51 protein-coding genes and 2 pseudogenes (1 of these 53 only partly in view) are annotated in these 55,704 nt (G+C 69.4%); 23 read left to right on the forward strand and 30 right to left on the reverse strand.

Going from position 1 to position 55,704, the window contains the following annotated elements:
* Positions 1-108, forward strand: a pseudogene (locus tag ACE3OG_RS04440) (IS5/IS1182 family transposase); the annotation flags it as partial.
* Positions 109-208: 100 nt separating this feature from the next.
* A complete protein-coding gene (locus ACE3OG_RS04445; protein ID WP_374306322.1) occupies positions 209-1,147 on the forward strand; it encodes a peptidoglycan-binding protein in 939 nt (312 codons plus the stop codon).
* A gap of 22 nt (positions 1,148-1,169) precedes the next feature.
* Here ACE3OG_RS04445 and ACE3OG_RS04450 read toward each other — a convergent pair whose 3' ends face one another.
* The 3 genes from ACE3OG_RS04450 to ACE3OG_RS04460 are packed head-to-tail and all read right to left on the reverse strand — an operon-like array spanning position 1,170 to position 6,117.
* The gene (locus ACE3OG_RS04450; protein WP_374306323.1) at positions 1,170-2,357 is read right to left on the reverse strand and encodes an ABC transporter permease; all 1,188 of its coding nucleotides are present in this window, start codon (positions 2,355-2,357) and stop codon (positions 1,170-1,172) included.
* 2 nt (positions 2,358-2,359) lie between these two features.
* Entirely contained in the window at positions 2,360-5,089 is a 2,730-nt protein-coding gene (gene rbbA, locus ACE3OG_RS04455; RefSeq protein ID WP_374306324.1) for a ribosome-associated ATPase/putative transporter RbbA, read from the reverse strand.
* On the reverse strand, positions 5,086-6,117 hold the full coding sequence (locus tag ACE3OG_RS04460; RefSeq protein ID WP_374306325.1) for an HlyD family secretion protein: 1,032 nt from the start codon (positions 6,115-6,117) through the stop codon (positions 5,086-5,088). Before ACE3OG_RS04460 ends, rbbA begins: the two co-directional genes overlap by 4 nt.
* Before the next feature lie 194 nt (positions 6,118-6,311).
* Here ACE3OG_RS04460 and ACE3OG_RS04465 point away from each other — a divergent pair, with 194 nt between their 5' ends.
* Together ACE3OG_RS04465 and ACE3OG_RS04470 are read left to right on the forward strand one after the other, a co-directional pair.
* Positions 6,312-6,884 carry an NnrU family protein gene (locus ACE3OG_RS04465; protein WP_374306326.1) on the forward strand — a complete coding sequence of 191 codons (573 nt, stop codon included), beginning with the start codon at positions 6,312-6,314 and terminating at the stop codon, positions 6,882-6,884.
* Positions 6,885-6,933: 49 nt separating this feature from the next.
* Positions 6,934-7,282 (forward strand): annotated as a pseudogene (locus ACE3OG_RS04470) (glycogen debranching enzyme GlgX); the annotation flags it as partial.
* Between the two features lie 221 nt (positions 7,283-7,503).
* Here ACE3OG_RS04470 and ACE3OG_RS04475 read toward each other — a convergent pair.
* From ACE3OG_RS04475 to petA, 5 genes are all read right to left on the reverse strand, one after another.
* A complete protein-coding gene (locus ACE3OG_RS04475) occupies positions 7,504-7,851 on the reverse strand; it encodes a DUF952 domain-containing protein (protein WP_374306327.1) in 348 nt (115 codons plus the stop codon).
* A 19-nt stretch (positions 7,852-7,870) separates the two neighbouring features.
* On the reverse strand, positions 7,871-9,604 hold the full coding sequence (locus ACE3OG_RS04480) for a lysine--tRNA ligase (protein ID WP_374306328.1): 1,734 nt from the start codon (positions 9,602-9,604) through the stop codon (positions 7,871-7,873).
* 173 nt (positions 9,605-9,777) lie between these two features.
* Entirely contained in the window at positions 9,778-10,635 is an 858-nt protein-coding gene (locus tag ACE3OG_RS04485; protein ID WP_374306329.1) for a cytochrome c1, read from the reverse strand.
* 67 nt (positions 10,636-10,702) lie between these two features.
* Positions 10,703-11,950 carry a cytochrome bc complex cytochrome b subunit gene (locus ACE3OG_RS04490; protein WP_374306330.1) on the reverse strand — a complete coding sequence of 416 codons (1,248 nt, stop codon included), beginning with the start codon at positions 11,948-11,950 and terminating at the stop codon, positions 10,703-10,705.
* Positions 11,951-12,021: 71 nt separating this feature from the next.
* Positions 12,022-12,543, reverse strand: a complete 522-nt coding sequence (petA, locus tag ACE3OG_RS04495; RefSeq protein WP_374306332.1) for a ubiquinol-cytochrome c reductase iron-sulfur subunit — start codon at positions 12,541-12,543, stop codon at positions 12,022-12,024.
* A gap of 311 nt (positions 12,544-12,854) precedes the next feature.
* On the opposite strand from petA, the gene ACE3OG_RS04500 reads away from it, so the two are divergent.
* The 3 genes from ACE3OG_RS04500 to ACE3OG_RS04510 all read left to right on the forward strand — a co-directional run bounded on the left by ACE3OG_RS04500 (position 12,855) and on the right by ACE3OG_RS04510 (position 15,043).
* Positions 12,855-13,556 (forward strand): hypothetical protein, encoded by a 702-nt coding sequence (locus ACE3OG_RS04500; protein WP_374306333.1) that lies wholly within the window; start codon positions 12,855-12,857, stop codon positions 13,554-13,556.
* Between the two features lie 128 nt (positions 13,557-13,684).
* Entirely contained in the window at positions 13,685-14,581 is an 897-nt protein-coding gene (gene hemF / locus ACE3OG_RS04505) for an oxygen-dependent coproporphyrinogen oxidase (RefSeq protein WP_374306334.1), read from the forward strand.
* Between the two features lie 171 nt (positions 14,582-14,752).
* Positions 14,753-15,043, forward strand: coding sequence for a YodC family protein (locus ACE3OG_RS04510; RefSeq protein ID WP_374306597.1), 291 nt, complete (start codon positions 14,753-14,755; stop codon positions 15,041-15,043).
* A gap of 6 nt (positions 15,044-15,049) precedes the next feature.
* Here the strand turns inward: ACE3OG_RS04510 and ACE3OG_RS04515 are convergent, their stop codons facing one another.
* On the reverse strand, positions 15,050-15,766 hold the full coding sequence (locus tag ACE3OG_RS04515) for a 4'-phosphopantetheinyl transferase superfamily protein (protein ID WP_374306335.1): 717 nt from the start codon (positions 15,764-15,766) through the stop codon (positions 15,050-15,052).
* Positions 15,767-15,798: 32 nt separating this feature from the next.
* Here ACE3OG_RS04515 and ACE3OG_RS04520 point away from each other — a divergent pair, with 32 nt between their 5' ends.
* Complete coding sequence (locus ACE3OG_RS04520) at positions 15,799-16,899, forward strand: quinone-dependent dihydroorotate dehydrogenase (RefSeq protein WP_374306599.1); 1,101 nt, start codon at positions 15,799-15,801, stop codon at positions 16,897-16,899.
* Between the two features lie 14 nt (positions 16,900-16,913).
* Here the strand turns inward: ACE3OG_RS04520 and ACE3OG_RS04525 are convergent, their stop codons facing one another.
* Positions 16,914-17,288, reverse strand: coding sequence for a DUF6460 domain-containing protein (locus ACE3OG_RS04525; protein WP_374306336.1), 375 nt, complete (start codon positions 17,286-17,288; stop codon positions 16,914-16,916).
* 236 nt (positions 17,289-17,524) lie between these two features.
* On the opposite strand from ACE3OG_RS04525, the gene ACE3OG_RS04530 reads away from it, so the two are divergent.
* The 4 genes from ACE3OG_RS04530 to ACE3OG_RS04545 are packed head-to-tail and all read left to right on the forward strand — an operon-like array spanning position 17,525 to position 21,287.
* Positions 17,525-18,145, forward strand: a complete 621-nt coding sequence (locus ACE3OG_RS04530) for a 2,3-bisphosphoglycerate-dependent phosphoglycerate mutase (RefSeq protein ID WP_374306337.1) — start codon at positions 17,525-17,527, stop codon at positions 18,143-18,145.
* 14 nt (positions 18,146-18,159) lie between these two features.
* Entirely contained in the window at positions 18,160-18,822 is a 663-nt protein-coding gene (locus ACE3OG_RS04535; protein ID WP_374306338.1) for an alpha-ketoglutarate-dependent dioxygenase AlkB, read from the forward strand.
* A gap of 48 nt (positions 18,823-18,870) precedes the next feature.
* A complete protein-coding gene (locus ACE3OG_RS04540; protein ID WP_374306339.1) occupies positions 18,871-19,698 on the forward strand; it encodes a carbon-nitrogen hydrolase family protein in 828 nt (275 codons plus the stop codon).
* On the forward strand, positions 19,695-21,287 hold the full coding sequence (locus tag ACE3OG_RS04545) for a peptide ABC transporter substrate-binding protein (RefSeq protein ID WP_374306340.1): 1,593 nt from the start codon (positions 19,695-19,697) through the stop codon (positions 21,285-21,287). Before ACE3OG_RS04540 ends, ACE3OG_RS04545 begins: the two co-directional genes overlap by 4 nt.
* A gap of 3 nt (positions 21,288-21,290) precedes the next feature.
* Here ACE3OG_RS04545 and ACE3OG_RS04550 read toward each other — a convergent pair whose 3' ends face one another.
* From ACE3OG_RS04550 to ACE3OG_RS04610, 13 genes are all read right to left on the reverse strand, one after another.
* Positions 21,291-21,890 carry a cob(I)yrinic acid a,c-diamide adenosyltransferase gene (locus ACE3OG_RS04550; protein ID WP_374306341.1) on the reverse strand — a complete coding sequence of 200 codons (600 nt, stop codon included), beginning with the start codon at positions 21,888-21,890 and terminating at the stop codon, positions 21,291-21,293.
* Between the two features lie 52 nt (positions 21,891-21,942).
* Entirely contained in the window at positions 21,943-22,131 is a 189-nt protein-coding gene (locus ACE3OG_RS04555; RefSeq protein ID WP_374306342.1) for a twin transmembrane helix small protein, read from the reverse strand.
* Between the two features lie 33 nt (positions 22,132-22,164).
* Positions 22,165-24,786: a TIGR02302 family protein gene (locus ACE3OG_RS04560; protein WP_374306343.1), complete on the reverse strand. Its 2,622-nt coding sequence runs from the start codon at positions 24,784-24,786 to the stop codon at positions 22,165-22,167.
* 63 nt (positions 24,787-24,849) lie between these two features.
* Positions 24,850-26,118: a diaminopimelate decarboxylase gene (gene lysA / locus ACE3OG_RS04565; RefSeq protein WP_374306344.1), complete on the reverse strand. Its 1,269-nt coding sequence runs from the start codon at positions 26,116-26,118 to the stop codon at positions 24,850-24,852.
* 10 nt (positions 26,119-26,128) lie between these two features.
* Positions 26,129-26,437: a lipoprotein gene (locus ACE3OG_RS04570; RefSeq protein WP_374306345.1), complete on the reverse strand. Its 309-nt coding sequence runs from the start codon at positions 26,435-26,437 to the stop codon at positions 26,129-26,131.
* Positions 26,438-26,598: 161 nt separating this feature from the next.
* Positions 26,599-27,081 carry an ATP F0F1 synthase subunit B gene (locus tag ACE3OG_RS04575; protein WP_374306346.1) on the reverse strand — a complete coding sequence of 161 codons (483 nt, stop codon included), beginning with the start codon at positions 27,079-27,081 and terminating at the stop codon, positions 26,599-26,601.
* Between the two features lie 18 nt (positions 27,082-27,099).
* On the reverse strand, positions 27,100-27,651 hold the full coding sequence (locus ACE3OG_RS04580; RefSeq protein ID WP_374306347.1) for a F0F1 ATP synthase subunit B': 552 nt from the start codon (positions 27,649-27,651) through the stop codon (positions 27,100-27,102).
* Positions 27,652-27,762: 111 nt separating this feature from the next.
* Complete coding sequence (locus ACE3OG_RS04585) at positions 27,763-27,990, reverse strand: F0F1 ATP synthase subunit C (protein WP_374306348.1); 228 nt, start codon at positions 27,988-27,990, stop codon at positions 27,763-27,765.
* 53 nt (positions 27,991-28,043) lie between these two features.
* Entirely contained in the window at positions 28,044-28,784 is a 741-nt protein-coding gene (locus ACE3OG_RS04590) for a F0F1 ATP synthase subunit A (protein ID WP_374306349.1), read from the reverse strand.
* Positions 28,785-28,859: 75 nt separating this feature from the next.
* Positions 28,860-29,168, reverse strand: coding sequence for an AtpZ/AtpI family protein (locus ACE3OG_RS04595; protein ID WP_374306350.1), 309 nt, complete (start codon positions 29,166-29,168; stop codon positions 28,860-28,862).
* Positions 29,169-29,503: 335 nt separating this feature from the next.
* Positions 29,504-32,962 (reverse strand): chromosome segregation SMC family protein, encoded by a 3,459-nt coding sequence (locus tag ACE3OG_RS04600; RefSeq protein ID WP_374306351.1) that lies wholly within the window; start codon positions 32,960-32,962, stop codon positions 29,504-29,506.
* A 132-nt stretch (positions 32,963-33,094) separates the two neighbouring features.
* Complete coding sequence (locus ACE3OG_RS04605) at positions 33,095-33,757, reverse strand: DsbA family protein (protein ID WP_374306352.1); 663 nt, start codon at positions 33,755-33,757, stop codon at positions 33,095-33,097.
* Positions 33,758-33,957: 200 nt separating this feature from the next.
* The gene (locus ACE3OG_RS04610) at positions 33,958-35,856 is read right to left on the reverse strand and encodes an extracellular solute-binding protein (RefSeq protein ID WP_374306353.1); all 1,899 of its coding nucleotides are present in this window, start codon (positions 35,854-35,856) and stop codon (positions 33,958-33,960) included.
* A gap of 210 nt (positions 35,857-36,066) precedes the next feature.
* On the opposite strand from ACE3OG_RS04610, the gene ACE3OG_RS04615 reads away from it, so the two are divergent.
* On the forward strand, positions 36,067-36,834 hold the full coding sequence (locus ACE3OG_RS04615; RefSeq protein ID WP_374306354.1) for an invasion associated locus B family protein: 768 nt from the start codon (positions 36,067-36,069) through the stop codon (positions 36,832-36,834).
* A gap of 16 nt (positions 36,835-36,850) precedes the next feature.
* Here ACE3OG_RS04615 and ACE3OG_RS04620 read toward each other — a convergent pair whose 3' ends face one another.
* Genes ACE3OG_RS04620 through ACE3OG_RS04630 form a run of 3 tightly spaced genes read right to left on the reverse strand, consistent with a single transcriptional unit; the run spans position 36,851 to position 39,699 of the window.
* Entirely contained in the window at positions 36,851-37,558 is a 708-nt protein-coding gene (locus ACE3OG_RS04620; RefSeq protein WP_374306355.1) for a hypothetical protein, read from the reverse strand.
* A gap of 48 nt (positions 37,559-37,606) precedes the next feature.
* The gene (locus ACE3OG_RS04625; protein ID WP_374306356.1) at positions 37,607-38,242 is read right to left on the reverse strand and encodes a response regulator; all 636 of its coding nucleotides are present in this window, start codon (positions 38,240-38,242) and stop codon (positions 37,607-37,609) included.
* A complete protein-coding gene (locus ACE3OG_RS04630) occupies positions 38,239-39,699 on the reverse strand; it encodes a histidine kinase (protein ID WP_374306358.1) in 1,461 nt (486 codons plus the stop codon). The genes ACE3OG_RS04625 and ACE3OG_RS04630 overlap by 4 nt, the downstream gene beginning before the upstream one ends.
* A gap of 194 nt (positions 39,700-39,893) precedes the next feature.
* Between ACE3OG_RS04630 and pyrH the strand changes: the two genes are divergently transcribed.
* The 10 genes from pyrH (at position 39,894) to recO (ending at position 50,915) form a co-directional block, all read left to right on the forward strand.
* Positions 39,894-40,655 (forward strand): UMP kinase, encoded by a 762-nt coding sequence (gene pyrH, locus ACE3OG_RS04635; RefSeq protein ID WP_374306359.1) that lies wholly within the window; start codon positions 39,894-39,896, stop codon positions 40,653-40,655.
* Positions 40,656-40,713: 58 nt separating this feature from the next.
* On the forward strand, positions 40,714-41,274 hold the full coding sequence (frr, locus tag ACE3OG_RS04640; RefSeq protein WP_374306360.1) for a ribosome recycling factor: 561 nt from the start codon (positions 40,714-40,716) through the stop codon (positions 41,272-41,274).
* A gap of 103 nt (positions 41,275-41,377) precedes the next feature.
* Positions 41,378-42,190 carry an isoprenyl transferase gene (locus ACE3OG_RS04645; protein WP_374306362.1) on the forward strand — a complete coding sequence of 271 codons (813 nt, stop codon included), beginning with the start codon at positions 41,378-41,380 and terminating at the stop codon, positions 42,188-42,190.
* A gap of 30 nt (positions 42,191-42,220) precedes the next feature.
* Positions 42,221-43,093 carry a phosphatidate cytidylyltransferase gene (locus ACE3OG_RS04650; RefSeq protein ID WP_374306363.1) on the forward strand — a complete coding sequence of 291 codons (873 nt, stop codon included), beginning with the start codon at positions 42,221-42,223 and terminating at the stop codon, positions 43,091-43,093.
* Positions 43,094-43,220: 127 nt separating this feature from the next.
* On the forward strand, positions 43,221-44,489 hold the full coding sequence (dxr, locus tag ACE3OG_RS04655; protein WP_374306364.1) for a 1-deoxy-D-xylulose-5-phosphate reductoisomerase: 1,269 nt from the start codon (positions 43,221-43,223) through the stop codon (positions 44,487-44,489).
* A 45-nt stretch (positions 44,490-44,534) separates the two neighbouring features.
* Positions 44,535-45,680 (forward strand): RIP metalloprotease RseP, encoded by a 1,146-nt coding sequence (gene rseP, locus ACE3OG_RS04660; RefSeq protein ID WP_374306365.1) that lies wholly within the window; start codon positions 44,535-44,537, stop codon positions 45,678-45,680.
* Between the two features lie 292 nt (positions 45,681-45,972).
* Positions 45,973-48,423: an outer membrane protein assembly factor BamA gene (bamA, locus tag ACE3OG_RS04665; protein ID WP_374306366.1), complete on the forward strand. Its 2,451-nt coding sequence runs from the start codon at positions 45,973-45,975 to the stop codon at positions 48,421-48,423.
* Positions 48,424-48,583: 160 nt separating this feature from the next.
* On the forward strand, positions 48,584-49,594 hold the full coding sequence (locus ACE3OG_RS04670) for a UDP-3-O-(3-hydroxymyristoyl)glucosamine N-acyltransferase (RefSeq protein WP_374306367.1): 1,011 nt from the start codon (positions 48,584-48,586) through the stop codon (positions 49,592-49,594).
* Positions 49,595-49,684: 90 nt separating this feature from the next.
* Entirely contained in the window at positions 49,685-50,152 is a 468-nt protein-coding gene (fabZ, locus tag ACE3OG_RS04675; protein ID WP_374306368.1) for a 3-hydroxyacyl-ACP dehydratase FabZ, read from the forward strand.
* A 13-nt stretch (positions 50,153-50,165) separates the two neighbouring features.
* A complete protein-coding gene (gene recO, locus ACE3OG_RS04680; RefSeq protein ID WP_374306369.1) occupies positions 50,166-50,915 on the forward strand; it encodes a DNA repair protein RecO in 750 nt (249 codons plus the stop codon).
* On the opposite strand, the gene ACE3OG_RS04685 is transcribed toward recO, so the two are convergent.
* From ACE3OG_RS04685 to ACE3OG_RS04700, 4 genes are all read right to left on the reverse strand, one after another.
* A complete protein-coding gene (locus tag ACE3OG_RS04685) occupies positions 50,912-51,778 on the reverse strand; it encodes a 4-(cytidine 5'-diphospho)-2-C-methyl-D-erythritol kinase (protein WP_374306601.1) in 867 nt (288 codons plus the stop codon). The two genes, recO and ACE3OG_RS04685, sit on opposite strands and share 4 nt — an antisense overlap.
* Positions 51,779-51,854: 76 nt before the next feature.
* Positions 51,855-53,681 carry a tetratricopeptide repeat protein gene (locus tag ACE3OG_RS04690; RefSeq protein ID WP_374306370.1) on the reverse strand — a complete coding sequence of 609 codons (1,827 nt, stop codon included), beginning with the start codon at positions 53,679-53,681 and terminating at the stop codon, positions 51,855-51,857.
* A 160-nt stretch (positions 53,682-53,841) separates the two neighbouring features.
* Positions 53,842-54,867, reverse strand: coding sequence for a cell wall hydrolase (locus ACE3OG_RS04695; protein WP_374306371.1), 1,026 nt, complete (start codon positions 54,865-54,867; stop codon positions 53,842-53,844).
* A 121-nt stretch (positions 54,868-54,988) separates the two neighbouring features.
* Positions 54,989-55,704: the 3' portion of a polyprenyl synthetase family protein gene (locus ACE3OG_RS04700; protein WP_374306372.1), read on the reverse strand. It continues 298 nt past the right edge of the window; 716 of the gene's 1,014 nt are visible here — the last part of the coding sequence; the start codon falls outside the window, past its right edge; the stop codon is at positions 54,989-54,991.

The following is a 55,704-nucleotide window of genomic DNA, read 5'->3' on the forward strand; positions in this document are numbered from 1 at the left end:
TTCAACAAGCTCAAGCACTTCCGCAGGTTCGCGACACGCTACGATCGACGCGCCAACCTCTATCTCGCATTCATCCACCTCGCCGCAATCGATCTATGGCTGCGTTGAATGTGGATTCGTCCTAGACGCCTCGCGTGCCGCCTCGCACCGACGACGTCGGCCCGCTCGTGGACGATCGCTCCATTCGCTTGAGCGGCGGGGGCGCGCCATGGGTCGGGAATTGAGCGTCGGCATGAGCGGCGAGGACGTGCGGCTTTTGCAAAATCTCCTCAACCACCACCTTTCGCCGCCGCTTCCGATGCTTGCGGCGGACGGCTGGTTCGGGCCGCAGACGCTCGCCCGCGTGAAGGAGTTTCAGAAGCGCAACCGCGATTATCCGTCGCTGATGCCGTTTCCCGCCGAGACGGCTCCCGAATTCCGACGCCCGCTGAAGGACGACGGAATCGTCGGACGGCTCACCGCGAACGTGCTTTTCGACGCGCGCACGGTCTGCACGCGATCGCCGGTGCTGTTCAGCCCGAACGGCGACGAGGCGCGGGCGCGTCGGCCGTTCCTGCTCGCGAGCGCCATCGGCGACGCGGATCCCGCGCCCGCCGGCGATCCGCCCGGGCCGCCGCCGGCCCGCACCTTCCGCCTCGTGCAGTTGCAGATCGGCCAGCAGGCCACGGCGAATCCGTGGTCGGCCTCGCCCTTCGTGTTCACGGGGCAATATGTGCTGCTCGCCAAGAACGACGGAAGGCCGGATTTTCTGCTCACGGCGGGCGGCCAGGTCGCCATCAACGACGGCGGCGCCAACGGCCGCTGGACGGCTCAGGGCTTCGTGCAGATGGGCCTTGGCGGTTTCGACCAGGTCAAGCTGTTCGGCGACAAGCTCGATTGGTTCAACCCCTTCGTCGCGCTGATGCTGTCGCAGAATTTCAAGAACAATTTTGGCCCGCAGGGCGCGCCGACGGTCGGCCTCGCCGTCGGCAATCAGATCACCTGGACCCTGAGCAGCAAGCCGCTGCCCGGAACCGCCGACGACAAGCAGGACACGCTGAGCCTTTTCCTCAATTTGCAGGCGGTGACCAACACCGATCTGTCGAACGGCCAGTCCAGCGCGCCGGGCGGCCAGTTCCTCCTCGGCGCCATCAAGACATTTTTCTGACGCGCCGCCGCGCGCCAATGGCTCACGCGCCGAAAATCGTGCGGCGGAAGCGCCGCAGCGCGACGAGGAAATAGATTGCGCCGATTCCGGCCATGGCGACGAGCGAGGGCCAGACGACGGAAAAGCCCGCCCCGCGATAGAGCACGGCCTGCGCGAAGGCGACGAAGTGCGGGGTCGGGCTGACCGTCTGCATCAGGTGGCGCAGCGGCGCGGGCATGCTTTCGAGCGGCGTCGAGCTGCCCGACAGAAGCTGCATGATGAGCAGGATGGGAATGGCGAGCAGGCCGAACTGCCCCATCGAGGCGGCGATCGAGCCCATCAGGATTCCGAGCGCCGCCACCGTGAAGACATAGAAGCATGAGCCGCCCAGAAAAAGCGCGAGCGAGCCTTCGATCGGCACGTGCAGGAGCCCTCTCACCACCAGCGAAAGAGACAGGGCGGCGGCGCAAAGAATGACGAGGCCGTTGGCGAGGATCTTGGAGAGCATGATCTCCGACGGCGTCACCGGCATCACCAGAAGATGCTCGACCGTGCCCTGCTCGCGCTCGCGGATCAGCGCCGCGCCGGTCAGGATCACCGTCAGCATGGTGATGTTGTTGACGACCTGCATGACCGATGTGAACCAGGCCGATTTCAGGTTGGGGTTGAACCGCACCCGCGTCACGAGATTGACCGGGGCGGCCGTCGCGTCCTCGCGTCCGGTGAGGAAGCGGGCGACCTCGCTCGCGATCACGTTCTGGATGTACAGCGCGCCGGAGCCGGCCTGGGTGATCGCCGTGGCGTCGACGTTGACCTGCGCCGAGGCCTGCCGCCCGGCGAGGACGTCGGATTCGAACTTCGGCGGGATCTCGATCACGAAGACGAGCCGCCCGGCGTTCATCGCCGCGTCGATCTCTCCCGGCGCAAGCTCGACGGCCGGCTGGAACAGCGGCGGCGTCAGGGAGGCGGCGATCGAGCGCGACAGGTTCGAGCGGTCCTCGTCGACGACGCCGACCGAAAGGTTGACCGCCTCCGTCGAGGCGCCGTTGGCGACCGTGTAGATCGCGACGCTGAACGAATAGACGACGAGGATCAGCATCACCGGGTCGGCGCGGATGCTGCGCAGCTCCTTGATCGTCAGCTGGAGCAGGTTGGCGAGATAGGCCTTCAGCCCGCGGTCGCTCTCAAGGCGCGGCGCTTGCGTCTGTTCCCCCGCGCGGGCTTCGTCCATGCTCACGCCTCCTGCTTCTTCAGCAGATGCTGCGCGACGAAAAGATAGACGAGGGCGAACAGGGCGATGACGGCGATCGAGGGCCAGAGCTCGTAAAGCCCGAGCGACTTCGTGAAGACGCCGACGCTGACCGGCTGGTACCAGGCGGCCGGGAAGGTGAGGCCGATGAAGCGCGCGCCGCCCGAAAGCGAGGCGACGGGCGTCATCAGGCCGGAGAAATTCACCGCCGGGATGACGCAGAGGATGGCGGTGGCGAACACCGCCGCGACCTGCGTCTTCGTGAAGGTCGAGACGAGCTGGCCGAATCCCGTCGTCGCGAAGACGTAAAGGACGGTGGCCGGAAGCAGCGTCAGGAAGGAGCCCTTTACGGAGACGTCGAACACGAGGCGCGCCAGCGCGACGAGCAGGAAGAAGCTCGTCAGGGCGACGGCGACGTAAGGCAGCTGCTTGCCGAACAGAAACTCGAAGCGGGACACCGGCGTCGCGCGGAAATTGGCGATCGAGCCGGTCTCCTTCTCGCGCACGACGGCGACGGCCGACATGATCGCCGGAATCATCGTCAGCATCAGCACGATGATGCTCGGAACCATGGCGTTGACGCTCTTGAACGCCTGATTGTAGCGAAAGCGCGTCTCGACGTTGACCGTCGTCGCCGCGGCGGCGTTGGGACCGACGGCCTCGATCGTCCGCCTTTGCGCGTATTCGAGCGCGAGCGCGCTCACATAGCTGCGCGCGGTCTCGCCGCGGAACGGCATCGCGCCGTCGATGACGACGATGACCTCGGGCGTGCGCTGGTTCTGGAGATCGCGGCCGAAGCCCGGCGGAATCTCGACGACCAGCGTGACCTCGCCGCGGCGCAGCCGATCGTCCATCTCGCCGACGCTCGCGATCGGCTTCTCCTCGGTGAAATAGCGCGAGCCGGAGAAGGACTCGAGCAGCTGGCGGCTTTCCGGCGAGCGGTCCTGGTCGAACACGGCGTAACGCAGGTTGTCGACGTCGAAGGAGATGCCGTAGCCGAACGCGATCATGAGCAGCAGCGGCCCGGCCAGCGCGAAGGCGAGGCGGATCGGATCGCGCAGGAGCTCGATCGTCTCGCGCCGCGCATAGGCCCAAAGGCGGCGCGGGTCGAAGCGCCGCGCCTTCGCCGGCGCGCCTTCGTGCGTCGGCGCGGGCGCGGGCCGCGCCCCGTCCGTCGTTTTGGCCTCCGCGTCTTCGAGGTAGCCGATGAAGGCGTCCTCGAGGTCATGCGCCCCGCGCCCGGCGACGATCTCCTGCGGGGTTCCGACGACCAGCACCCGGCCGGCGTGCATCAGCGAGATGCGGTCGCAGCGCTCGGCCTCGTTCATGAAATGGGTCGAGACGAAGATGGTCACGCCCTCGTCGCGCGACAGGCGGATGAGCTCGCGCCAGAAATTGTCGCGCGCGATCGGATCGACGCCGGAGGTCGGCTCGTCGAGGATCAGCATCGCCGGGCCGTGCAGCACGGCGACCGCGAGCTGAAGGCGCTGCTTGACGCCGAGCGGCAGCGATTCGGGCCGCGCGTCGACCTCGCGGCGCAAGTCGAACCGCTCGAGAAGCTTCTCGATCCGCGGCGCGACCTCGTCCGGCGCGAGATGATAAAGATGAGCGTGCAGCTCGAGGTTCTGCCGCACGGTCAGCTCGGCGTAGAGCGAGAAGGACTGCGACATGTAGCCGACGTTGCGGCGCAGCTCCATGTCGTCCGAGCCGATCGGCTGGCCGAACAGCGAGGCGGTTCCCTCGCTCGCAGGCAGGAGGCCGGTCAGCATCTTCATGGTCGTCGACTTGCCGCAGCCGTTCGAGCCGAGGAAGCCGAAGATCTCGCCGCGGGCGATGCGGAAGCTCACATGGTCCACGGCGACGAAATCGCCGAAGCGCCTGGTCAGCCCCTCGGCGACGATGGCCGGCGCTTCGCCCGGCCGCTCGACGCGCGGGCGCAGCTCGACGGCTTGGTGAAGGGCGCGTTTCTCCTCCGGCAGCAGCGCGACGAAGGCGTTCTCAAGCGTCGTCTCATGCGCGCGCGCCATGATCTCGGCCGGCGCGCCCGTCGCGATCACCTTGCCGTCGTCCATGGCGGCGAGCCAGTCGAAGCGCGCCGCCTCGTCCATGTAGGCGGTGGCGACGATCACGCTCATCTGCGGCCTGCGCGCGCGGATCGAGCCGATGAGGTCCCAGAACTGGCGGCGCGAGAGCGGATCGACGCCGGTCGTCGGCTCGTCGAGGATCAAAAGCTCGGGGTCGTGCATGAGCGAGCAGCAAAGCGACAGCTTCTGCTTCATGCCGCCCGACAGCTTGCCGGCTGGCCTGTCCTCGAACGGGTCGAGGCCGGTCGCGCGCAGAAGCTCGTCCATGCGCGCGCGCCGCTCGTCCGCCTTCTGGCCGAACAGCCGGCCGAAGAAGTCGATGTTCTCGAAGACGGTCAGCGTCGGGTAGAGATTGCGTCCGAGCCCTTGCGGCATGTAGGCGACGCGGGCGCAGTTTTGAAAACGCGCCCGCCGGTCGCGCATGTCGTCGCCGAAGACGCGCACGTCGCCGGCCTGGATTTCGCGCACGCCGGCGAGGATGGCGAGCAGGGTCGACTTGCCGACGCCGTCCGGCCCGATCACGCCGACCATGCGGCGCGCGGGAACTTCGAGCGAGACGTCGTCGAGGGCGACGACGCGGCCGTAGCGGTGCGCGAGCCCGCGGACGCCGGCGACCGCCTCGACGCTCATTGCGGCAGCTTGACCTTGAGGTCGTCCGGCCATTCGATCTTCGACGAGGTGCGCACGAAGCCGAGGCCGCGCACGCCAGTCTTGACCTGGCGATTGTATTTCTCGAGCACTTTGGGGTCGACCTGCAGCTTGACGCGGAACATCAGCTTCTCGCGCTCCTCCGCCGTCTCGACGCTTTTCGGGGTGAACTGCGCCTCGGTGGCGACGAAGCTGATCGTCGCCGGAATGACATATTCGGGGACGGGATCGGCGATGATCCGCGCCTCGTCGCCGAGCGCCAGCTTGCCTGCGTCGGCGGCGGGCAGATAGATCGTCATATAGACGTCCTGCAGGTCGAGGATGGTCAGCACGCGCTGGCCGGCGGCGACGACTTCGCCGGCGCGGGCGAGCCGATACTGCACGCGGCCCGTGCGCGGGGAGACCAGCACGAGGTCGGTCAGCACGGCCTCGAGCCGCTCGACCTCCGCCTGCGCCGACTTGATGGCGAACTGCGCCTGGTCGCGCTGCGCTTCGGCGGCGGTGAGCGCCGCCTGCGCCGCCTCGAACTTGTTGCGGCGCTGGTCGACGACCTGCTGCGTGATGTTGCCGCGGGCGACGAGAGAGACGCCGCGATCGAGGTCGGTCTTGGCGAAGTCGAGGTCGCTCTTGCGCTGGGCGATCAGCGCCGTCGCCTCGGCGAGCGCCTGTTTGGCGCGCAGCACCTCTGCCTGCGCCTGGCGCAGTTGCGCCTCATATTCCGGCGAGGCGATCTTGCCGACCACCTGGCCCGCCGTGACCGGATCGCCTTCGTCGACGGACAGAGACTCGATCCGGCCGGCGTATTTGGCGCCGACGTCGACCTGCGTCGCCTCGACGCGGCCGTTGGACTTGACGATTCCCTCGGGCAGCCGCTGGCCGCGCAGCCGCTCGATCAGCGACATGATGAAGGCGCGGGGCCCGGCGGCCGCCTTCGTCTCCCCTTGCGCGCGCGCGGGACAGGCGCAAAGCAGCGCGGCGCAAACGAGGACGGCGGTCTTGCGTGCGGACATTGGGTCTTCCCGGCGCGCGACGGCGCCTGCTTGAGGCCCGGAGCGCGCCCGGCCGGCCGTCGCGAAGGTCCGCACGGCGGCGGCGCTTGTCAAGGGCGGCTCACGAGCGCCGCCTCCGGGCGGCGAGGCCGCGTTCGTGCTAAGGAGCGACTGGGGCGTCCACGGCGAGAGCGTCCGACGGAGCGGAGCAGGACATGGCTATCCTCATTCTCGGGCTGATTCTCTTTCTTGGCGTGCACGCCCTGGCGGCGACGCGGGGAAAGCGCGACGAACTCGTCGCGCGATACGGCGAACGGACGTACAGGCTCGCCTTCTCGGCCTTTTCGCTCGTCGGCTTCGTCCTGATCGTCTGGGGATTCCACCTTTATCGCGAGAGCGGACTGATCCACGTCTGGTCTCCTCCCAGGTGGACGCGCCATCTCGTTTTCCCGCTGATGTGGCTCGCCTTCGTAGCGCTCGCCTCAACGATGCCCCAACCTAGCCGCATCCGCGGCTGGGCGCGCCACCCGATGCTCGTCGCGATCAAGATCTGGGCGCTCGCCCACCTCCTTGCGAACGGCGACCTCGGCGGCATGCTCCTGTTCGGCTCCTTCCTCGCCTTCGCCGTCTACGACCGGATCGCGCTCAAGCGCCGCGGCGCCGCGGGCGCGCCGCGCGAGGCGAACTTCACCCGCGCCGACGCCGTTATCGTGGCGAGCGGAACCGCGGCCTATGTCGCGATGATTTTCCTTCATCCTTACGTGATCGGCGTTCCGGTGATCGTCTAGGATGGCGCGAAAGTCGCTAGGCCGCCCGCAGGCGTGACGAGAGGGCTGCATGGCGCAAGGCGTAAAATCCCGCATCCGCGGGAGACCGCCGTTTCCGATCGGCGCGTCTTGGGACGGCGAGGGCGTCAATTTTGCGCTCTTCTCGGCCAACGCCACGAAGGTCGAGGTTTGCCTCTTCGACCAGAACGGAGAGACCGGACTCGAGCGGATCGCGCCGCCCGAACACACCGACCAGATCTATCACGGCTACATTCCCGACGTCGGGCCGGGCCTGATCTACGGCTATCGCGCGCACGGCCCCTACGAGCCCGACGCCGGGCGCAGGTTCAACCCGACGAAGCTGCTGCTCGACCCCTACGCGCGCCCACGTCGGCGAGCTCAAGTGGAGCCCGGCGCTCTGTTCGGCTACACGCCGCGCCGCCAGGCGAGCGCCATGCGGTGGACACTCTCGCCGGCGGTCGTGACGGCGACGCGGCGGCCGAGCCGGTCGAGAAGGACGAGGCCGAACTCCTCCTCGAGCCGCTGCGCCGCCTTGCGCGCCGTCGGCTGGCGTTGAGCGTCTTGGCGGCGGCTGAAAATCCGCCCGAGCGGACGACCGCGACGAAGGCGCGCGGCGTTCTCAGCGTTCGATCAGCCCTGAGAAATCATGGCCGCCCTGCGCCGTCGACGGCAGGCGCTTCACCGAGACGATCGCGTCGAGAGGCAGCGGGCCGTAGAGATGCGGGAAGGGCTCCCCGTTGCGCGAGCCCTCGAACCGCAACGCCTCGCCAAGCTTCTTCGCGTCGACGGCGATCAGCAGGAGGTCGCGCTGGCCGGAAAAATGCCGCCGCGCCGTCTCCTCGACCTGCGTCGCGCTCGAGAAATGGATGAACCCGTCCTTGCGGTCGATTTCCGCGCCTTCGAAACGGCCGCGGTCCTGCGCCTTGCGCCACAGCGCGGCGGGGACGATCTTGTAAATCAGCTCCATGGCCGGCCTCCGGCGCCCCTCAGTTCCGCCTTGCGTCGCGGCTCGCCAGAAAGGCGTCATGGCGCGCGATCAGGCTCCCGCCCAGCGCATCGGCGATGAGGCCGCGCACGCCGGGAACGCCGTAGAGGGCGGCGAAGGAGCCGAAGCGCGGGCCGCGGCTCTCGCCGAGCAGCACGGCGTAGAGCATGTTGAAGAATTCGTTCGAGACGCCCGGACGCTCTAGCGTCGCGCCCTTCGCGCCCATGTCCTGATAGCGCGGAATTTTTCGCGCGACGTCGTACAGCGCGGACTGGATCGCCTCCGCGCTCGCCCCGTCGGGCAGGCCCGCGAACATCTCGTCGAGCGCTCCGAGCGCGCCGCGTTCGACCTCGTCGGGCGCGCGGTAGCTCTTGGCCGGACGCACGAGATCGCGAAAATAGCGCACGGCGCAGGCGACGAGGCCGTCGAGGCGCGGATGGGTCGCGGGCTCGGCGTCCGGCGCGTAGCGGCGCAGGAAGCCCCACAGGACCTGCGGATCCTCGCTGTTCGCCACCGTCGCGAGATTGAGCAGCATGGCGAAGGTCACCGCCGTCCCGCGCGCGCCGGAGCCGATCGTCTCGGGCTGCGGCGGCGCGCCGGAATGAATGTGCCAGGCCGGGTTGCCGAGGCGCTCCTTCACCGCCTGGCGCGGATACGCGTCGAGAAAGCCGAGATGCTCGTCCACGGCGCGCGGAATGACGTCGAAATAGAGCCGCTTGGCCGCCGTCGGCTTCTGGTACATGAACAGCGACAGGCTCTCGGGGCTGGCGTAGGTGAGCCATTCGTCGATGGTGAGCCCGTTGCCCTTCGATTTCGAGATCTTCTGGCCCTTGTCGTCGAGGAACAGCTCATAGTTGAAGCCCTCCGGCGGCGGCGCGCCGAGCGCGCGGCAGATGCGCCCCGACAACTTGACCGATTCGATGAGGTCCTTGCCGGCCATCTCGTAATCGACGCCGAGCGCGAACCAGCGCATCGCCCAGTCGGCCTTCCACTGGCACTTCACGCGCCCGCCGGTGACGAGGGTCTCGATCTTTTCGCCGGTGTCGGGATCGACATAGACGATCGTTCCGCGCGAGACGTCGCGCGCGAGCGTCGGCACTTGCAGCACCTTGCCGCTGCGGTCGCTGATCGGCAGGAACGGCGAATAGGTCGCGCGCCGCTCCGGCCCGAGCGTCGGCAGGATGATCTCCATCACCTCGTCGTAGACGGCGAGCATGCGCAGCAGCGTCTCGTCGAAGCGGCCGGAGCGGTAATAGTCGGTCGAGCTGGCGAATTCGTAGTCGAAGCCGAAGCGGTCGAGAAAGGCGCGCAGCCGCATATTGTTGGCGGCGCCGAAGGAGGCGCCCGAGCCGAAGGGGTCGGGAACGCGGGTCAACGGCTCGCCGAGATGAGCTTCGAGCGGCGCCCTGTCGGGCACGTTGTCGGGGACCTTGCGCAGTGCGTCCATGTCGTCGGAGAAGGCGAGGAGGCGCGTCCCGATCTTTCCCTCGGTCAGGATCTCGAAGGCGTGGCGCACCATGCTCGTGCGCGCGACTTCGCCGAAGGTGCCGATGTGCGGCAGACCGGACGGGCCGTAGCCGGTCTCGAACAGCACTTGCGTCTTGCCCTGCGCCTCGGCGCGGGCGACGAGCCTGCGCGCCTCCTCGAACGGCCAGGCGGCGGATTTGAGCGCCGCCTGCCGCAGGGCGTCGGGGCCTTCCGGCGACGAAGGGTCGATGACGGCGCCGCTCGACATGGGCGATCCTCGGCTGGTCGTGACGTGGGGGAAGGCGTGGCCCGTTTCGCGCGCAGCTCATGGGGTGACAGATCGGCGGGCGCGCCGCAAGCGCGGGACGCCGCCTCTCCGCCACGAAAAAAGCGGCAGGCGAGGCCTGCCGCTTCGATCGAAGCCGACGAGGCGCGGCCGCCTCAGTGCGGAATGTTGGCCCAGAGCCGTTTCTTGATGGCGAGAAGGAGGCCGGCGAAGATAAGCAGGTAGACGATGACGGCGAAGCCCATGCTCTTGCGCGCCTCGAGCTTGGGCTCGGCGGCCCACATCAGGAAGGCCGCGACGTCGGTGGCGTATTGCTCCTTCGTCTTGGGTGAGCCGTCCGCATAGTCGACGACGCCGTCCGAGAGCGGAGGCGGCATGGCGATGCGATGGCCGGGGAAGACCGCGTTGTAATTCGGGTCGTCTTCCTTGGTGTAGCCGAGCAGAAGAGCGTGGATATAGTCCGGGCCGCCCTCCTGGTACTGGGTGAAGGCGTCGATGACGAAGCCCGGGAATCCCGAGTGGACGTCGCGCGCCTTGGCGATGACCGAGAGGTCCGGGGGGCTCGCGCCGAGGGCCGCGCGCGCGGCCTGCGGATTGGGGAACGGCGAGGGGAAATGGTCGGACGGCCGGCCGGGCCGGTCGAACATCTCGCCAGCTTCGTTCGGCCCGTCCTTGACCGTATACGTCGCGGCGAGCGCCTTGACCTGCTCCTCCGAGAAGCCGGGACCGCCGGCCTGGGAAAGAGACCGGATCGGCACGAGGCGCATCGAGTGGCAGGTCGAGCAAACCTCCTTGTAGACCTCGAAGCCGCGCTGCAGCTGCGCCTGGTCGAAGCGCCCGAACGGACCGCGGAAAGTCCATGGCTGACGCTGGATATGCGTCGCGCCGTGCTCCTCGACGGCGGCGCCGCCCGGAACGTTCTCGGCGCGCGAGGCGGCGGGCGCTACGGCCGTCAGCGCGAGAGCGAGGAGGCCGGCTGCGGCGGCTCCGGCGCTTTTGCTGCGAAGCGTCATGACTGAATTCCTTTCGGGCGCGTCGGACGGCGCGGGGTGGGCGGGCGGACGCATCGGCGCGGACGGCTCAGTGAGCCGCCGCGGCCGGGGACTTCGCCCCCGCGAGCACGGCGTCGGCGATCGAGGCGGGCAGCGGCTTGGTCGGCTCGAACCGGCTGAGCAGCGGCAGGATGACGAGGAAGTGGAAGAAATAATAGAAGGTCAGGATCTGGCCGGCGATGACGAAGCCGCCTTCCGGGGGCTGCGAGCCGATGTAGCCGAGCAGCACGGCGCAGACGACCCAGATCCAGAAGAACAGCCGGAACAGCGGCCGATAGACCGCCGACTTGACCTTGGAGCTGTCGAGCCAGGGCAGGACGGCGACGACGAGGATGGCGCCGAACATGGCGAGGAAGCCGCCGAGCTTGGACGGGACCGAGCGCAGGATTGCGTAGAAGGGCAGGTAGTACCATTCAGGCACGATATGCGCCGGCGTGACGAGCGGATTGGCCTCGATGTAATTGTCCGAATGGCCAAGGTAGTTCGGAATATAGAAGACGAACCACGCGTAGAAAATCAAGAACACGGTTAGCGCAAAGCCGTCCTTGACCGTGAAATACGGGTGGAAAGGCAGCGTGTCCTTGTTCGACTTCGGCTCGATGCCGGCCGGATTGTTGGAGCCCGGCACATGCAACGCCCAGATATGCAGGCCGACGACGCCGGCGATCATGAAGGGCAGGAGGTAGTGCAGGGAGAAGAAGCGGTTCAGCGTCGGATTGTCGACCGAGAAGCCGCCCCACAGCCAGGTGGTGATCGAGTCGCCGACGATCGGAATGGCCGAGAACAGGCTGGTGATGACCGTGGCGCCCCAGAAGCTCATCTGGCCCCAGGGCAGCACGTAGCCCATGAAGGCGGTCGCCATCGACAGAAGGTAGATGACGAAGCCGATCAGCCACAAAACCTCGCGCGGCGCCTTATAGGAGCCGTAGTACATTCCGCGCAGGATATGGATGTACATGGCGATGAAGAACATCGACGCGCCGTTGGCGTGCCAGTAGCGCATCAGCCAGCCGTAGTTCACGTCGCGCATGATGTGCTCGACGGAGTCGAAGGCGAGCGTCACATGCGCCGTGTAGTGCATCACCAGGACGACGCCGGTGACGATCTGCGAGACGAGCAGAAAGGCGAGGATGCCGCCGAACGTCCACCAGTAGTTCAGGTTTCGCGGGTTCGGGAACACCACGAAGGAGGAGTGGGCGAGGCCGAGGATGGGCAGCCGGCTCTCCAGCCACTTCGCAAGGGCGTTCTTCGGGACGTAGGTCGATTCTCCGCTCATGCTCTCGTCTCTGTCGGACTGCGCCGCGCGGCGGCGTCGCGTGGGAATGATGGGGGACGGCGGGACGACCGTCAGCCGATGACGATCTTGGTGGCGCTGGCGAACTTGTAGGGGGGCACCACGAGATTGGCGGGGGCCGGCCCCTGCCGGATGCGGCCGGAGGTGTCGTAGACGGAGCCGTGGCAGGGGCAGAAGAAGCCGTTATAGGGGCCCTGGTTGCCGAGCGGCACGCAGCCGAGGTGCGTGCAGATGCCGATGACGACGAGCCATTCGGGCTTCTGCACGCGCGACTGGTCGGTCGCCGGGTCCTTGAGCTGGTTGAGCGGCACGTCTTCGGCGGCCTTGATCGCCGCAGGCGTGCGGTGCGAGACGAAGATCGGCTTGCCGCGCCATTTGACGGTGAGGATCTGGCCGACGGCGACGCCGCTGAGGTCGACCTCGAGCGTGCCGGCGGCGAGCGTCGAGGCGTCGGGATTCATCTGCGCGACGAGCGGCCAGACCACCGCGGCGGCGCCGACGGCGCCGACGGCGGCGGTGGCGATGTACAGAAAATCGCGGCGCGTCGGCTCTTCGGCCGTGGTTGCAGCTTGCATGTCATCCTCGAGCTGGCGCGGCGCCCCGCAGCCGGAACGCCCGAAATTCGTGTACGTGCTAATCAAGGCAGTAGAGAGAATCAACGTCGCCGGTCAAGGTGCGACGCTAGGCCTCCGGCTTTTTTTATTCTAATCCAAGGAGCCGCCCGCCTCGGACAGGTCCTCGCCGGCGACGGGGCCGCCGCGCCTTCGTGAATGATGGAGGTCATGTCGCGCGCCCGCCGATTCCCGTCGCCAGCGTGCCGCGGCGCACCGCGAACAAGGTTAACGCGGCTTATACCGTTCGACGTTCCAGCCGGACGGAGGCGAAGATGGCGCAGGGGCAGGGCGAACGCGGATCGACGATCCGGGAGAAGTTCGAGGCGGGCTGCGGCATGGCGCGGTCCGGCCTTGCGGTCGGCGCCGGCGCGCTGGCGCTCGCCCTGCTCGCGAGCCAGTTCGGCGCGCTGAAAAGCGCCTCGGCCGAGCTTCTGTCGCGAGCCGGCGCGGTCACCAAGGTGAGCGTGGCCGGCGTCGAGGTGACGCTGGAGGAGAAGGCGATCGCGGCCGCCCTGTCGCAGATCGCGCCCGCCGCGGCGAGCGACGCGCGGCCTGTCGCCGACGCGATCGCGGGCCTCGATCCGGCCCGCTACGTGAGGCTCATGGAGATCGGCGCGCTCGGCGCTCCCTGCGAATACGAGCGCCCGACGGCGCAGATGCGGGCCGACATCGCCGTCGACTACGCGCTCGCCGAAAGCGGCCTCGTCACGATCGCCTCCGACGAGGCTGCGCGCGAGACGGCCCTCGTGGACATGCGCGCAGCGCCCGCCGGAAGCTGGCGAATCGGCGCTCCGCGCGACTGCTACCGCGTCGAGCTGACGGCGCTTGGCCGCGACGCGCGCACGGCGCTGACGCAGCGTTTCAAGGCCGTGTTCCGCGACAATGAGGGCGAAGCCGCCTCGCCCGGCGCGCCGGCCGAAGTCGTCAAGGCCGCCGAGGCCGGCGGGCGCCGCGAGGCGGCGCTCGTCCGATAGAAGCCTCGACCGTCGGCGGGCTCGCGCGACGAACTTGCGCCGGCGCCCTGAGCCATAATAAGCCCTGAGCCATAATTTAAGAGGCGCGGCGCCCAAGGGCGTTCGGGTCAGGCGACAGGGCCGCGGACATGGTCGAAGCGACGACGGGCGAGGGAAGGAAGACGCAGGCGCGCGCCTGGTTCGAAAAGCTTCAGCGCGAGATCGTGGCGATCTTCGAAGGGCTCGAGCGCGAGGCGCCGGGGCCTTTCGCGCGCCCCGACATGGCGCCCGGCCGGTTCGAACTCAAGCCATGGAGCCGCGAGGCCGGCGGCGGAGGGCTGATGGCGACGCTCAAGGGCCGCGTCTTCGAGAAGATGGCGGTCCACACCTCGACCGTCCACGGCGTCTTCGCTCCCGAATTCGCCGGGCAGATTCCCGGCGCCGACGCCGATCCGCGCTATTGGGCCTCGGGCGTCTCGCTGATCGCCCATCCCTGGAACCCCAACGTTCCTTGCGTCCACATGAACACGCGCTTCGTCGAGACCACGAAGGCGTGGTTCGGCGGCGGCGCGGACCTCACGCCCGTGCTCGACAGGCGCCGCACGCAGGACGATCCCGACGCGAAGGACTTCCACGCCGCCTTCGAGCAGGCGTGCGGGCGGGCCGCGCCGCTCGCGGACTACGCTCGCTACAAGGCCTGGTGCGACGAGTATTTTTTCCTGAAGCATCGCAACGAGCCGCGCGGCGTCGGCGGAATCTTCTACGACTATCTCGAATGCCCGCCGGACGACGCCGACGGCTTCGAGCGCGCTTTCGCCTTCACGCGCGACGTCGGCCGCGCCTTCGCCGAAATCTATCCCGTCCTCGTCCGGCGCAATTTCGGTCTGACCTTCACCGGGGACGACCAGCGCGAGCAGCGCGTGCGGCGCGGCCGCTACGTCGAGTTCAATCTCCTCTACGACCGGGGCACGGTGTTCGGCCTCAAGACCGGCGGCAATGTCGAGGCGATCCTGTCCTCGCTGCCGCCGACCGTCGAATGGCCGTGAGGGAAGCCGGCGCGCGTCCTTTTTCGTCCTGGGGAAGATTCTCCGGGTAGGCTGCGCGACTTTCGTCTGCTAGACCGTTACAGTTGGAAGCGGCGGATGATTCCGCCATCTTGACTCCCTTCCGTTCTGGCGTCCGCCTGCGAGGCGCGGCGCGGAGGCCATGTGGACGACATGAAAATAGACGTGTCCTCTTTCGCGCCGGGAGACGTCGTTCAGCTGAAGTCGCTCGGTCCGGCGATGACCGTCGTCGCGCTGCGCGAGGACGGCGTCGAGGCGGTCTGGTACGACGAGGTCGACGGCGACGTGAAGTCGCGGGTCGTTCCCGCGGTCGCGCTCGTCAAGATCGACCTCTCGATCCTCGAAGACGATGAGGACGAGGACGACGACGACGAAGAAGAAGAAGACGAATGGCGCGAGGAGCAGCCCGGTGGCCGCTCGCGCAAGAAGCGCGGTCGCGGCTGAAGCGGCTCAGGCGAGCGCGCAGGCGGCGGCGTAGCCCTGCGGCGCAGCCAGCGCCTCGAGCCGCATCGTCGAGAGGCGCGGCGAGAAGGCGCCGGGCTCCGCGATGACGCGCAGTTCGTCCGGCGCGAAGCGCACCTCGAAATCTTTCAGCCGCTCCGCGATTCCGACCCCCAGCGCCTTGAGCGCCGCCTCCTTGGCGGTCCAGACCCGATAGAAGGCTTCGAGCCGCGCCGCCCCCTCGCGCGCCGCGATCGCGCGATATTCTCCGTCGTGGAAGAAGCCGCGCGCGAGGTCGAGCGCCTCGACGTCGGGACGCGCCTCCTCGATGTCGACGCCGATGTCGCCATGCTTCGACAGGCCGATCAGCGCCCAGCCGCCCGAGTGGGACACGTTGAAGGACGGCGCTTGAAAGGACGGCGCCTGCGCGCCGACGAGCCGCGGCCTGCCGTGCTCCGTCTCGCCGAAGACGAGGCTTTCCGGCGCGCGGCCCGTCGCCGCGCCCAGCAGCCGGCGCAGCGCGGCGCGCGAGATCATCGAGCGGGCGCGGTCCTCGAGCCGGAAGAAGCGCCCGGCGCGGGCGCGCTCCGCCTCGCTCAGCACGCGCGCGGCGGCGGCGAGCGCGGCGGGATCGGGCGCGGCGTCGATCAGCCAGAGCTTGACGCGCGCGTCGCGAACCGCAATCTCGCGCCATCCGGCGGGCGGGAAATCTGCTTCGCCGGTCATGCGCGCGCCCGCATGGGAGAGGAATCATGAGCCTGATCGAGCGCGCCGGCGCGGCGGCCCTGCCGCTTCTGCGGCGCCTGGACGCGGAGACCGCGCATCGCCTGACGATTGGCGCGCTTGCGCTCGTTCCGGCCTCGGCGCTTCCCGCCCCCGCGGCGGACGATCCGCGCCTTGCGGTGGAGGCTTTCGGCCTGCGCTTTCCCAATCCGGTCGGCCTCGCCGCAGGCTTCGACAAGAACGCCGAGGCCGTCGACGCCCTGCTGTCGCTCGGCTTCGGCTTCGTCGAGGCGGGCACGGCGACGCCGCTGCCGCAACCCGGCAATCCGCGTCCGCGACTGTTCAGGCTTCCGAAGGACGAGGCGGTCATCAATCGTTTCGGCTTCAACGGCGAGGGCGCGGCCCGCGTGCGGGCGCGCCTCGCCGCGCGCTCCAGGACGGCGCGGGGCGTCGTCGGCGTCAACATCGGGGCCAACAAGGACGCCGCCGACCGCGCCGCCGACTACGCGCGCGGCGTCGAGGAGCTCGCGGCGTTCGCCGACTATCTGACGGTCAACGTCTCCTCGCCGAACACGCCGGGCCTGCGCGACCTGCAGCAGGCCGACGCGCTCGACGACCTGCTCGCGCGCGTCCTCGAGGCGCGCGCGCACGTCGCCGGCCGCAAGCCCGTGCTGCTCAAGATCGCGCCGGACCTTTCCTTGAGCGAGCTCGACGCGATCGTCGCCTGCGCGCGGCGCAGGGAGGTGGATGGGCTCATCGTCTCCAACACGACCCTTTCGCGTCCGGCCGCCCTGCGCGAGCGCGAACTCGCCAGGGAGGCCGGCGGCTTGTCCGGCCGGCCGCTGTTCGATCTTTCGACGCGCATGCTGGCGCAGGCCTTCCTGCGCGCCGAAGGCGCCTTTCCGCTCGTCGGCGCGGGCGGGATCGACGGGCCGGAGCGCGCCTTCGCCAAGATCGAGGCGGGCGCGAGCCTTGTTCAGCTCTATTCCGCCCTCGTGTTCAAGGGGCCGGGACTGCCGCGAAGGATCGTGCGCGGCCTGTCGCGCATCCTCGACGAACGCGGGCTCGCGCGCATCGAAGGCGCGGTCGGCTCGCGGGCGCAGGATTTCGCGGAGGGGAAAGCGCATGGCCTCTGAGCGCTCGCCGCCCGTCACGGCGCGTCGCGGTTCGAGCGCATGTCGAGCAGGCGCAGCACCAGCCAGATCGGCACCACCACCGCCGCGCCGACGAGGGCGTAGTTCAGCGCCTCCCAGATCGCCGAGAAGCCGAGGCGGGAGACGCTGTCGACGAAGTCGGAGAAGCCGCGCAAAAGGTCGGCGGGCCGCACGCCGAGCCACATGAACAGCGCGCCGACGACCATCGAGACGAGGAACAGGCGCAAGGCGACGGAGCCCGGCGAGCCGCCAAGGAACCGCGTCAGCGGATCGGGACGGCGGGCCGGCGACGCGGCCGTGGGCTGCGACGAGGCCGCGGCGGACCAGCCGGGCGGCGACGGCGACGCTGGGTCTGTGAATCGCTCTGACATGGCCTGATCCTCTTGAGCCTCGTCCTCGTCCGGCGCGGAACATGCGTCAATCGCGAGAGCGCCCGTTTCGTGGCGCATCCGACGTTCGGGTTAGGGCTTATTCCCGCATTTTGCGACGTCGGAATTTGCCTTAAACCACATTTGGCGCGGCTCGCGGCCGCGTTCAACCAGCCGCGTTCGACAGGATCGTCTCGGCCGAGGCTCGCGCATCAGGCGGAGCCAGACAGGAAAGAGATATGGATCGTCTTCTCGTGCTCGTGCGTCATGGCCAAAGCGAATGGAATCTCAAGAATCTCTTCACGGGCTGGAAGAATCCGGACCTGACGGAGCAGGGCGTCCTGGAGGCGAAGCGCGCCGGCTGGGCGCTGAAGTCGGCCGGCCTCTCCTTCGACCGCGGATTCACCTCCAGGCTGCTGCGCGCGCAGCGCACCATGGCTCTGGCGCTCGGCGCGCTCGGGGCGGCCGACGTTCCGATCATCAGCGACGAGGCGCTCAACGAACGCGACTACGGCGACCTCTCCGGCCTCAACAAGGCGGAGGCGGGCAAGAAATGGGGCGACGAGCAGATTCGTGTCTGGCGCAGGTCCTATGACGTGCCGCCGCCGGGCGGCGAAAGTCTCAAGGACACCGTCGCGCGCGTGCTTCCCTATTACTGTCAGGAGATCCTTCCGACCGTCCTCGGCGGCGAGCGCGTCATCGTCACGGCGCATGGCAATTCCCTGCGCGCCCTCATCATGGTGCTCGACAGGATGACCCCCAAGACGATCCCGGCGATGGAGCTGAACACCGGCGTTCCGCTCGTCTACCGGCTCAAGGCCGATTCGACGGTCGAGAGCAAGCAGGTGCTCGAATCCTGAACAGGCGGCGGCTCGTGGCCGCCGATCCCCTGTCCGCCGGCCTCCTCGGGGGGCTGGAGCCAACTGTCGAGCTAGCCCCGGGGCTGCTGCTGGCGCGCAGCTTCTTCGACGCGCCGGCGCAGCGCCGCCTCGCCGCGGACGTCGCGCAGGCGGCGCAGGCCGCGCCGTTCTTTCGGCCGCGCATGCCGCGCAGCGGCAAGCCCTTCTCCGTGCTGATGACCAATTGCGGCGAGCTCGGCTGGATTTCCGACGAATCGGGCTACCGCTACGAGCCGCGCCATCCGGCGACCGGCGCGTCCTTTCCGCCGATCCCGGCGCTCGCTCTTTCCGCGTGGCGCGCCCTGGCTGGCGCGGCGCCCGCGCCGCAGGCGTGCCTCGTCAATTATTACGACGCGGGAGCCCGCATGGGCCTGCACCGGGACGCCGACGAAGGCGATTTTTTGGCGCCTGTCGTGTCGATCTCGCTCGGCGACGACGCGCTGTTTCGCTATGGCGGCGCGAACCGGAGCGACCGCACGAAAAGCGTGCGGCTCCGTTCGGGCGACGTCGTGGTCCTCGGCGGCCCCTCGCGGCTCGCCTTCCACGGGATCGACCGCATCTATCCGGCGACGTCCGGCCTGCTCCCGCAGGGCGGGCGCCTCAACCTCACCTTGCGCCGCGTTTCGCCGCCGCCGTAAAACGCATCCCATCGGAGAACGTCGCAGGCGCCGCAGGGAAGAAACTTGATGAAAGTGTCGCTGATCCAGATGAACTCCACGGCGGACAAACCGGCGAACATCGCCGCCGCCGCGCGCCTGATCGAACGCGCCGCAGGCGAGGAGGGGCCGGACTGGATCGCCCTGCCGGAGTGCTTCGACTTCATGGGCGGCTCGCGCGCCGACAAGTTCGCCGCCGCCGAGCCGTTGCCCGGCGGTCCCGCCTATGACGCCATGCAGGAGCTCGCGGCGCGGCTGAAGGTCTTCATCCACGCCGGCTCGATCCTCGAACGGCCAGCAGGCGCGGAGCGTCTCCATAACACGACGGTGGCGTTCGACCGCTCCGGCGTCGAGGTCGCCCGCTACCGCAAGATCCATATGTTCGACGTCACGACGCCGGACGGCGCGCGCTATCACGAGAGCGCCTCCTTCGCGCCGGGCGATCGCGTCGTCGCCTATCGCTGCGGCGACGTCACGGTCGGCTGCGCGATCTGCTACGACCTGCGCTTTCCCGCGCTGTTCCAGGAGCTCGCGGCGCGGGGCGCGCAGATGATCGCGCTGCCCGCCGCCTTCACGCAGCAGACCGGCAAGGATCACTGGGAGGTCCTGTGCCGCGCCCGGGCGATCGAGACGCAGACCTTCTTCTGCGCCCCGGCGCAGACCGGCGCGCATATGGTCGGCGGCGAGCGGCGGCTGACCTATGGCCACTCGCTCGTCGTCGATCCGTGGGGCCACGTGGTGGCGAAGGCCTCGGACGGCGTCGGCATCGTCTCGAGCCGGCTCGACCTGACGCTCGTCGGCAGGGTGCGCGCGCAGATTCCGGTGGCGAGCCACAAGGTCGCCTTCGCGCTCGAATGAGCGCTCTCGCCGCAGGGCGCGCGCGCCGCGTCTTGCTCGCCGCCGCGCTGCTGCGCGCCCTCTGCGGCCCGGCGGACGCCGACATGGTGTGGCGGCGCGGCGCGCTGGGCGATCCCGGCTCGCTCGATCCGCACAAGGCGACGACGCTGATCGAGAACGACGTGCTCGCCGAGCTGTTCGAGGGCCTGTTCGCCCGGAACGCGCGCGGCGGGCTGATCCCGGCGCTGGCGCAGGAGTGGAGCGTCGATCCCACGGGCCTCGTCTATCGCTTCCGCCTGCGCGCGGACGCGCGCTGGTCGAACGGAGACAGGGTGGAGGCCGGCGATTTCGTCTACGCCTTCCGCCGGCTGATGGACCCGAAGACCGGCGCGCCCTACGCGAGCATCCTCTACACGCTGAAGAACGCGGAGGCCGTCAACGCCGGAAAGGCGCCGCCCGAAGCGCTCGGCGCGCGCGCGCTCGGGCCGCTGGAGCTCGAGCTGACGCTCGAGCGGCCGACGCCCTATTTCCTTGAGCAGCTCGCCCATTTCACCGCAAGGCCCGTGCATCGCGCTTCCGTCGAGGCGTCCGGCGGCGATTTCGCCCATCCGGACAAAATCGTCACGAACGGCCCGTTCCGGCTCAAGGCGTTCGTTCCGCTCGACAAGGTCGTCGTCGAGAAGAATCCGCTTTACCGCGACGCGGCTTCGGTGCGGCTCGACCGGCAGGTGTTCATCCCGATCGAGGACCGTTCGGCGGCGCTGCGCCGCTTCATGGCCGGCGAGATCGATTCCTACGGCGAGGTTCCGGTCGAGGAGATCGACTTCGTGCGCGCCGTCCTGCCCGACGCGCTGCGCCTTTCCGACAGCCTCGGCGGCTATTATCTCGCGCTCGACACGCGCCATGCGCCCTTCGACGACGCGCGGGTGCGCAACGCCCTGTCGATGGCGCTCGACCGCGAGTTCCTGGCCGGCAAAATCTGGGGCGGGACGATGGCCCCGCTCTATGCCTTCGTGCCGCCGGGAATCGACGCCTATGGCGCGCCGCAGGCGCCGGCGTGGGCCGGCTTGAGCCTCGTCCGGCGGCGGGAGGAGGCGCGCCGGCTGCTCGCCGAGGCGGGCAGGGAAGGGCTGAAGCTCGACATTCGCTTCAACAACGCCGGCGGACATCGCGCCACCGCCGTCGCGCTCGCGGACATGTGGCGCGCGATCGGCGTCGAGGCGAGCGTCACCGGGACCGACGCCGCCACCCATTACGCGCTGCTGCGCGAGAAGCCGCCGTTCGACGCGGCCCGCATGAGCTGGTTCGCGGACTATCCCGACGCGCAGAACTTCCTGTTCCTCGCCGAAAGCGGCAATCAGGGGCTGAACGCGGCGAGCTTCAAGGATCCGGACTTCGATGCGCTGATGAAAGCGGCGGGCGAGGAACGCGACCCCGGCGAGCGGCGGGCGAAGCTGCGGGAGGCGGAGGCGCTTCTGCTGCGCGCGCAGCCGTTCATACCGCTCATGGCCTACAGGGCGAGCCGGCTCGTCTCGCCGCGGATCAGGGGCTTCGAGCCGAACGCCCTCGACGTCCATCCGGGCCGCTTCGTGACGGTCGCGCCCGAATGAGCGTCACCTGTTCTGGCCGGGAACCCACAGGATGTCGCCTTCGCCCTTGCGGTTGACGTAGCGCGCGGCGACGAACAGGAAGTCGGACAGGCGGTTGACGTATTTCAGCGCCGGCGCGCCGACCGTTTCGCCCTCGACGCGGGCGAGGGAGACGAGCAGCCGCTCGGCGCGGCGCGCGATGGTGCGGGCCATGTGCAGGGCGGCGGCGGCCGACGAGCCGCCAGGCAGGATGAAGGATTGCAGCGGCGGCAATTCCGCGTTGAGCTCGTCGATCTTGCGCTCCAGCAGATCGACCTGCGGCTGCACGATTCGCAGCGGCTCATATTGCGGGATGCGCTCCTCCCCCGGCTCTTTTTCCGGCACGCACAGGTCGGCGCCGAGGTCGAAAAGGTCGTTCTGAACGCACAGCAGCATGGCGTCGACGCGGGCGAGGCCCGGATCGCGGGAGGTCGAAACCCGCGCGAGGCCGATCACGCTGTTCGCCTCGTCGATCGTGCCGTAGGCCGCGATCCGCAGATCGTCCTTGGAGCGGCGTTCGCCGGTGCCGAGCGAGGTCTGGCCGGCGTCTCCGGTGCGGGTGTAGATCCGGTTGAGGATGACCATGCTGCGTCGTTCCGCCTGCGTTCGGGATCTGTTGGACGCCGCGGCCCCCGCTTCATCCGCGCAGCCAGAGGACCGCAATAATGACGAGAATCGCCACAAACTGCAAACCGACGCGCCAGCGCATCAGCTTCTGCGAGAGGTTGGGGCTGCCGCCGCGGATCATGTTGGCGAATCCGGCGAACAGGACGACGACGACGGCGCCGATCGAGAGGGCGACGAGCGCGTTGGCGGCGGCCGGCATGGAGCATCTCCGGAAATTCGAGCCCCGGCGGGGCTAGTATCGACGCAGGAGGCGTTCGAGGTAGTCGAGTTCTTCGCGCGGGCGGGACGGCTCGCCGAGCCTGCGGCGCAACTCCTCCAGCACGCGTCGGGCGCGCTCGGTCGGCGGGGCGCCGAGAGGATCATATTTCGCGTTTGGATTGAAGGCCCGCTCGCGCCCTGAGCGCCGCCCGAGCGGGTCCGTGCCATCCTGGCCGTACTGGCCCTGACCGGCGCCCTGAGCGTCGCCCTCGCCTTCGCCGCCCGAGCCCTGGCCGCCTTCTCCCTGCTCGCGCAGCGCCTGGGCGAGCTTCTGCGCGCCTTCCCGCAACCCGTCCAGCGCCCGACCCTGCGCCTCCTCGGCCGGCTCCTGTCCACGCGGCCCGCGCCCGAGCGACTCCTGCGCCTCACGCATCGCCTCGCGCGCGTCGCCAAGGCCCGATTTCGCCTCCGCGCCGGCTTCGCCCGCGCCCTCGAGACGCTTCTGCAGCGCCTCGACGCGCCGGCGCAGCTCTTCCTGCCGCCGCTGCAAATCGGCCTGCGAGGACGGCTCCGCGTCGGAGCGTTCGCCGTCGTCTGCGCCCGCTCTGTCCTCGTCCGCCCGCCTCTGGGTGCTGAATTCGCCGAGGCCGCCCCGTTCACGGCGCCGCGTCGACTCGCCGCTGCGGCGGGTGTCGTCGCGCAAATCCTGCTGCTCGCGGCTCAGCCGGTCGAGCTCGCCCAGGGCGCGGCTCATCTCGCGCGCCTGCGGGCTCATGCGGCCGCGCTGCGCGGTCTTGAGATTTTCGAGGATGTTCTGCATCTCGTCGAGCATGCGCTGCGCCTGCTCCGCGTCGCCGTTCTGCGCCATGTCCTGCATCCGGTCGAGCATGGCCTGCAGCTCTTTCTCGCTGACCGCCCGGCCCGGCCCCTGACGGGCGTCGTCGCGCTCCTCCTCGCCCTGCTCCTTGCGTTGCCGTTCCGCGAATTCCTGCAAAAACTTGTCCATCGCGGCGCGCAGATCGTCGGCGAGCTTCTTGATCTCCTCCGGCGAGGCGCCGCGCTGGAGCGCCTCGCGCAGCGCCTGCTGCGCCGCCCTGAGGTCGCGCTCGGCCTCCGAGAGATCGCCATCCTCGATCTGGAGCGCCATGCCCCACAGATAATCGGCGACGTCGAGAAGCTCGGCGTCGCGGCTCGCCGCCGCGAGCCGCTCCATCGCCACCCTCAGGCCGAGATAGACGCCGGCGTTGGTCCCGAAGGCCTCGGGCTCGATCATCAGCGCGTCGAGCGCGGTCAGCACGCGCCCCTTGTCGTCCGGGTTCAGCACGAGATTGCGGCGCTGCTCGACGAGGGCGCGGGCGAGCGGCTTGACGAATGGCCGTTGCGGCAGGACGAGGACGAACGGCTCGGAGCGGCCCTCGTTTCCACCTTCGTCGCGCGCCATCAGCGTCATGCGCACGCGGGCGCCGGCCCAAGGATGCTCGGAGAGGTCGACGGTCGTCTCGGCCTCGCCATTCTCGGCGCCGACCGGCGGCAGCTGCAGCGGCGGATGCGGCGCCTCGACGAGCGAGCGGACGGACGGCTTGCCGTCAGGCGCCACGGGATCGGCGAACTGCGCCTCGGCCAGCGCCGCGCCGTAATCGTCGCTGACGCGATAGCGCAGGACCAGCGTGCCGCGGGCGTTGGGGCGCGGGACGGCGGCGAGGGCGATGGTCGGCGGACGGTCGGGAATGGCGGCGAAGTCGAAGGCGCCGACGCCTTCGATCGCAAGGCCCGCGTCGCCGCGCAGGATCAGCCGCGCCTCGCCGCCCGGCCCACGCGGAGGCTGCGCCTTGCCGGCGGCGGCCGGCTCGCGCGGCGCCTCCTCGAGCGCGCCGGCGGCGCGATAGGCGGGCGCCCCATTGGAGGCGCGGATGACGACGGCGGAGCCGACCGGCGCCGCGATCCGCGCCGGCCGCGCGTCGGCCGGGGTCAGCATGATTGGCGCATGGCCCGTGTAGGGCGGCGGATCGACCCAGGCGTCGACGCGCGCGGACGCGCCGGAAACGCCGGAAAGCCGCCAGTCGAAGGCCGCCAGCGTGCGGGCGTATCTCTGCGGTCCGGCGACGAAGGCCGCGGCGACGAGGCCGACCAGCACGGCGGCGCGCAACGCGCGGCGGTCGAGGTCGACGACCCGCGGCGAAGGCGCGCCGGCGCGCATCAGCCGGACGGAGCCGAGGGCGCGGCGCCGGTGCAGGCGCCACAGCGCCGCCGTCGCCGGATCCTCGCCGGAATTGCCGAGCCGATCGTCGAGGGCCGCGGCCGGACGCGCCTTGAGGCCGCTCGCGCGGTCGATGCGGGAGATCGCCTGCGCCCGCGTCGGCAGGCGGAGCTTGCGCGCCGGCCACAGGGCGAAGGCCAGCGCAAGGATGAAAACGGCGAGCCCGAGCGGGCGGACGAAGCGCGGCGCCTCGAGCCACAGGCCGAGGAAAGAGGCGATCAAGAACAGTCCGACGACGATCAGGACGGGGGCGGCGAGCCGCCACAGGCGCTCGAAGAGCAGGACCGCGCGGGCGCGCCGGACGAGACGCTCGAACCGCGCGCTCGCGTCGTCCTCGTGAGGCGGTCCCGCCTGCGCCGGCCGTCCGAAATCCTGCACGTTCGCCTCGTCGTCGCTCATCGCGCCGGCATTATGTCGGCGCTCGGCGCCTCGCGCGCAAGCGCGCCGCCGGGCGGGCAGGATTTACGCCAGCCACGGCGGAAGTTTGTCGAGCCCGATCATCTCCTCGTAACCCGGGCGTGGCCGCACGAGCGCCCAGCGGTCGCCGTCGACGAGCGTCTCGGGGACGAGACGCCGCGTATTGTAGGTCGAGGACTGCGTCGCGCCATAGGCTCCCGCCGAGAACACGGCGAGCAGGTCGCCCTCGCGCGGCTCCTCGATCGTGCGCCCGAGCGCCAGATAGTCGCCGGTCTCGCACACCGGCCCCACCACGTCGGCGAAGATGCGCGCCGCGTCCTCGCGCGGGCGCACGGGAGCGATCTCGTGCCAGGCGTCATAGAGGGTGGGGCGGATCAGGTCGTTCATCGCCGCGTCGACGATGACGAAGGTCTTCGCCTCGCCGCGCTTCATGTAAAGCACGCGGGTCACCAGAATTCCGGCGTTGCCGACGATGAGGCGGCCGGGCTCGCAGACGATCTTCACGCCGAGGCCGCCGAGGCGGGCGCGCAGCACGCGGGCGTAGCGGTCGGGGTGGTAGCTCGCCGGGTCCTCGCCCTCGCGATAGGGGATGCCGAGGCCGCCGCCGACGTCGACATGGTCGATCGCATGGCCGTCGGCGCGCAGCGTCTGCACGAAGGAGGCGGCGAGCCGGAAGGCCGAATCGAAAGGATCGAGGTCGGTGATCTGCGAGCCGATGTGCAGGTCGAGGCCCGAAATCTCGATCCCCGGCAGGGCGGCGGCTTCCGCGTAGACCTGCCTCGCGCGCGAGATCGGCACGCCGAACTTGTTCTCGGCCTTGCCGGTCGAAATTTTGGCGTGTGTGCGCGCGTCGACGTCGGGATTGACGCGAATCGCGATCCGCGCGCGCGCGCCGCGCCCCGACGCGACCTCCGACAGGGCGAGGAGCTCAGGCTCGGATTCGACGTTGAAGCAGAAGATGCCGGCGTCGAGCGCGAAGGCCATCTCGGCCTTCGTCTTGCCCACTCCTGAAAAGGTGATCCGGTCCGGCGGGGCGCCGGCCTTCAGCGCGCGGCGCAACTCGCCCTCGGACACCACGTCCATGCCGGCGCCGAGGCGCGCGAGCGTCGCCAGCACGGCCTGGTTGGAGTTGGCCTTGACGGCGAAGCAGACGAGCGCGTCAAGGCCGTCGAGCGCGCCGGCGAACACCTTGTAATGACGCGTGAGGGTCGCGCTCGAATAGCAGTAGAACGGCGTTTCGACGCGCGCGGCGAGCGCTTCGAGATCGACGCCCTCGGCGTGGAGGACGCCGTCCTTCAGCGTGAAATGATGCATGGCGTCGGCGTCAGAGCAGGGGATCGAGGAAGAAGTTGCGCGCCGGCTTCTTGCCGGTCTGGCCGTTCGCGCCGGCGGCCGCGTCCGGGCGCAGGGACGAAGCGGAGGCGTCGTCGATCGGCGCGACGCCGGATGGAGTGGTCAGCGGCGCGTCGGTCACGCCTGGAGGCGGGGCGGCCGGAACGGCGGCGTCCGGCGCCTCGGGCGGACCGCGGCGTCCGCATCCCGTGAGCGCCGACGCGACGGCGAGGCAACCGAGCGCCGCGCCGACGCGCAAAACGGCGCGCGCGCGGCGCGGCAGGGCTGTGGGCTTCGTCAAGGCGGCGTCTCCGCGCTGAGCGCTACACCAAAACGCGGACGATGGGAAACGAATTGGGCCGGATGGGCAGGCCGGGCTTTGCGCGGGCTGGAGGCGACGCGCATAAAAAAGGCGGAGCGCGCCCATGCGCGATCCGCCTGACCCAGAAAGCCGGCCGCCGCTCAGTGCAGCAGCGACTTCACGTCCTCGATGCCCTTTTCGACGAGACGGTCGCCGAATTCGCCCTTCGACTTGTCCGCGAGGACGACGGCGGCGGCCTTCGTCGCGGCGTCGGCGGCGGCTGCGCGCACGTCGGCCATCGCCTGCGCCTCGGCCGTGGCGATCTTGTCCTGCGCCTGCTTGGTGCGGCGGGCGACGAATTCGGCGAGGCGGCTCGCGGCCTCCTTGCCGAGCCGCTCGGCCTCGGCGTGCGCCTGCGCGACGACGTTGGCCGCTTCGACCTCCGCGTCCTTGAGGCGCTGGGCGAAAGAGGCGAGCACGGCCTCCGCCTCGTCGCGCAGCCGCTTGGCTTCGTCGAGGTCGGCCTTGATCCGCTCGCCGCGCTTGTCGAGCGCGCCGGCCATCATCGTGTGAACGCCGAGATAGGCGAACAGGCCGACGAGCAGCAGGAACCCGAAGGCGACGAAGGCTTCTTCGTTCAGCATGGCTCTATCCCTCCGTCCTCACGCCTGAACCTTGGAGACCGCGGAGGCGATCGCGGCCTTGTCGGCGGGAGCGCCGGTGATGCGCTCGACGATCGCCGAGGCGGCGTCGGCGGCGACGGTTTCAACGTTCGCCATGGCGTTGGCCTTGGTCTCGAAGATCTGCTTTTCGGCCGCGTTGAGCTTGGCGGCGAGGTCCGATTCGAGCGAATGCCGCTTGGCGTCGTTCTCGGCGCTGATCTTGGCCTGGGTCTGCTGCGCGAGCGCCTGCGCCTTGGCCCGCGCGGCGGCGATGGTCTTCTCATGCTCAGCGGCGGCGGCCTCGGACTTCTCGCGGGCGAGATGGGCTTCCTTCAGGTCGCCGCTGATCTTGCCCTGGCGCGTCTCGAGGATGTCCTCGACGCGGGGCAGGGCGATCTTCTTGAGAAGATAGTAGAGCACGCCGAAGCTGATCGCGAGCCAGATCAGCGTCGAGGAGAAATTGGCCGAATCGAATGGCGGGAAGGCGTGGGCGCCATGGTCGATGTCGGCCGGCTCGACCGTGCCGCTGGTGAGCCCTTCATGTGTCGCCATCGTCAAATCCTGCGTCAAAACCTGCGTCAAATCCCGCGCCAAATCCTGCCCGGCGCGGCGGCGTCGTTCAAATGCGCCCGGCGCATGCGCCGGGCGCGGGCTCGAGAGCCTTTAAAGCACGAAGAGCAGAAGGATCGCCACGAGGAAGGCGAAGATGCCGAGACCTTCGGCGAGCGCCGCGCCGATGAAGGCGCGTCCGAACTGGGCGTCGGAGGCGGTCGGATTGCGCAGGGCGCCCGACAGGAAGTTGCCGAAGATGATGCCGACGCCGACGGCGGCGGCGCCCATGCCGATGGCGGCGAGGCCGGCGCCGATGAATTTAGCTGCTGCGGGATCCATTCAATACTCCTGGCTTGCTTGGAACGGGCGCTGATCTGTTGTTGGATGTTTATTCAGTGGCCCGGATGAATTGCGTCGTTCAGATAGACGCAAGTGAGGATGGCGAAGACGTAAGCCTGCAGGACGGCCACGAGGAGCTCGAAAGCGGTCAGCACGACGACGCCGGCCAGAGGAAGCGGCGCGATCACGGCGTAGGCGCCGGCGCCGAGCAGGGCGGCGACGAAGCCGCCAAGGACCTTCAGCGTGATGTGGCCGGCGAGCATGTTCGCGAACAGACGCACGGACAGGCTGATCGGGCGCGAGAGGAAGGAGATCACCTCGATCATGACGATGAAGGGAAGAAGCGCGGGCGTGACGCCCGACGGCACGAACAGGTCGAGGAAATGCCGGCCGTGGCGCAGGAAGCCGTAGACGAGCACCGTGCCGATGACGAGGGCGGCCAGCGCGAAGGTGACGACGATCTGGCTCGTCACCGTAAAGGCGTAGGGAATGAGGCCGATAAGGTTCGAGAACAGCACGAACAGGAAGATCGCGAAGACGAAGGGGAAGAACCGCATCCCCTCCTTGCCCGCCGACATGCGCACGGTGTTCGCGACGAATTCGTAGGTCATCTCCGCGGCGGACTGGAGCCGGCCGGGAATGAGCGAGCGCCTGGAGGTGCCGAGAATCATCAGCGCCGCCGAGGCCAGCACCACGATGGCCATGAAGAGCGAGGCGTTGGTGAAGGAGGCGTCGATCCCAAAGGGATGAAAGCTCACGATCGGCTCGATCTTGAACTGATGGATCGGATCCATTTTCTCTGCCACGCGGAAACCCCCGGCTTGACCTCTGACCAGCGCCTGTCTCAGGCGCCTCCGCCCGCCGTCACGTCAGGGGCCGAAGCCCTTGCGGTTGACGGCTATCCGATAGACGTTCCAAAAACCCGCCGCCGTCCCGAAAAGCAGGAAGACGATGAGCAGGACGGGCGACGTACCGACCCATTTGTCGATCTGCCACCCGAGCAGCGCGCCGACCGCGACCGCCGACACGAATTCCGCGAGGACGCGAAAGCCGAGGCTCATCGCCGTCCCGAACGACCTCGCCTGCGCCGCCGGGCCGTCGTCGTCCGGCGGCGGCGCATCTTTCGCCGCGCTGAGATCTGCCGACAGCCGATCGAGCCGCGACCGCAGCGCGGCCACTTCCCGATCCGCGGCGGCCTCAGCTTCGCCGCGACGAGGGTCCTCGCCCCGAGAGTCTCCGCGCTCGCCCATTTGCGCCGCACTCCTCCTGTTCAGGACTCGCTTCCACGCGGAAGCGATCTATAGGTCGACTCGACTGCGGAAATCGAGCGGAGACGGCCAGATCGGGAGACGAACGGAGAAGAGAATGCGGCGGCAGGTCAAGCTCTCGTGAGCCGGCGCAACATATGAGCGCCTCCTGCCCCTGTCAAGACCAAGACGAAGTCGATTAATACACTGATTTATAAGTAGAATTAGTTCGTCAGGCAAATCGACGCGGCGGCCCGCCGGACGACTCAGCCGACGTCGAGGAGCCGCTCGGCCTGCTCGAGATCGACGCAGACGAGCTGGCTGACGCCGCGCTCCGCCATGGTGACGCCGAAAAGCCGGTTCATGCGCGCCATGGTGATCGGGTTATGGGTGATGGCGACGAAGCGCGTCTGCGTCTTTTCCCGCATGCGCTCCAGAAGGTCGCAGAATCGCTCGACGTTGGCGTCGTCGAGCGGCGCGTCCACTTCGTCGAGCACGCAGATCGGCGATGGGTTGGTGAGGAAAATGGCGAAGATCAGCGACATCGCGGTCAGCGCCTGCTCCCCGCCGGAGAGAAGAGTCATCACCTGCGGCTTCTTGCCGGGCGGCCGGGCGATGATTTCGAGCCCCGCTTCGAGCGGATCCTCCGATTCGACGAGCTGAAGCTCGGCTGAGCCGCCGCCGAACAGGGTCGAGAACAGCTCCTTGAAATGCGCCTGCACCTGCTCGAAGGCGGCGAGCAGGCGCTCGCGGCCCTCCTTGTTCAGGCTGGCGATGGCCTGGCGCAGACGGCGGATCGCCTCGGTCAGGTCGGCGTGCTCGGCGGCGAGGCGGCTGCGCTCGCCCTCCGCCTCGCTCAACTCCTCCTCGGCGCGCAGATTGACCGCGCCGAGCCGCTCGCGGTCCTGCTTCAGGGTTTCGAGGCGCCGCTCGACCTCTGCGGCCGGCGGCGGCGCCGCCTCGCCCTCGCCCAGACGCGCAAGGCCGGGCAGATCGGCGGGCGCGCAGTCGAGCTCCGATTCGATATGGCGCAGAACGTCCTGCGCGCGGGCGATCGCCGCCTCGAGGCGGGCTTCCGCGCGGGCCTTGCGCTCGCGCGCGGCGCTCATCGCCTCAAGCGCCGCGCGCGCCGCCCGCTCGGCCTGGGCGAGCTCCGTTTCGGCCGCGGCGCGCCGGTCGGCGGCCTCCTTCTGCGCGGCCTCGGCCGCCTCGATCGCCGACAGGAGGTTGCGGCGCGCCATGAGGAAGGCGTCGGGCGCCTCGGCGAGCCGCTCGAATTCCTCGCGCGCTTCGCCGAGCCGCTCCTCGAGCGCCTCGATCTGGCCGCCGGAGCCGTCGCCGCGCGCGCGCCACGAGGCCTGCTCGCGGGCGACCGCCTCAAGGCGGCGCGCGCGTCCCTCGGCCTCGCCGGCGAGCGCCTGCAGCGCCGCGCGCGCCTCGCCGGCGACGGCCCGCTCGCGCGACGCGCGCAGGCGGCAAAGCTCGAGCCGCTCGGTCAGCGCCGCGGCGTCCTCGAGCTCGTCCAGCGCGGCCTGCGCCAGCGCGTAGGATTCGAGCCCCTCGGCGCGGGCCTCGGTGAGCCGCTCTTGCGTCTCCTCGAGAGCCAGAAGCCGCGCTGCGCCGGCCGCCTGCGTCCGCTCGGCGGCGCCATGGGCGGCGCGCGCCGCCTCGAGGTCGCGATGGGCGCCCTTGAGGGCGAGGCGCGCCTCGGATTCGGCGGCGCCGGCCGCCGCGAGCGCCGCTTCGGCGTCCTGCGCATATGAGCGCGTCTCCTCGGCGAGGTCTCGCGCGGCCTCCGCCTCGATCTGCAGGTCGCCGAGGCGATTCTTCTCGGCGAGGCGCCGCGCGGCGGGCGTCGGCGCCTCGGCCGCCTGCGCGAAGCCGTCCCAGCGCCATAGATCGCCTTCCTGCGAGACGAGGCGCTGGCCGGGTAGCAGAAGCGCCCGCAGCCGCGGGCCGTCGGCGCGCGCCACGAGGCCGATCTGGTTCAGCCGGCGGGCGAGGGCGGCGGGGCCGGTCACGAGCTCGGACAGCGGCTCGCAGCCCTCGGGCAGGGCGGGGTCTCCGCGCCGGTCCGTCTCCATCCAGTGCGCCGGCGCTGAGGGATTGGTCGAGGCGTCGAGGTCGTCGCCGAGCGCCGCGCCGAGCGCGGCCTCATAGCCGCGCGCGACGGCTATCTCCTCGGTGACCGGCGGCCAGAAATCGCCCGTGCGGCCGGTGAGCAGCTTGGCCAGCGTTTGCGCCTCGGTGGCGAGCTTCTGCGCCTTGCGCTCGGCCTCGAGCGCGCGCTGGCGCGCCTGCGCCTCGGCGGCCCTGGCCTCGACGCAAGCCGCCTCCCGTACGGAAATCTCCTCCTCCAGCGCGTCGGCGCGGGCCTGCGCGGCCTCCAGCGCCTCGCCGAGCGCGCCGGCCTCTCCGGCTTCGTCCGACTTTCGCGCCAGCGCCGCGCGCTCCTCGATGATCCGGGCGAGCTCGGCCTCGGCGCGGGCGAGGCGCTGGCGCTCGTCGCGCAGGCTCGCCTCGAGCGCGACCCGGCGCGCCTCGACGCCGGCGCGCCTCTCCTGCGCTTCGCTCAGCTCGGCCTCGACGACCGCGAGCGCCGCCTCCGCCTCGATCAGGCGGGCGCGCCCGTCCGCCTCCTGCGTCGCCTGCGTCTCGCCGGCGCCCTGAAGCGCGCGCGCCTCCTCCTCGAGGCGTTCGAGCGCGCCGGCGGCGTCGGCGACGAGGGCGCGCTCGCGCGCGAGGTCGCGCGACATCTCCTCGATGCGCCGCTTGAGCTCGCCGCCGCGCGCCTTCGCCCGGCGCTCCTCGCCGTCGAGCGTCTCGCGCGCGATGATCTGACGCTGCAGCTCGGCGGCGCAGGCGAGCTCGCCCTCGCGCAGCGCCGGCAGGGCGTGGGCGGCGAGCCCCTGCGCGCGCGCCGCCTCGCCCTGCGCGCGCGTCGTCTCCTCGACCTCGGCGCCCGCCTGCGCGAGGCTCGCCTGCGCGTCGGCCAGCGTCGCCTGCGCCTCATTGTGCTGGATGAGGGCGAGCAGCGCCTCGGCGCGGCGGATCTGGCCGGCGAGGTCGCGATAGCGCGCCGCCTGGCGCGCCTGCCGCTCGAGCCCTTTCGCACGGCCGTCGATCTGCTGGAGAATATCCTCGAGCCGCAGCAGGTTCTCGGACGCCGCCTTCAGCCGCAGCTCCGCCTCGTGCCGGCGCGAGTGCAGGCCGGCGACGCCGGCGGCCTCCTCGAGGATGCGCCGGCGCTCCTGCGGCTTCGCCGAGATCATCTCGCCGATCTGGCCCTGCCGCACCATGGCGGGGGAGCGCGAGCCCGAAGAGGCGTCGGCGAACAGGAGCTGCACGTCGCGCGCGCGCGTCTCGCGGCCGTTGACGCGGTAGGTCGAGCCCTGCTCGCGCTCGATGCGGCGCGAGACCTCGAGCACGTCGGCGTCGTTGAACGCCGCCGGCGCGGCCCGCGCGCCATTGTCGAGGACCAGCGTGACCTCGGCCATGTTGCGCGAGGGGCGCCCGCCGCTTCCTGAGAAGATCACGTCGTCCATGCCGGAGGCGCGCATGCTGCGCGAGGACGTCTCGCCCATCACCCAGCGCATCGCCTCGACGAGGTTCGACTTGCCGCAGCCATTCGGCCCGATGATCCCGGTGAGGCCCGGCTCGATCAGGAATTCGGTCGGATCGACGAAAGTCTTGAAACCGGCGATGCGCAGCTTGGTGAATTTCATCGAAACTCCGCAGGCGCGTTCGGGCGCGGCGATGGTCGGACGATCCTGCGAAGATTTCGTTAACGAAAATGAGCCCGGGCGCAAGCGCCCGTCCGACGGCCCGCGTCGCGGCCCGGCTCTGGTTCGGCGCGCTCAGTCCTCCTCTACGGCGCGAAACAGCGCCTCGGCGAAATCCTCGGCCGGAACGAGGCCAGGGAGCGTCTCCCTGCCGGCGATGATGAAGCGCGGAGCGGCGTCGACCCCGAGCGAGCGGAAGCCCGACAGCTCCTGACGCAGCGGCTCCACATCGTCGCCGAGCCTGAGGAAGGCTTCGGCGAGCTCGGGATCGACGCCGCAATGCGCGCCGAGCGTGAGCAGGATGGCGCGGTCGCCGATGTCGCGCCCCTCCGTGAAGAACGCCATGAACATCGCCTCGATCAACTGCATCTCGACGCCGAAATTGCGCGCGTAGCGGATCAGCCGATGCGCTTCGAAGGTGTTCGGCTGGCGACGAATGCGGTCGAAAGCGAACTTCAGGCCGAACTCGTTGGCCTCCGCCTGCATGTCCTGCAGCGCCTCGCGCGCCTGGTTCTCCGATCCCCAGCGCTCGATGAGATACGTCGCGCGGTCGACGCCGCTGGCGGGTAGCCCCGGATCGATCTGGAAAGGCCGCCAGCGGACTTCGACGGAAAGGCCCGGCACCGACCGCACGACCGAATCGATGAGGCGCAAGCCGATGAAGCAACGCGCGCTGGCGACGTCGCCGATGAAGTCGATGGGGATCGGGGGCGGCGGGGCCGCCTGCACGCCGCTCACCGGAGCGCGTCGAAGGAGGGCCGACGCCCGGGCCGGACGGGACGCGACAGGCGGATTCGAGGCGATGCGAAACTCGGAAATCTCATGACGCGACAAAAATCCAGACTAGCCGGCGCCGGCCGCCGCGCTGCGAAAAGGCTATATGCAGCCGCCGCAACCGATCAAGCCCCTCCTTTGGCGACGGCGCAACCATAGATGCGTCAGGGTCCGTCGGCGCGGCGCTCCGAAGCCTTGCGCGACCACAGGTCGAGCGTCGCGCTTCCGGTCGGCGAGCCATAGGCCGGCCGGCCGGCCGGCGGCGAGAGCGCGTTCGAGAACGCCGTCCACTGCTGCGAGGCGTGGAACAGCGGTACGATGTAGAAGCCCGAGAGAAGGACGCGGTCGTAGGCCCGCACGGCGGCGACGAACTCCTCGCGCGAGCGCGCCTTCAGCATGGCGTCGATCAGCGCGTCGACGGCCGGCGACTTGACGCCCGCGAGGTTGAAGGAGGCCTCTTGGTCCGCGCTTTTCGAGCCCCAGCGCGAGCGCTGCTCGTTGCCCGGGGAAGGCGAGGCGAGCCAGCTTCCGATCATCATGTCGAAGTCGAACTTCTGGCGGCGGCGCTGGTACTGCACCTCGTCGACGAGCCGCACGCGGGCGGCGACGCCGAGGCGGGCGAGGGATTCCGCGTAATTGAGCGCGAGGCGCTCCTGATTGCGGTCCTTGACCATGATCTCGAAGGCGAACGGCTCGCCGTCCTTCACGAGGCGGCCGTCCTCGATGCGCCAGCCGGCCTCCGAAAGAAGGGCGAGGGCGCGCCGCAGATTGGCTCGGTCCTGGCCCGAGCCGTCCGTGACCGGCGGCGCCCATTTTCCTTCGAGGACGTCGGCGCGCACGGCGCCGGGGAACGGCTCGAGCAGGGCGCGTTCGGCCTCGCTCGCCGGCCGCCCCGTCGAGGCGAGCTCGGAATCGTCGAAGAAGCTTTTCGTGCGCGTGAACAGACCGCTGTAGAGGTTGGCGTTGATCCATTCGAAGTCGAAGGCGAGCATGAGGGCTTCGCGCAGCCGCGGATCGTCGAACAGCGGCCGGCGCAGGTTGAAGACGAAGCCTTCCATGCCCTTGGGGCCGCCGATCGGCAGCGCCGCGCGCTTCATCCGCCCGTCGCGCATGGCCGGGAAATCATAGGCGCGCGTCCAGCGCTGCGGGCTCGTCTCCTCGCGGAAGTCGAGCAGGCCGGCGGCGAAGGCCTCGAACAGGCTGTTGGCGTCGCGGAAATACTGGATGTCGATCTCGTCGAAATTGTACATTCCGCGCCGGGCCGGCTTGTCCTTCGCCCAATAGTCCGGGTTGCGCTTGAGGATCAGCCGCTCGCCGGGCCTGACCTCGGCGACGCGGTAGGGGCCCGAGCCGAGCGGGGGCGCGAGCGAGGGATCGTCGAACTTGTCGAGGTCGGTCGCGTGGCGCGCGAGCACCGGCATCAGGGCGAGGGTGAGCGGCAGTTCGCGGTCGGCCCCGTCGCCGAGGTCGTAACGGATCGTATGGGCGTCGGGCGTCGATGCGGACTTGACGAGGGAATAGGCGGCGCGATGCTGCGGACGCCCGCGCGTCTTCAGGAGCTCGAAGGTCCAGCGCACGTCCTCCGACGTGATCGGGCGCCCGTCCGAGAAGCGCGCGTCGGGATCGAGCCGGAAGACCACATAGGTGCGGTCGGGATCGGTCTCGACGCTCTTCGCGACAAGGCCGTAAAGCGTGAAGGGCTCGTCGAGCGAGCGGGTCATCAGCGGCTCGAAGACGTTGCCGTTGAGCCCCTGCGCCGTCGATCCCGCCTTGAGGTTGAACGGATTGAGGCTGTCGAAGGCGCCGAGGAAACCGATGGCGAGACGCCCGCCTTTCCTCGCCTGCGGGTCGGCGTAGGGAAGATGGTCGAAATCGTCGGGCAGCGCCGGCTCGCCGTGCATGGCGATCGCCCCTCTCGGCGCGGCGCCGGCCTGCGCCCCGCCTTGCGCGCGCGCCGCGCCGGCGGCGAGCAGCGCCACGGCGAGAAGGATGGCGAGAACGGCGAAGGCGTCGCGCGCGCGCAGGGCGGGCGGGCGACGGTCCTTCGCGGCGGCGTGCGTCATGGTCGGCTCCTTGGCGCGTCCGGCGCCCGATCCCGCGGGCCTCGACGCTGCGGGCTTGCCAGTTGCGCACATGTTGGTTAACCCCTTCGCCGTCGCGGCGGAAGTCCGACGCTACGGCGACGAACTGGCCGCCGCGCCATTTGATCGGCGCGGCCGAGAGCGGCGGCCTCGAGAGGCGGCCGGCGGACCGATGAAGTGAAAGGGATTTTGATGTCTTTCTCGTTGAAGCGCGCCGGCGCGGCGGGTCTCGCCGGCGTCCTCCTTTTCGCCGCGCCCGCAGCCTTCGCGCAGCAGAAGAAGCCGGCCGCGCCTGCTCCGGCCGCGTCGCCCGCTCCGGCGCCCGCCGAGCAGTCCCAGCCGGGCTCGCCCGCGCCGCAGCCGGCTCCGCAGCAGGGCCCGTTCCGCGTCGAGCTGCTGCCGACCCAGAACGACTGGACCAAGGTGTGCGGCAAGGACCCCGCCGCCGGCAAGGAAATCTGCTACACGACGCGCGATTTCAGCCAGCAGAAGGACCAGCCGCCGGTGCTGGCGCTCGCCGTCTATGACGTGAAGGGCGAGGATGTGCGCATCGTGCGCATGCTGATGCCGGTCGGCCTGATGCTGCGGCCGGGCTTCCGCTTCGCCATCGACAAGGGCGCGACGCAGGAAGGCGCCTTCGAGATCTGCTTCCCGAACGGCTGCTTCGCCGAGGCGAAGGTCAAGGGGGCGACCATCGCCGAGATGAAGAAGGGGACGACGCTCAGCGTCGACGTCAAGAATCAGGCCAACAATCTCGTGACCTTCGGCGTGCCGCTCGCCGGCTTCGGCAAGGCCTTCGACGGCCCGCCCGTCGATCCGAAGGTGCTCGAGGAGCAGCAGAAGAAGCTGCAGGCCGAGCTGCAGAAGCGCGCCGAGGACGAGCGCAAGAAGCTCGAGGACCAGAAGGGCGCGGCGCCTGCGGCTCCGGCCGCTCCCGCGGCCCCCGCCGCCAAGCCGTAGTATTTGGAAAACCAGCCTATGACGTCGACGCTCTTTCGGCGTCATAGGGTAGGTTCGCGAATTTTTCTAGTTGAACGGATTTGAGATATTGCTCTCTTTTGTCAAGAAGCTCTCTCGCTAACTTGAAATCGTAAAAGTCGATGTATTTATTTAAATTTATTACAAGCTCTCGGCTGACATGACTCTTTTTACCTGAAATTAAATCGAGAATGTAGCAAATTTGTGAGTCAATTAAACTATAAGGAATATCACATGATTTACTTAAAAATTGGAATTGCCCAATTCTTGTGAGGAGCCAATCGAAATCGTCTCTCACCGCGGCCTCTGGCCCCTCAAATCGCTCACTGTCATGTATCCTCAAGGCTTTTGATACTATAACGAATCGTCCATTTGCAATGTAGTCATTTTCAAGATTATTTATTTCCCTCTCAAAATCGTGCAAATTGTTGAATGTTGCTGTGTCTTGAATACAAAGAATTGGATTGTTATCATATGATGGGAACCGTATTTTTCTCAAATACCAATCCAGCATCACAGTCGTTCTCTCGATCGTCTCGTCGCTGAAAAAATCCTTCATTTGGTTGGCGACAAATTCGTACTCTTTCCATATCTTTTGTTTCTCCGCCGCGTTTTGCGCAACGCGTAATTGATTATAAATAAATATAAAACCTAGCAACGTGAGGGACGGTGCTAGGAAAAGCTTTAAAAATTCAACGAAATCCATTGTATTATTACCTTTATTTTTGATACAATACTGAAGTGTTATTGCATTTTACGCCCGCCCCTTGAGCTCCACCGCGAACTTGATCAGCGCCGGGCTGGTGCCGATGCCGAGCTTCTGCTTGACCGTCGAGACGATGTTCGCGGCGGTCTTGTAGCCGATCGCCAGCGCGGTCGAGATCTCCGTCAGGCTCTTGCCCTCGCCGAGCAGGGTGACGACCTGCTTCTCGCGCTCGCTCAGGGCGCGCAGCGGGTCCTCGGGCTGCTCGAAATTGGCCAGCGCCAGATTCTGCGCCACCGACTGGCCGAGATAGACCGCTCCGGCGAGCGCCTTGTCGATCGCCTGCAAAATGGCGTTCGGATCGTCGTTCTTGGTCACGTAGCCGCGCGCGCCGCGCTCCAGCGCCCGCGTCACGAAGCTCGCCGCCTCATACATGCTGAAGATGACGATGCGCGCGTCCGGATTGTCGCGCTTGAGCTCCGGCATGGCGTCGAGCCCCGAGCCGTCCGGCAGCTCGAGGTCGAGGATGATCACGTCGGGCATGAAGCTGCGGTTGGCGGAAAGGCCCGCCTGCGTCGTCGACGCCTCCATCGATTCGAAGTCCGGCCTGCGGGCGAGGATGCGCAGGCATCCGTCGCGCACGATCGGATGATCCTCGATCAGCAGGATTTTGGTGCGGCCGGTCATGGCGATGCCTCTTGCGCGTTATGGTCGTCGTGAACCGCGGCGGCGCCGTTCGGCTCGGCTGGCGTGGGCGAGTGATCGGGAGGTTCGGCCCGCTCGACGGGAATGAACGCCTCGACGCGCATGCCGCCGAAAGCGCTGCGGCCGATGACGAGGCGCCCGTCGAGCTTGCGCGCGCGCTCGCCCATGCCGAGCAGGCCGAAGCCCGAGCGCAGCTCCGGCGGCGGCCCCTCGCCGTCGTCCTCCACGGCGATGCGCATCTCCTCCCCGCGCGGCGAGGCGGCCACGTCGAGGACGACGCGCGCGCGCGTCGCGCCGGAATGGCGGGCGACGTTGGTGAGGCCCTCCTGCGCGACGCGGTAGGCGGTGAGGCTCGCCTCCTCGTCGAAGCGGCGCGCGGCGGCGACGGGGGCGATCTCGACGGCGCAGGCGATGTCATGGCCCTGGGCGCGAAACGTCTCGACGAGCTGGCGCAGCGCCTCGGCGAGGCCCATCTGGCGCAGCACCATCGGCCGGATGCGTTCGAGAATGCGGTAGTTCTGTTTCTGAATGGCGTCGGCGAGCGCCGAGACGCTGCGCGCGCGCTCGACGATCTCGCGCTTTTGCGCCGGCCCGACGGTCTTTTCCGAGGCGGCCTCGACGATGCAGGAGGCGGCCGCCCTGATGCCGAACAGCGAGGCGCCGAATTCGTCGTGCAGGTCGCGGGCGAGCTCCTTGCGCTCGGCCTCCTGCACCGACATCAACCGGTCGATCAGGAGGCGGTTGTCGGCCTGCGAGCGGGCGAGCGTCGCGCTGAGCCGATTGAAATGCGCGCCGATGGCTGCGAGCTCGGCGACCTCGACGTCGGGCAGGGGGGCGAATTCGCCCCGTCCCAGGCTGTCGAGCCCCTCGACGAGCTGGCGCAGCGGCCGCAGCGTGTGGCGCGCGGTCATGATGATGAGGCTGACGATGGCGAGCGACAGAAGCCCCAGCAGGGCGACGAGAAAGACGAGCCCGGACCAGATCTCGGCCGCCTCGTCGGCCGCCTCGGCCTTCATCACGATCTCGCCGCGCCGCGCGCCCGCGACGAGGATGGGATAGCTCTTGGCCATCTCGGGCGGGCGCAGCAGCGCGGTGAACCAGCCGGGCGCGCCGGCGGCTTCGCGCGCGGCGGCCGGCCCCGGCGCCTCGGCGTCCGGCGCGACGAAGGCGACGCGGATATGCCGGACCTGGGCCAGCGCTTCGGCGAGGCGCGCCGTCGCCGCCTTCTGCGCGGCCGGATCGGCGGCGGCGAGGTCGTCGAGGGCGTAGCGGATCAGATGGTCTCCGAGCGCGAAGCCGGACGCCATCTCGGAGGCGATGCGCGCGCGCGCGCCGGCGAGCGTCGCGGCGACGGCGGCGAGGATGCCGAACGCGAGAATCGCCGCGGGGATCAGCACGAGCCGCGTCAGGATCGAGTTTCGCGCCGCGCGCCGCGCCATGCCGCCTGTCCCGCCCGCCGGGACGGCGGGGTGTCTTCTAGATAGTGGGTTATATAGACGCACGACCGGCCCGGACGGAAGGCGCCGCGGCGCCCCCCGACCGGGACTTGACGACGCGAACCCCGATAGCCCATTTAACCCGCGCCGGCGCAGGGCCTGCGGCGGCCGCATTCACTCGAGGGACCGGCGCGCCGATGACGAGGACAGCGCAAGACGAGCGCGCAGGCGCGCAGGCGGCCGAGGGCGCGATCCCCTGGCGGCGCGTCGTCGTCAAGCTTTCGGGCGAGGCGCTGATGGGCGAGGGCCCCCATGGGCTCGACATGCCCACGCTCGAGCGCATCGCCGCCGACCTCAGCGCCGCCGCCGCCCTCGGAGTCGAGGTCGCGGTCGTCGTCGGCGGCGGCAATTTCTTCCGCGGCATCGCCGGCGCCGACAAGGGCATCGAGCGCGCGCGCGCCGATTCGATCGGCATGCTGGCCACGGTGATGAACGCGCTCGCGCTTGAATACGCCATCGAGAAGGAGGGCCGCAGCGCGCGGGCGCTGTCCGCCGTTCCGATGCCCTCGCTGTGCGAGCCCTTCTCGCGGCAGGCGGCGCTGCATCACCTCGGCAAGGGCCGCGTCGTCGTGCTCGCGGGCGGCACCGGCAATCCCTTCTTCACCACCGACACGGGGGCGGCGCTGCGCGGCGCCGAGCTCTCCTGCGACCTGATCATGAAGGCGACGCAGGTCGACGGCGTCTATTCGGCGGATCCCAAACGCGACCCGAGCGCGACGCGCTACGAGACGCTCACCCACGACGAAGCCATCGCCAAAAGCCTCGCGGTGATGGACACCGCCGCTTTCGCCCTTGCGCGGGAGAACCGGATTCCGATAATCGTCTTCTCCATCCGCGAGCCCGGCGCGATCAGCGCGGCCCTTCAGGGGCGCGGCCGCTTCAGCCTCGTGCGTCCCTGACCCGCTCCGGGCCAGGCCGGCCGCGGACGTTTGGACGACATTCCTTGGGTTCGCCGACATGAGCGCAGATTTCGACCTTCCCGACCTCAAGCGGCGCATGCAGGGCGCGATCGCCACGCTCAAGCATGAGCTCGGCGGGCTGCGCACGGGACGCGCCTCGGCGAGCCTGATCGAGCCGGTCCAGGTCGAAGCGTACGGCCAGACGATGCCGCTCAACCAGGTCGCCACGATCAGCGTGCCCGAGGCGCGCATGCTCGCCGTGCAAGTATGGGACAAGGGCATGGTCGGCGCCGTCGACAAGGCGATCCGCAACGCCAATCTCGGCCTGTCGCCGACGGTCGAGGGGCAGGTGCTGCGCATCCGTATCCCCGAGCTCAACGAGCAGCGCCGCAAGGAGATGGCCAAGGTCGCCCATAAATACGCCGAGGACGCGAGGGTGGCTGTCCGCCACGTGCGCCGCGACGGCCTCGACGCGCTGAAGAAGCTCCTCAAGGACAAGGAGATCAGCGAGGACGAGGAGAAGCGCCGCGAGGCCGAGGTGCAGAAGGCGACCGACCAGTGCGTCGCCGACGTCGACGCCGCGCTCGTGGCCAAAGAGAAAGAGATCATGCAGATCTAGAAGCCGGCGGGCGGCGGGCTGGAGGTTCGCGGCGCGCGGCTTCACGCAGCCAACCTTAGGGATTTCGCACGGCCACGCGGCCGCACAGCCTCGTCAGGACGCGATGCGCAGCATGTTCTCGAAGAAGCCGCCGCTCGCGGCCGAGCCAGCCGACGCCGCGTCGGCGGCGGAAGGCTACGCCGCGTCGGCGGGCGCGCCTGTCCATGTCGGCGTCATCATGGACGGAAACGGCCGCTGGGCGCAGAGCCGCGGCCTGCCGCGCATCGAGGGCCATCGCCGCGGCCTCGACGCGCTGCGCGCCACGGTGCGCGCGGCGATCGAGTTCGGCCTCCGCTATCTCACCGTCTACAGCTTCTCCGTCGAGAACTGGAGCCGGCCGATGGATGAGATCTCGGATCTCCTGGGCCTCCTGAAATTCTTCATCCGCAACGACCTCGCCGATCTGCGCGAGGCGAACGTCAAGGTGAGGATCATCGGCCGGCGCGACGATCTTTCGCCCGACGTCCGGGCGCTGCTTGCCGAGGCGGAGCAGGCGACGCGGGAATGCTCGGGCCTCACCCTGATCGTCGCCTTCAACTACGGCGCGCGCCAGGAGATCGCCGCCGCCGCCCGCGCGCTGGCGGAGGAGGTTCGCGCCGGACGGCTCGATCCGCAAGCGATCGACGACGCCATGTTCGCGAACCGGCTCGACACCGCCGGCGCGCCGGACCCGGACCTCATCATCCGCACTTCCGGCGAGCAGCGCCTCTCGAACTTCCTGATGTGGCAGGCGGCCTATTCCGAACTCGTCTTCCTGCCGATCTTCTGGCCGGATTTCGACCGGAACGCCTTCGCCGCCGCGCTCGACGAATACAGCCAGCGCGAAAGGCGTTTCGGCGGCGTCGCGCCGGCGGCCAGGGCGCGCGCGGGAACGTGACGCCATCGCCCGCTTCCTCCCGGCGCTCCGATGACGGCTGAGCGGAACGCGCATGACCCCGCGGCGCCGGCCGCCCGCGCCGCCGCGCCGAGCCGGCGGATGGCCGATCTCGCGCCGCGGATCGTCTCCTCGCTGGTGCTCGCCGCCGCGCCCATCGCAGCCGTGCTCATCGGCGGCCCGGCCTTCACGCTCATCTGGTTCATCGCGACGCTCGCCGTCGGCTGGGAGTGGCAGACGATCCTCAAGGCGGCGCGCCCGCGTCTGCGCTTCCTGTTCGCCGCCTGCGCCCTGGCGCTCGCCGCCTATCTTTCCGCGCGCGAAAGCGTCGCCGCCGCCTGCGCCGCGCTCGTCGTCGGCGGGGCGCTCGCCGCAGCCGCGGCCGAGCCGGAGCGCCGCCTGTGGGCGTTCGGCGGCGTTCCCTACGCCGGCGCGCTTATCGTCGCCGTCAATTTCCTCTATTTTTCGCCCACGGACGGCGCGCGCGCCATCCTCTGGCTCTGCGCGACGGTGTGGGGCACCGACGTCTTCGCCTATTTCGGCGGCCGGCTGATCGGCGGACCGAAGCTCTGGCCGCAGGTCTCGCCTTCCAAGACCTGGTCCGGCGCGTTGTGCGGCGTCTTCGCCGGCGCGAGCCTGGGGGCCGCGGTCGGCGCTTTCGGGCTCGGACGCCTCCATGCGCCCGTCTTCGCGCTTGGCCTTGCGGCGGCGGCGATCTCGCAGGCTGGCGACATCTTCGAATCCTCGGTCAAGCGGCGCTTCGGGGTCAAGGATTCGAGCGCGCTCATTCCCGGCCACGGCGGCTTCATGGACCGGCTCGACGGCTTCATCGCCGCCGCCGCCTTCGCGTCGCTGATCGGCCTCGCGCGCGGGCTTCCCGGCGCGCAAGGGCTGTTCGCGTGGTGACGGCCTCCGTCCTGTGGCCGAACGGCGACAGTCGCCGGCGAACCTCGTCCGCCTCCCTACCGCTCCCGCGCGGCGCGTGGTCTTATCACCGGCGGCGGCGCGGGCTCGCGCGAGGCGTGAGGGCGTCATGAAGAAAGTCGTGCAACTGCGGCCGAAGGATAGCGCCAAGGCCCACGAAAATGAGGGCGGAGCGCCGCCGGACGGCAAGCGCGAGAAGGCGCCGCGCGCCGTCGTCGTGCTTGGCGCGACCGGCTCGATCGGGCGCTCGACCGCCGACGTGATCAAGGGCGCGGACGGCGTCTTCACGGTCGCCGCGGTCGCAGGCGGGCGCGACGCGCAGGCTCTCGCCCGGATCGCGCGCGAACTCGGCGCGCCCTTCGCCGCCTTGGCCGACCCGGCGGGCTATCAGGACCTCAAGATCGCGCTCGCCGGCAGCGGCGTCGAGGCCGCGGCCGGTCCGCAGGCGGTCGTCGAGGCGGCGCTGCGCGAAGCCGACATCGTCGTCGGGGCGATTTCCGGCGCGGCGGGCGTCGCGCCGACTTACGCCGCGCTCAAGGCGGGACGCACGGTCGCGCTCGCCAACAAGGAATGCCTCGTCTGCGCCGGCCCGGCCTTCATGAAGCAGGCGCAGGCGTCGGGGACCCGTCTGCTGCCGGTCGACAGCGAGCACAACGCCGTATTTCAGGCGATGGGCGAAGCCGATCTCGACGCCGTCGAGATGATCACGCTCACCGCCTCGGGCGGACCGTTCCGGGGCTGGAGCGCGGAGCGCATCGCCGCCGCGACGCCGGAGCAGGCGCTCGCCCATCCCAACTGGTCGATGGGCCCCAAGATCACGATCGATTGCGCCTCGCTGATGAACAAGGGCCTCGAGGTGATCGAGGCGCATTACATCTTCGGCGTCGAGCCGGAGCGCCTTGACGTTCTGGTCCACCCCCAGTCGGTGGTGCATGGCCTCGTCGCCTTCGCCGACGGCTCGGTGTCGGCCGGCCTCGCGGCGCCCGACATGAAGGTGCCGATCGCCCACTGCCTCGCTTTTCCGGCGCGCCTCAGAACGCAGGCGCGCCGTCTCGACCTCGCGGCGGTGGGGCAGCTCACCTTCGAGCGGCCGGACTTCGCCCGCTTTCCGGCGCTGCGCGTCGCCCTCGACGCCTTGCGCGCGGGGCGCGGGCTTCCTACAGTATTGAACGCCGCGAACGAGATCGCCGTCGAGGCCTTCCTCAACCGGCGCATCGCGTTCAACGAGATCGCCAGCCTCGTCGAGGCAGCCTGCGACGCCGCGCTCGGCGACGGCGTCGCCCGCGAGCCCGAGACGGTCGCCGAGGCGCTCGACATCGACCGCGCCGTTCGCGAGCGCGTCCGCTCCAGCCTGCCGGGCGAGGCGGCCGCCTCCTGAAGGGCGCAAGGACGGGCGACGCCCGCAGCGCGCTTTGAGAGTTCAATGGCCATCTTCTCGCATCTGTGGTCGGTCGCAGTCTACGTCGTCCCGTTCATCTTCGTGCTCAGCACCGTCGTGTTCTTCCACGAGCTTGGGCATTTTCTCGTCGGGCGCTGGTGCGGGGTGAAGGTCGACGCCTTCTCGCTCGGCTTCGGGCCGGAGCTTTTCGCCCGGATCGACCGCCACGGCACGCGCTGGCGCGTCGCCGCCCTGCCGCTCGGCGGCTACGTGAAGTTCCACGGCGACGCCAACGGCGCCTCGATGACCGACGCGGAAGCCGCGGCGTCGATGCCGCCGCAGGAGCGCGCCGTCAGCTTCTTCGCCCAGCCCGTCTGGAAGCGCGCGGCGATCGTCGCGGCCGGCCCCATCGCCAATTTCATCCTCGCCATCGTCATCTTCACCGGCGTCTTCTATTTCAACGGCCGCGCCGTGCTGAGCCCGGTCGTCGACGCCGTGACCGCGGGCGGGGCGGCCGAGGCCGCAGGGTTCCGGCCGGGCGACCTGGTGCTGTCGATCGACGGACGGCGCGTCGACAGCTTCGAGGACATGCAGCGCGTCGTGCAGGCGTCGAGCGACGTGGCGCTGGCCTTCGTCGTCGAGCGTTCCGGCGAGAAGGTCGAGCTCGTCGCGACGCCGCGCCGGCGCGACCTCAAGACGCCGTTCGGCGACACGCGCGTCGGCGTGCTCGGGGTCGAGGCGCGCGGCAAGGCCGACGCCTGGCGCGTCGAGCGCTACGGTCTCGTCGCGGCGACCGGCCGCGCGGTCTACGAGACCTGGTACGTGGTGGAGCGCACCGGCTCCTATCTTGGCGGCCTGGTCATGGGCCGCGAATCGCCCGACCAGCTTTCCGGTCCGATTCGCATCGCGGAAGTTTCCGGCGAAATGGCCAAGATCGGCTTCGCGCCGCTCATCAATCTCGCCGCCGTTCTGTCGATCTCCGTCGGCCTGCTCAACCTGATGCCTGTGCCGCTGCTCGACGGCGGCCACCTCGTCTATTACGCGCTCGAGGCGATCCGGGGCAGGGCGCTCGGCGAGCGCGCGCAGGAGTTCGGCTTCAAGATCGGCCTCACGCTCGTCGCCGGGCTGATGATCTTCGCCACCTACAACGACATCCTGCGCCTCACGCGCCAGCTCTTGCGCTGGGGCTGAAACTGGCCGCCGCGGCGCTTCGCCGCGAACGCGCCGGCTACGTGCGCTCTTTCCAAAACGTGACCTGCTTCAAAGCGTTAACCCTAATTTCTTACGCTTTGCTCACCTCAAATCGTGGCTTCGTCGCCACGCCGCCGGCAAAACGGGCGTTCGCGGCCAATCTGCGTTTGCAGGGTCCGGCAAAACGAGTAGAAGCGAAACTCTAGGGTTGCGGACGTCGGGCCGCCTCGCCCGATGCGCCGGATCGGCCTTCGGCCAGGCGTCGGGCGAGCGCTTGTGGAGACCGGTCTTTATGCAGTTCTTGCGTCCACTCTCGAACCGGCTCTGCGTCGCCGTCGCGGCTTCCGCCCTGCTCGGCGGCGTCCTTCCCGCCGCTGCGGCGAACGTCACGGTGCGCGGGAACAGCCGCATCGACGCAGAAACCATCCAGAGCTATTTCAACGGCGCGGACGCCGAAGCGGTCAACAGCGGCGTCAAGGCCTTGTACGCGACCGGCCTGTTCTCGAACGTGCGCGTCTCGCGCGAGGGCGGACGCGTCGTCGTGACCGTCACCGAGAACAACTCCATCAACCGCGTCGTCTTCGAGGGCAACAGCAAGGTCAAGACCGAGGTCCTGCAGTCAGAGATCCAGTCGAAGAGCCGCGGCCCTTACAGCCAGGCGACGATCGACGCCGACATCGAGCGCATCAAGGACGCCTATCGCCGCTCGGGCCGCGCCGCCGCCAAGGTCACCGCCCGCACGGTGCCGCTCGAGAACGGCAAGGTCGACGTCGTCTTCACCATCGACGAGGGCGAAAAGACCGGCGTCAAGCAGATCAATTTCGTCGGCAATCAGGTTTTCTCCTCCGGCAAGCTGCGCGACCTGATGCAGACGACGGAGATGAACTTCCTCTCCTTCTTCAAGTCCTCCGACGTCTACGATCCGGACCGCATCGCCTCCGACCTCGAGCTCATCCGCCGCTTCTACCTCAAGAACGGCTACGCCGACTTCCGCGTCATCGGCTCCGACGCCCAGTTCAATCCCGAGCTCGGCGGCTACGTCATAACCATCACCGTCGAGGAGGGCCCGCAGTACACGGTGAGCTCCGTCGACGTCGAATCGCATGTGCCGAGCGTCGACGCCGCGTCGCTGCGCCCGATGGTGCGCCTGTCGGCCGGCGAGATCTATAACGGCGACATGGTCGAGAAGACCGTCGAGGCGATGACCAAGGAGGTCGCGACGCGCGGCTATGCATTCTCGCAGGTGCGCCCGCGCGGCGACCGCGATCCGGCGGCGCGCACCGTGGCGATCGCCTTCGTCGTCGAGGAAGGCCCGCGCGTCTATATCGAGCGCATCGTCGTGCGCGGCAACACGCGCACGCGCGACTATGTCATCCGCCGCGAGTTCGAGATCGGCGAAGGCGACGCGTACAACCGCGTCATGATCGACCGCGCCGAGCGCCGCCTCAACAATCTCGGCTTCTTCAAGAAGGTGAAGATCAGCAACGAGCAGGGCTCGGCGCCCGACCGCGTGGTCGTCGTGGTGGACGTCGAGGACCAGCCGACGGGCTCGCTCGCGGTGTCCGGCGGCTATTCGACCTCGGACGGCTTCATCGCCGAAGTGTCCGTCACCGAGACCAACTTCATGGGCCGCGGCCAGTACGTGCGTCTCTCGGTTTCGGGCGGCCAGTACGCGCGCGGCGTCGAGTTCAGCTTCACGGAGCCTTATTTCCTCGGCGAACGCCTCGCCTTCGGCTTCGACCTCTACGCCAAGCAGTCGACGGTCAGCTCCTATTCCTACTACAACAATTTCGTCACCGGCGGCACGCTGCGCTTCGGCCTGCCGATCACCGACGAGATCACCTTCTCGCCGCGCTACTCGATCTACAATACGAACATCAGCGTCCCGAACAATTCCAGCTATCCCTATAACGACTGTAACAGCCCGATCTGGGGAACCACGCCCGGCGTCTATAACGGCACGGACCTGTCCTACTCGAACAACTGTCTGACGAACGGCGAAGCCTCGCTTGCGCTCAAGCAGGCGGAGGGCAACTGGCTGACTTCGATGTTCGGTTATACGCTCTCGTATAACACGCTGGACAACAACAAGAATCCGACGAGCGGCCTGTTCGCCGAGCTGCGCCAGGACGTCGCCGGCGCCGGCGGCGACTCGCGCTTCCTGCGCTCGACCGGCGACCTGCGCTACTATCACGAGATCATCGACCAGGTCGTCGGCATCGTCCATCTGCAGGCCGGCAACATCTTCGGGCTCGGCGGCCAGCAGCTGCGCATCGTCGACAACTTCAACCTGGGCCCCAGCCTCGTGCGCGGCTTCGAGCCCGCCGGCATCGGCCCGCGCGACGTCTCGGGCGGCTATTACTCCACCGGCAACGCGCTGGGCGGCACGGCGTATTGGGGCACGAGCGTCGAGGTGCAGTTCCCGATCTGGGGCCTGCCGCGCGACATCGGCCTCAAGGGCGCGATCTTCGCCGACGCCGGCAGCCTGTGGGGCTACAACGGCCAGACCAATTTCAGCTCGGACGGCGTATGCACGCCCAACAACGCGCCGCCGCTCTATACGCAGGGCAATTGCATCGACGTCGGCGGCAACTCCTCGTCGATCATCCGCTCGTCGGTCGGCGCGTCGCTGATCTGGTCCTCTCCGCTCGGACCGATCCGCTTCGATTTCGCCAAGGCCTTGTCGAAGAGCGACGCCGACCGCACCCAGTTCTTCCGCTTCACCGGCGGCACGAGCTTCTAGTACGTCGCATACGCGTCAGGTCCGAGCGCCGCTTCAGGCGGCGCAGCGACGATGCGGGGCGCGGGCGTATCGAGCCTGCGCCCAGATCTGGCGCCCCAACCTGAGGCGGCGTCGCTTTCGCCGAAACCCGGCCCGGCGCAGCGCGCCGGCATGTTTTCCCATGACCGATCCCGTTTTTTTCCCGCGTGCGGATATTTCGCTCGCCGAGCTCGCCGCCCTCGCCGACGCGCGCCTGCCCGAAGGCGTGGACGGCGACGTCGTGGTGCGCCGCGCCGCGCCTTTCGAGGAGGCCGAGGCCGGCGACCTCACCGTCTTCTGCGAGCCGCGCCGCGTCGCGTTGCTGAAGGAGACCCGCGCCACCGCCTGCTTCCTCGATCCACGCTTCTCGGCGGACCTGCCGCGCGGCGTCGCGGCGCTCGAAACGCGCCAGCCCGAGGCCGCCTTCGCCCTCGCGTTGACGCGGCTGCACCCGTCCGGCGCGCTGGAGACGTCGCTGTTCGGGGTGCCCGGCGTCAACCCTGGCGCCGTCGTTCACCCGGAGGCGCGGCTGGAGCCGGGCGTGATCGTCGATCCGGGCGCGGTGATCGGGCCGCGCGCCGAGATCGGCTCGGGCGCCGTCGTCTGCGCCAACGCGGTCATCGGCCCCGACGTCAGGATTGGACGCGACAGCTTCATCGGCGCGCACGCCGCGATACGCTGCGCCTTCGTCGGCAATCGCGTGAAGGTCCGCTCGGGCGCGCGCCTCGGCGAGGCCCGTGCGGAGGCCGGCCTCGCGCAGGCGAGCGTCGGGCGCGTCATCGTGCAGGACGAAGTCGAGGTCGGCGCAAACGCCGCCGTCGACCGCGGCGTCTGCGCCGACACGGTGATAGGCGAAGGCGCCCGCCTCGGCGATCTCGTCCACGTCGGCGGCGGGGCGCATATTGGACGCAAATGCGTTCTCGCCGCTCAGGTCTGCGTAGGCGCAGCGGCGCGGCTCGACGATTTCGTCGTCGTCGGCTGCCAAGGCGCGATTGCGGCGGGCGTGCGGATCGGCTCAGGCGCGCGCGTCGCGCCGCAAGCGGGCGTCGCGCGCGACGCTCCGCCGGGCGTGAGCCTCGCAGGTTCGCCGGCGAAGCCGTTGCGCCGCTTCACGCGCGCTCTGGCCTTCGCAGAACGGGGCAGGAACGATTGAGCGGCGTTTGATCTGGACGCCGCCGCGCTCCTGTCGGAAAGTCGCCTGCGGTTGCGTGCGTCGTGAACATAGAGCTTGGGCGGGACTTCGATGACTGAAACGGGCGCGACGATCGAGGCTTTCGACATCCTCGAACTTATGAAGCGTCTGCCGCACCGCTATCCGTTTCTGCTCGTCGACCGGATCGTCGCCGCGCGGCCGGACGGCTCAGGCGTCGGGGTCAAGAACGTCACCGTCAACGAGCCGCAGTTCCAGGGGCATTTCCCCGGCCGTCCGGTGATGCCGGGCGTCCTGCTCATCGAGGCCATGGCGCAGACCGCCGGCGCGCTCGTCATCCGCCTCCAGTCGGAGGACGCGCCGCCGCCGCTCGTCTATTTCATGAGCATCGACAAGGCGAAATTCAGGAAGCCGGTGACCCCCGGGGACCGCGTCGAATTCCACATGACGCCCACGGCCCACAAGCGCAACATGTGGTGGTATTCGGGCCGCGCGCTCGTCGACGGCGCTCTCGTCTGCGAGGCGCAGATCGCGGCGATGATCGCGCCCGGCGGCGCCTGAGGCGTCCGCCGCCGTGGAGTGGCGGGATGAAGGCCTCGTCATCGGCGTGCGGCACTACGGAGAGGCGAGCGTCATCCTCGAGGCGATGACCCGCGTCCATGGCCGCCATCTCGGACTGGTGCGGGGCGGGCGTTCGCGCCGGTTGCGCGCCGTGCTGCAGCAGGGCAACAGCGTCGAACTCGTCTGGCGCGCGCGGCTCGACGAACAACTAGGCGCCTTCGCCGTCGAGCCCGTCGCGCTGCGCGCCGCGGGACTGATGGAGAGCGCCGAGGCGCTGCACGGGATCGGCCTCGCGGCGGCGCTTCTGCGGCTCCTGCCGGAGCGCGATCCTCACGCCGGGCTTTACGAAATGGCTGCGGCGCTCGCCGCCGGCATGGAGGATCCGGGCGCGCCCGCCCGCCTCGTGCGGCTCGAACTCGCCATTCTGCGCGAGAGCGGCTTCGGTCTCGACCTCGCGCGGTGCGCCGCCACCGGGACGCGCGAGGACCTCGCGTTTGTCTCGCCGAAGACCGGACGCGCCGTATCGCGCGCGGCCGGCGCGCCTTACGCCGACCGTCTGCTTGCGCTGCCGCTCTTTCTCACCACGCCGGACGAGGACACGCCGCCGCCGCTGGGCGACGCGCTCGCCGGTTTCCGCCTCACCGGCGCCTTTCTGGAGCGTGACGTTCTGGAGCCGCGCGGTCTTGAGTTTCCGCCGGCGCGGCGCGCCTATCTCGCCGCGCTGGAGCGCCGGCTTGCGCAGCAGGTGGCGCAGCAGACCTAGCGGAGGGCGCAGACCTTGGTCCACCAGCCGGGATGAGCGCGCAGGATGGATTTCTTCGCCCGGGTTGCGGACCGGCAGTCGCGGAACAGGGCGAAGCAGGTCGCGCCCGATCCTGACATGCGCGCGAGGACGGAGCCGGGGGCGGCGCCGAGGACGGCGAGCACGTCGCCGATGACCGGCGCGAGGCGGCAGGCCGCCGCCTCCATGTCGTTGCGGCCCCGCTTCAGCGCCGTCAGAAGATCGGACGCGCCGACGCGAGGTCCGATCGGAGGATGCGCGCCATAACCCGTCGCGGAGCCCGGCGCGACGTTCATCCGGGCGAACACCCGGCGCGTCTCGAGCGGCGCGCCGGGATTGACGAGCAGGGCGACGAGCGGGGGAAGGTCGAGGATGGGGCCGAGCCGCTCGCCAAGGCCGCGCATCATTCGCGCGCGCGCGGCGAGGCAGACCGGCACGTCGGCGCCCGTGCGCGCGGCGGCCGCAAGAAGGCGCGGGTCGTCGAACGCGACGCCGTTGGCGCGCGCGAGCAGCCGCAACGCGGCGGCCGCGTCGGAAGAGCCGCCGCCGATTCCCGCCGCCACCGGCAGGCGCTTGACGAGATGAAAGGCGCCGAGCCGCGCGTCGGGAAGGCTTTCGGCGAAATGGCGGGCGGCGCGCAGGATCAGATTGTCGCCGGCCTCGCCCGCCGCAGCGGCGGTCGGGCCTTCGACGACGAGCGTCAGCGGCGCGTCGGGACTGAGGGAAAGCGCGTCGCCGGCATGGGAGAACGCGACGAGGCTTTCGAGCTCGTGCCAGCCGTCGGCGCGGCGGCCGACGACATGCAGCGTCAGGTTGATCTTGGCTGGAGCGCGGTCGCGCAGAATGGTGGGCACTGTGAGGGCCGCGCAGATGGACGGACGCGATCTGATGGTGGAAGGGATGGCCGCCGAGGAGGCGGCTTCAGCCGCCGTCCTTGGCCGCGGGCTCCGCCGGCGCGGCCTCGGCGGCGGCCGGCTTGAGATCGTCGTCGAGCCCGTTCTCGATCTTGCGCAGGATCTTCTCCTTGTCCTCGGGCTCGGGACCGAGGTCGCGCGCGTGGTTCCACTGGAACTTGGCTTCGAGCTTGCGGCCGACGCGCCAGTAAGCGTCGCCGAGATGGTCGTTGATGACCGGATCGGCGGGCTTGAGGTCGATCGCCCGTTCGAGCTCCTTGACCGCCTCGTCGTAATGGCCAAGCTTGTAATGCGCCCAGCCGAGGCTGTCGACGATGTAGCCGTCGGTGGGGTTGAGCTCGACGGCCCGGCGCAGCATGGCGAAGGCCTCGTCGAGGTTCAGGCCCTGGTCGACCCAGCTATAGCCGAGATAGTTGAGGATCAGCGGCTGGTCGGGCGCGAGCTTGAGCGCTTCGCGGAAGTCGGCTTCGGCCTGCGGCCACTGCTTGCTGCGCTCATAGGAGATGCCGCGGAAATAGTAGAGCGCCCAGCCCGCGCGGCCGGTCTTGTTCACCTCGTCGATGGCGCTCGTATAGGTCGCGATCGCGTCCGTATACTGCTTGTGCGCGCGCTGCAGGTTGCCGAGCGCCGAAAGCGCGTCGGCGTTGCCCGGATTCTCGCTGACGATGCGCTTCAGCACGCGCGCCGAATCTTCCGTGCGGCCGAGCGTCTCAAGGATCAGCCCGGTCTGGATGTCGGCGGTGACGCGCATCGGATCCTTGTCGCCGACGAGAGCGTAGACGTCGATCGCCTGCTCGTTCTGCTTGATCCGCTCGTAGATGTCGGCGAGCGTGATGACGGCGAGCGCGTTGTTCGGCTGGAGATAGAGCGAGAGCCGCAGATAGATCATCGCCGCGAGCTCGTCGCCCTGTCGTCCGCCGGCGGCGCCGAGGCCGTAGAGCACCTCGGCCGCGCCCTGCTCGGGCGTCTTGACGATATAGTCGAGCGGCCGTCCGGCCTTGAGCTCGGCCAGCGCCGTGAGCACGGCCGGATGGCTCGGCAGCACCTGGTCGAACGCCTGATAGACGGCGATCGCCTGCGCCACGTCGCCCTGCTTCGCCAGGAAGCGCGCATAGGCGTCGGCGAGACGCAACGTGTTCTTGTCGGCCTCATAGGCCGTCTTGAGCCGGCGCGAGGCCTCGGGGACGTTGCCGGCGACCGAGGCGATGAGGCCCGCGTGGAAGTTGCGGAACACGCCGAAATTCTCGTCGCGAAGCCGGTCGACGAGCTCCAGCGCCTTTTTCTGGTTGCCTTCGCCGAGATAGGTCCAGGCGGTGAGGAGCGTCGCGGTGACGTCGCGCTGCTGCGCCGCGCCGCGCATGAAATGGGCGCGGGCCGCCGCGAATTTGCCGCGGCGCACGGCGTCGACGCCGAGCACCAGCTGGGCGAGGCTGTTGTCGGGTTCGCGGGCGACGAGCCGCTCGGCGAGGCTGATCGCCTCAGGCATCTCGCCGTTCGAGACCGCCGCGACGAAGGCGCGCTCGATGAGCTTGGGATTGTTCGGATCGAAACGAAGCGCCTCACGGAAGAAAGTCGAGGCCGCCACAGTGTCGCGTTCGGCGCCGGCGACGAGCGCGGCGAGATAATTCCCCGCCGGGCTTTCGCCCACCTCGAAGGGAGTCGCGACCGCGAGATTTTCACGCGCGCGCGCGTCGGCCGATTCGAAGAGAGCCGGCGCCAGCAGAACCGCGACCGCAAGCGCGAACGCGCCGACGCGCCGACGCGATCGGGCCGCCGGAGCGGCCTTTGCGCAAGCCGCGACGGCCGTGCGTCCGAGTTTCCCTGAGCAGAACATGAGACTGAAAATCCGTGCCGCGGCGCCGACATGGGCGCCTCGCCGTCCTGGCGATGCTTCGCGGCGAACATGGCCGTTTTGCGCCGCATAGGCAAGTTTGTCGGCGCGTCCGCCGAGCGCGGCGCCGTCCGCGCCGTACAGCTTTATGTGAACGGCGCGCCTACGTCTGGCCGGGCCGAAGCTTGTAGAAGACATGGCGGCCGATGACGTCGAGCTTCTCGAGGCTGCGCGCCCAGCGCGGCCGGGCGTAGTCGGCATGGTAATGCGTCGCGCCGCCGACGTCCGGCAGATAAACCTTGCCGGAAAGCGCCTCGTCGGCGATCTGTTCGGCGGACGCCCAGGCGTCCGGCTCCCTGATCCGCAGCGGCCGGCCGTCGCAGGCGTAGGAGAACTGGCAGGCGTTGCGGCGCTCGCGGTTCTGGTGGACGACGCCGCAGATCGTCGCCGGATAAAGGCCGCTCGCGACCCGGTTCAGCACGACCTGCGCCACGGCCGCCTGGCCGATCCCGGATTCGCCGCGCGCCTCGAAATAGACCGCCTCGGCGAGGCAGCGCCGCTCGTTTTCCGCGTCGGGTCCCGTGAGCAGGGCGAGGGGAAAACGGAACGCGGGCTCGGAGGACGCAGACGCCGCGTCCGCTTCGCCCGCCGACGACCGGAAGGCCTCGGCGTCGCCCGCCGGCGCGGCGGGATCGAAGGCGGAGGCGGGCTCATTGGCGTCGTGGTCGAAAAGCAGGCTCGCCGCGCGCAGGCGCGCGACCGCCGCCTCGTCGCTCAGCAAGGCGGCGAAGCTCGAACGCGCGGCGGCGTCGGGATGAGAGCGGGCGGAGCGGTCGACGACTTCGCCCGGGCCGCCTTTGAGCGCGATGCGCGGCTCGATTTCGTCGGGGAGCCGCTCGCCGGCTTCGGCGCCGGCGAGGCTCGCGCGCCGCAGCGCGTCCGGCGCCGCCGACCACGGGTCGAAGCCGTCCGCGCGCGCTGCGCCCGTCAGGGCCGCAGCTTGCGGCGCAATGAGCGCGGACGGCGGCGCCGGCGCGCGCCAAACGAGCGGCGCGAGGGAGCCGCCCGCCAGCATATCCTGTCCGGCGTCGGCCGGAATCGACACCGCGAGAACGGCGCCGAGCGACCAGGGCGCGAGCGCGCCGAGCGCCGCTCCGAACCTGCGGCCGCGGTTGATCCTGCGCCCCATGCGCGTCTCGCCCCTGCGCTGAAGCCGCGCGGGCGCGAAAGGCCCGGCCCGCGGCCGACGCCTCACATTGTTTCGTTAAGGTTGACGATCTCTTAAAGAGCGGCGCCCCAGACGGCGCGGCTCAATAGGCGCGCTCGACGCAGAAATCGACGGCTTCGCTCAGGGCCGATTTCCAGGGAGAGGTCGGGAACAGCTCCAGCGCGTCGCGCGCCATCGCCCCGTAATGCCGGGCGCGCTCGATCGTGTCCTCGAGCGCGCGATGCTTGTGCAAAAGCGAGATCGCCGTATCAAGGTCGCCGTCTTCGATCTCGCCACGCTCGAGCGTGCGCTTCCAGAAGTCGCGCTCGGCCTGCGCGCCGCGCCGGAACGAGAGCACGATCGGCAAGGTGATCTTGCCTTCACGGAAGTCGTCGCCGACGTTCTTGCCAAGCTTCGCCGCGGCGCCGCCGTAGTCGAGCGCGTCGTCGATGAGCTGGAAGGCGACGCCGAGATTGACGCCGTAGCCGCGGCAGGCGGCGATCTCCGCCTTCGGACGCTCGGCCAGCAGCGGGCCGACTTCGGCGGCCGCGCCGAACAGGGCGGCGGTCTTGGCGCGGATGACCTCGAGATAGTCGTCTTCGCTCGTCTCGGTGTCCTTGGCGGCCGAGAGCTGCATCACCTCGCCTTCGGCGATCACCGCCGCCGCGGCGGCGAGCACCTCGAGGCAGGGCAGGGAGCCGACCTCGACCATCATCTTGAATGCCTGCCCGAGCAGGAAGTCGCCGACGAGGACGCTCGCCTCATTGCCCCACAGCATGCGGGCGGCGAGCTTGCCGCGGCGCATGTCGCTTTCGTCGA

Origin of the sequence: Methylocella sp. (assembly GCF_041905455.1) — a bacterium.
GTDB lineage: Bacteria > Pseudomonadota > Alphaproteobacteria > Rhizobiales > Beijerinckiaceae > Methylocapsa.

Coding starts and splice junctions, on each gene's coding strand:
- ACE3OG_RS04445 (WP_374306322.1), top strand. CDS start 209: ATGGGTCGGGAATTGAGCGTCGGCATGAGCGGCGAGGACGTGCGGCTT.
- ACE3OG_RS04450 (WP_374306323.1), bottom strand. CDS start 2,357: ATGGACGAAGCCCGCGCGGGGGAACAGACGCAAGCGCCGCGCCTTGAG.
- rbbA (WP_374306324.1), bottom strand. CDS start 5,089: ATGAGCGTCGAGGCGGTCGCCGGCGTCCGCGGGCTCGCGCACCGCTAC.
- ACE3OG_RS04460 (WP_374306325.1), bottom strand. CDS start 6,117: ATGTCCGCACGCAAGACCGCCGTCCTCGTTTGCGCCGCGCTGCTTTGC.
- ACE3OG_RS04465 (WP_374306326.1), top strand. CDS start 6,312: ATGGCTATCCTCATTCTCGGGCTGATTCTCTTTCTTGGCGTGCACGCC.
- ACE3OG_RS04475 (WP_374306327.1), bottom strand. CDS start 7,851: ATGGAGCTGATTTACAAGATCGTCCCCGCCGCGCTGTGGCGCAAGGCG.
- ACE3OG_RS04480 (WP_374306328.1), bottom strand. CDS start 9,604: ATGTCGAGCGGCGCCGTCATCGACCCTTCGTCGCCGGAAGGCCCCGAC.
- ACE3OG_RS04485 (WP_374306329.1), bottom strand. CDS start 10,635: ATGACGCTTCGCAGCAAAAGCGCCGGAGCCGCCGCAGCCGGCCTCCTC.
- ACE3OG_RS04490 (WP_374306330.1), bottom strand. CDS start 11,950: ATGAGCGGAGAATCGACCTACGTCCCGAAGAACGCCCTTGCGAAGTGG.
- petA (WP_374306332.1), bottom strand. CDS start 12,543: ATGCAAGCTGCAACCACGGCCGAAGAGCCGACGCGCCGCGATTTTCTG.
- ACE3OG_RS04500 (WP_374306333.1), top strand. CDS start 12,855: ATGGCGCAGGGGCAGGGCGAACGCGGATCGACGATCCGGGAGAAGTTC.
- hemF (WP_374306334.1), top strand. CDS start 13,685: ATGGTCGAAGCGACGACGGGCGAGGGAAGGAAGACGCAGGCGCGCGCC.
- ACE3OG_RS04510 (WP_374306597.1), top strand. CDS start 14,753: ATGAAAATAGACGTGTCCTCTTTCGCGCCGGGAGACGTCGTTCAGCTG.
- ACE3OG_RS04515 (WP_374306335.1), bottom strand. CDS start 15,766: ATGACCGGCGAAGCAGATTTCCCGCCCGCCGGATGGCGCGAGATTGCG.
- ACE3OG_RS04525 (WP_374306336.1), bottom strand. CDS start 17,288: ATGTCAGAGCGATTCACAGACCCAGCGTCGCCGTCGCCGCCCGGCTGG.
- ACE3OG_RS04530 (WP_374306337.1), top strand. CDS start 17,525: ATGGATCGTCTTCTCGTGCTCGTGCGTCATGGCCAAAGCGAATGGAAT.
- ACE3OG_RS04540 (WP_374306339.1), top strand. CDS start 18,871: ATGAAAGTGTCGCTGATCCAGATGAACTCCACGGCGGACAAACCGGCG.
- ACE3OG_RS04545 (WP_374306340.1), top strand. CDS start 19,695: ATGAGCGCTCTCGCCGCAGGGCGCGCGCGCCGCGTCTTGCTCGCCGCC.
- ACE3OG_RS04550 (WP_374306341.1), bottom strand. CDS start 21,890: ATGGTCATCCTCAACCGGATCTACACCCGCACCGGAGACGCCGGCCAG.
- ACE3OG_RS04555 (WP_374306342.1), bottom strand. CDS start 22,131: ATGCCGGCCGCCGCCAACGCGCTCGTCGCCCTCTCGATCGGCGCCGTC.
- ACE3OG_RS04560 (WP_374306343.1), bottom strand. CDS start 24,786: ATGAGCGACGACGAGGCGAACGTGCAGGATTTCGGACGGCCGGCGCAG.
- lysA (WP_374306344.1), bottom strand. CDS start 26,118: ATGCATCATTTCACGCTGAAGGACGGCGTCCTCCACGCCGAGGGCGTC.
- ACE3OG_RS04575 (WP_374306346.1), bottom strand. CDS start 27,081: ATGCTGAACGAAGAAGCCTTCGTCGCCTTCGGGTTCCTGCTGCTCGTC.
- ACE3OG_RS04580 (WP_374306347.1), bottom strand. CDS start 27,651: ATGGCGACACATGAAGGGCTCACCAGCGGCACGGTCGAGCCGGCCGAC.
- ACE3OG_RS04585 (WP_374306348.1), bottom strand. CDS start 27,990: ATGGATCCCGCAGCAGCTAAATTCATCGGCGCCGGCCTCGCCGCCATC.
- ACE3OG_RS04590 (WP_374306349.1), bottom strand. CDS start 28,784: ATGGATCCGATCCATCAGTTCAAGATCGAGCCGATCGTGAGCTTTCAT.
- ACE3OG_RS04600 (WP_374306351.1), bottom strand. CDS start 32,962: ATGAAATTCACCAAGCTGCGCATCGCCGGTTTCAAGACTTTCGTCGAT.
- ACE3OG_RS04610 (WP_374306353.1), bottom strand. CDS start 35,856: ATGACGCACGCCGCCGCGAAGGACCGTCGCCCGCCCGCCCTGCGCGCG.
- ACE3OG_RS04615 (WP_374306354.1), top strand. CDS start 36,067: ATGTCTTTCTCGTTGAAGCGCGCCGGCGCGGCGGGTCTCGCCGGCGTC.
- ACE3OG_RS04620 (WP_374306355.1), bottom strand. CDS start 37,558: ATGGATTTCGTTGAATTTTTAAAGCTTTTCCTAGCACCGTCCCTCACG.
- ACE3OG_RS04625 (WP_374306356.1), bottom strand. CDS start 38,242: ATGACCGGCCGCACCAAAATCCTGCTGATCGAGGATCATCCGATCGTG.
- ACE3OG_RS04630 (WP_374306358.1), bottom strand. CDS start 39,699: ATGGCGCGGCGCGCGGCGCGAAACTCGATCCTGACGCGGCTCGTGCTG.
- pyrH (WP_374306359.1), top strand. CDS start 39,894: ATGACGAGGACAGCGCAAGACGAGCGCGCAGGCGCGCAGGCGGCCGAG.
- frr (WP_374306360.1), top strand. CDS start 40,714: ATGAGCGCAGATTTCGACCTTCCCGACCTCAAGCGGCGCATGCAGGGC.
- ACE3OG_RS04645 (WP_374306362.1), top strand. CDS start 41,378: ATGCGCAGCATGTTCTCGAAGAAGCCGCCGCTCGCGGCCGAGCCAGCC.
- ACE3OG_RS04650 (WP_374306363.1), top strand. CDS start 42,221: ATGACGGCTGAGCGGAACGCGCATGACCCCGCGGCGCCGGCCGCCCGC.
- dxr (WP_374306364.1), top strand. CDS start 43,221: ATGAAGAAAGTCGTGCAACTGCGGCCGAAGGATAGCGCCAAGGCCCAC.
- rseP (WP_374306365.1), top strand. CDS start 44,535: ATGGCCATCTTCTCGCATCTGTGGTCGGTCGCAGTCTACGTCGTCCCG.
- bamA (WP_374306366.1), top strand. CDS start 45,973: ATGCAGTTCTTGCGTCCACTCTCGAACCGGCTCTGCGTCGCCGTCGCG.
- ACE3OG_RS04670 (WP_374306367.1), top strand. CDS start 48,584: ATGACCGATCCCGTTTTTTTCCCGCGTGCGGATATTTCGCTCGCCGAG.
- fabZ (WP_374306368.1), top strand. CDS start 49,685: ATGACTGAAACGGGCGCGACGATCGAGGCTTTCGACATCCTCGAACTT.
- ACE3OG_RS04690 (WP_374306370.1), bottom strand. CDS start 53,681: ATGTTCTGCTCAGGGAAACTCGGACGCACGGCCGTCGCGGCTTGCGCA.
- ACE3OG_RS04695 (WP_374306371.1), bottom strand. CDS start 54,867: ATGGGGCGCAGGATCAACCGCGGCCGCAGGTTCGGAGCGGCGCTCGGC.